The organism is Candidatus Methylomirabilota bacterium (assembly GCA_036001065.1).
Lineage (GTDB): Bacteria > Methylomirabilota > Methylomirabilia > Rokubacteriales > CSP1-6 > MNEF01.
In genome coordinates this window covers 1-57,671 of record DASYUQ010000092.1, presented here as the reverse complement: position 1 = coordinate 57,671, position 57,671 = coordinate 1, and the positions used below count along the sequence as shown (strand labels likewise).

50 protein-coding genes, 1 tRNA gene and 1 pseudogene are annotated in these 57,671 nt (G+C 68.6%); 33 read left to right on the top strand and 19 right to left on the bottom strand.

Annotated features, from left to right (window positions below; translation table 11 throughout):
* Positions 1-97 precede the first annotated feature (97 nt).
* From VGV13_08505 to fxlM, 13 genes are all read left to right on the top strand, one after another.
* The gene (locus tag VGV13_08505) at positions 98-1,129 is read left to right on the top strand and encodes a rod shape-determining protein (protein ID HEV8641123.1); all 1,032 of its coding nucleotides are present in this window, start codon (positions 98-100) and stop codon (positions 1,127-1,129) included.
* A gap of 30 nt (positions 1,130-1,159) precedes the next feature.
* Entirely contained in the window at positions 1,160-1,996 is an 837-nt protein-coding gene (gene mreC, locus VGV13_08500) for a rod shape-determining protein MreC (protein ID HEV8641122.1), read from the top strand.
* Between the two features lie 3 nt (positions 1,997-1,999).
* Positions 2,000-2,488 (top strand): rod shape-determining protein MreD, encoded by a 489-nt coding sequence (gene mreD / locus VGV13_08495; GenBank protein ID HEV8641121.1) that lies wholly within the window; start codon positions 2,000-2,002, stop codon positions 2,486-2,488.
* Positions 2,485-4,311: a penicillin-binding protein 2 gene (mrdA, locus tag VGV13_08490; GenBank protein ID HEV8641120.1), complete on the top strand. Its 1,827-nt coding sequence runs from the start codon at positions 2,485-2,487 to the stop codon at positions 4,309-4,311. Before mreD ends, mrdA begins: the two co-directional genes overlap by 4 nt.
* A 177-nt stretch (positions 4,312-4,488) precedes the next feature.
* A complete protein-coding gene (rodA, locus tag VGV13_08485; GenBank protein HEV8641119.1) occupies positions 4,489-5,583 on the top strand; it encodes a rod shape-determining protein RodA in 1,095 nt (364 codons plus the stop codon).
* 55 nt (positions 5,584-5,638) lie between these two features.
* The gene (locus VGV13_08480; protein ID HEV8641118.1) at positions 5,639-7,168 is read left to right on the top strand and encodes an Rne/Rng family ribonuclease; all 1,530 of its coding nucleotides are present in this window, start codon (positions 5,639-5,641) and stop codon (positions 7,166-7,168) included.
* A 216-nt stretch (positions 7,169-7,384) separates the two neighbouring features.
* Complete coding sequence (locus VGV13_08475) at positions 7,385-8,440, top strand: methionine synthase (GenBank protein HEV8641117.1); 1,056 nt, start codon at positions 7,385-7,387, stop codon at positions 8,438-8,440.
* 4 nt (positions 8,441-8,444) lie between these two features.
* Positions 8,445-8,855 (top strand): hypothetical protein, encoded by a 411-nt coding sequence (locus VGV13_08470; protein HEV8641116.1) that lies wholly within the window; start codon positions 8,445-8,447, stop codon positions 8,853-8,855.
* Between the two features lie 91 nt (positions 8,856-8,946).
* Positions 8,947-9,228 carry a metal-sensitive transcriptional regulator gene (locus VGV13_08465; protein HEV8641115.1) on the top strand — a complete coding sequence of 94 codons (282 nt, stop codon included), beginning with the start codon at positions 8,947-8,949 and terminating at the stop codon, positions 9,226-9,228.
* 8 nt (positions 9,229-9,236) lie between these two features.
* The gene (locus VGV13_08460) at positions 9,237-11,465 is read left to right on the top strand and encodes a heavy metal translocating P-type ATPase (protein HEV8641114.1); all 2,229 of its coding nucleotides are present in this window, start codon (positions 9,237-9,239) and stop codon (positions 11,463-11,465) included.
* An 11-nt stretch (positions 11,466-11,476) separates the two neighbouring features.
* Positions 11,477-11,626, top strand: a complete 150-nt coding sequence (locus VGV13_08455) for a YHS domain-containing protein (GenBank protein HEV8641113.1) — start codon at positions 11,477-11,479, stop codon at positions 11,624-11,626.
* Positions 11,623-12,519 carry a DUF2889 domain-containing protein gene (locus tag VGV13_08450; GenBank protein ID HEV8641112.1) on the top strand — a complete coding sequence of 299 codons (897 nt, stop codon included), beginning with the start codon at positions 11,623-11,625 and terminating at the stop codon, positions 12,517-12,519. The genes VGV13_08455 and VGV13_08450 overlap by 4 nt, the downstream gene beginning before the upstream one ends.
* Before the next feature lie 104 nt (positions 12,520-12,623).
* Entirely contained in the window at positions 12,624-13,880 is a 1,257-nt protein-coding gene (fxlM, locus tag VGV13_08445; GenBank protein ID HEV8641111.1) for a methyltransferase, FxLD system, read from the top strand.
* A 2-nt stretch (positions 13,881-13,882) separates the two neighbouring features.
* On the opposite strand, the gene ftcD is transcribed toward fxlM, so the two are convergent.
* A complete protein-coding gene (gene ftcD / locus VGV13_08440; protein ID HEV8641110.1) occupies positions 13,883-14,794 on the bottom strand; it encodes a glutamate formimidoyltransferase in 912 nt (303 codons plus the stop codon).
* On the opposite strand from ftcD, the gene VGV13_08435 reads away from it, so the two are divergent.
* The 3 genes from VGV13_08435 to VGV13_08425 are packed head-to-tail and all read left to right on the top strand — an operon-like array spanning position 14,778 to position 17,952.
* Positions 14,778-15,839: an AIR synthase family protein gene (locus tag VGV13_08435; GenBank protein ID HEV8641109.1), complete on the top strand. Its 1,062-nt coding sequence runs from the start codon at positions 14,778-14,780 to the stop codon at positions 15,837-15,839. The genes ftcD and VGV13_08435 overlap by 17 nt on opposite strands.
* Positions 15,840-15,843: 4 nt before the next feature.
* Positions 15,844-17,442, top strand: coding sequence for a gamma-glutamyltransferase (gene ggt, locus VGV13_08430; protein ID HEV8641108.1), 1,599 nt, complete (start codon positions 15,844-15,846; stop codon positions 17,440-17,442).
* Positions 17,443-17,448: 6 nt separating this feature from the next.
* Entirely contained in the window at positions 17,449-17,952 is a 504-nt protein-coding gene (locus VGV13_08425) for a hypothetical protein (GenBank protein HEV8641107.1), read from the top strand.
* Here the strand turns inward: VGV13_08425 and VGV13_08420 are convergent.
* Positions 17,903-19,291, bottom strand: a complete 1,389-nt coding sequence (locus tag VGV13_08420; protein ID HEV8641106.1) for a hypothetical protein — start codon at positions 19,289-19,291, stop codon at positions 17,903-17,905. The genes VGV13_08425 and VGV13_08420 overlap by 50 nt on opposite strands.
* Complete coding sequence (gene treS, locus VGV13_08415; protein HEV8641105.1) at positions 19,266-20,939, bottom strand: maltose alpha-D-glucosyltransferase; 1,674 nt, start codon at positions 20,937-20,939, stop codon at positions 19,266-19,268. The genes VGV13_08420 and treS overlap by 26 nt, the downstream gene beginning before the upstream one ends.
* A 398-nt stretch (positions 20,940-21,337) precedes the next feature.
* On the opposite strand from treS, the pseudogene VGV13_08410 reads away from it, so the two are divergent.
* The 4 genes and pseudogenes from VGV13_08410 (at position 21,338) to VGV13_08395 (ending at position 23,556) form a co-directional block, all read left to right on the top strand.
* A pseudogene (locus tag VGV13_08410) lies at positions 21,338-21,466 on the top strand (AbrB family transcriptional regulator).
* Between the two features lie 617 nt (positions 21,467-22,083).
* Positions 22,084-22,944, top strand: coding sequence for an alpha/beta hydrolase (locus tag VGV13_08405; protein ID HEV8641104.1), 861 nt, complete (start codon positions 22,084-22,086; stop codon positions 22,942-22,944).
* 60 nt (positions 22,945-23,004) lie between these two features.
* Positions 23,005-23,154 carry a hypothetical protein gene (locus VGV13_08400; GenBank protein ID HEV8641103.1) on the top strand — a complete coding sequence of 50 codons (150 nt, stop codon included), beginning with the start codon at positions 23,005-23,007 and terminating at the stop codon, positions 23,152-23,154.
* Positions 23,155-23,556, top strand: coding sequence for an SRPBCC family protein (locus VGV13_08395; protein HEV8641102.1), 402 nt, complete (start codon positions 23,155-23,157; stop codon positions 23,554-23,556).
* 10 nt (positions 23,557-23,566) lie between these two features.
* Here VGV13_08395 and VGV13_08390 read toward each other — a convergent pair whose 3' ends face one another.
* From VGV13_08390 to VGV13_08355, 8 genes are read right to left on the bottom strand one after another with little or no spacing between them, the layout of a single operon-like run.
* Complete coding sequence (locus VGV13_08390) at positions 23,567-25,513, bottom strand: alpha-1,4-glucan--maltose-1-phosphate maltosyltransferase (GenBank protein ID HEV8641101.1); 1,947 nt, start codon at positions 25,511-25,513, stop codon at positions 23,567-23,569.
* Positions 25,513-26,772 (bottom strand): glycosyl transferase family 2, encoded by a 1,260-nt coding sequence (locus VGV13_08385; protein HEV8641100.1) that lies wholly within the window; start codon positions 26,770-26,772, stop codon positions 25,513-25,515. The genes VGV13_08390 and VGV13_08385 overlap by 1 nt, the downstream gene beginning before the upstream one ends.
* Positions 26,769-27,959 carry a glycosyltransferase gene (locus VGV13_08380; protein HEV8641099.1) on the bottom strand — a complete coding sequence of 397 codons (1,191 nt, stop codon included), beginning with the start codon at positions 27,957-27,959 and terminating at the stop codon, positions 26,769-26,771. The genes VGV13_08385 and VGV13_08380 overlap by 4 nt, the downstream gene beginning before the upstream one ends.
* Positions 27,956-28,627: a DUF5752 family protein gene (locus VGV13_08375; GenBank protein ID HEV8641098.1), complete on the bottom strand. Its 672-nt coding sequence runs from the start codon at positions 28,625-28,627 to the stop codon at positions 27,956-27,958. Before VGV13_08375 ends, VGV13_08380 begins: the two co-directional genes overlap by 4 nt.
* Positions 28,624-31,500, bottom strand: coding sequence for a malto-oligosyltrehalose synthase (gene treY, locus VGV13_08370; GenBank protein ID HEV8641097.1), 2,877 nt, complete (start codon positions 31,498-31,500; stop codon positions 28,624-28,626). Before treY ends, VGV13_08375 begins: the two co-directional genes overlap by 4 nt.
* Positions 31,497-33,890, bottom strand: a complete 2,394-nt coding sequence (locus VGV13_08365; GenBank protein ID HEV8641096.1) for a DUF3536 domain-containing protein — start codon at positions 33,888-33,890, stop codon at positions 31,497-31,499. The genes treY and VGV13_08365 overlap by 4 nt, the downstream gene beginning before the upstream one ends.
* On the bottom strand, positions 33,890-35,134 hold the full coding sequence (gene glgC, locus VGV13_08360; GenBank protein HEV8641095.1) for a glucose-1-phosphate adenylyltransferase: 1,245 nt from the start codon (positions 35,132-35,134) through the stop codon (positions 33,890-33,892). Before glgC ends, VGV13_08365 begins: the two co-directional genes overlap by 1 nt.
* A gap of 3 nt (positions 35,135-35,137) precedes the next feature.
* Complete coding sequence (locus VGV13_08355; protein HEV8641094.1) at positions 35,138-36,835, bottom strand: 1,4-alpha-glucan branching protein domain-containing protein; 1,698 nt, start codon at positions 36,833-36,835, stop codon at positions 35,138-35,140.
* 64 nt (positions 36,836-36,899) lie between these two features.
* Between VGV13_08355 and treZ the strand changes: the two genes are divergently transcribed.
* The 5 genes from treZ to VGV13_08330 all read left to right on the top strand — a co-directional run bounded on the left by treZ (position 36,900) and on the right by VGV13_08330 (position 41,512).
* Complete coding sequence (gene treZ, locus VGV13_08350; protein ID HEV8641093.1) at positions 36,900-38,684, top strand: malto-oligosyltrehalose trehalohydrolase; 1,785 nt, start codon at positions 36,900-36,902, stop codon at positions 38,682-38,684.
* Positions 38,685-38,698: 14 nt separating this feature from the next.
* On the top strand, positions 38,699-39,631 hold the full coding sequence (locus VGV13_08345) for a DUF4392 domain-containing protein (protein HEV8641092.1): 933 nt from the start codon (positions 38,699-38,701) through the stop codon (positions 39,629-39,631).
* A gap of 10 nt (positions 39,632-39,641) precedes the next feature.
* A complete protein-coding gene (locus VGV13_08340; GenBank protein ID HEV8641091.1) occupies positions 39,642-40,961 on the top strand; it encodes an aminotransferase class III-fold pyridoxal phosphate-dependent enzyme in 1,320 nt (439 codons plus the stop codon).
* Positions 40,961-41,398: a copper chaperone PCu(A)C gene (locus tag VGV13_08335; protein ID HEV8641090.1), complete on the top strand. Its 438-nt coding sequence runs from the start codon at positions 40,961-40,963 to the stop codon at positions 41,396-41,398. The genes VGV13_08340 and VGV13_08335 overlap by 1 nt, the downstream gene beginning before the upstream one ends.
* Positions 41,399-41,436: 38 nt before the next feature.
* Positions 41,437-41,512 (top strand) — tRNA-Phe (locus VGV13_08330).
* A gap of 96 nt (positions 41,513-41,608) precedes the next feature.
* Here the strand turns inward: VGV13_08330 and VGV13_08325 are convergent.
* The 4 genes from VGV13_08325 to VGV13_08310 all read right to left on the bottom strand — a co-directional run bounded on the left by VGV13_08325 (position 41,609) and on the right by VGV13_08310 (position 45,677).
* Positions 41,609-42,829: a tyrosine-type recombinase/integrase gene (locus VGV13_08325; GenBank protein ID HEV8641089.1), complete on the bottom strand. Its 1,221-nt coding sequence runs from the start codon at positions 42,827-42,829 to the stop codon at positions 41,609-41,611.
* Positions 42,826-42,969, bottom strand: coding sequence for a hypothetical protein (locus VGV13_08320; GenBank protein ID HEV8641088.1), 144 nt, complete (start codon positions 42,967-42,969; stop codon positions 42,826-42,828). The genes VGV13_08325 and VGV13_08320 overlap by 4 nt, the downstream gene beginning before the upstream one ends.
* Before the next feature lie 82 nt (positions 42,970-43,051).
* The gene (locus VGV13_08315) at positions 43,052-43,405 is read right to left on the bottom strand and encodes a hypothetical protein (protein ID HEV8641087.1); all 354 of its coding nucleotides are present in this window, start codon (positions 43,403-43,405) and stop codon (positions 43,052-43,054) included.
* A 1,438-nt stretch (positions 43,406-44,843) separates the two neighbouring features.
* The gene (locus VGV13_08310) at positions 44,844-45,677 is read right to left on the bottom strand and encodes a nucleotidyl transferase AbiEii/AbiGii toxin family protein (GenBank protein HEV8641086.1); all 834 of its coding nucleotides are present in this window, start codon (positions 45,675-45,677) and stop codon (positions 44,844-44,846) included.
* A 77-nt stretch (positions 45,678-45,754) separates the two neighbouring features.
* On the opposite strand from VGV13_08310, the gene VGV13_08305 reads away from it, so the two are divergent.
* The 8 genes from VGV13_08305 to VGV13_08270 all read left to right on the top strand — a co-directional run bounded on the left by VGV13_08305 (position 45,755) and on the right by VGV13_08270 (position 54,135).
* Positions 45,755-47,161 carry a 3'-5' exonuclease gene (locus VGV13_08305; GenBank protein HEV8641085.1) on the top strand — a complete coding sequence of 469 codons (1,407 nt, stop codon included), beginning with the start codon at positions 45,755-45,757 and terminating at the stop codon, positions 47,159-47,161.
* 55 nt (positions 47,162-47,216) lie between these two features.
* A complete protein-coding gene (locus VGV13_08300) occupies positions 47,217-47,861 on the top strand; it encodes a DarT ssDNA thymidine ADP-ribosyltransferase family protein (protein ID HEV8641084.1) in 645 nt (214 codons plus the stop codon).
* On the top strand, positions 47,858-49,615 hold the full coding sequence (locus VGV13_08295; protein HEV8641083.1) for an ADP-ribosylglycohydrolase family protein: 1,758 nt from the start codon (positions 47,858-47,860) through the stop codon (positions 49,613-49,615). Before VGV13_08300 ends, VGV13_08295 begins: the two co-directional genes overlap by 4 nt.
* 783 nt (positions 49,616-50,398) lie before the next feature.
* Complete coding sequence (locus VGV13_08290) at positions 50,399-51,310, top strand: hypothetical protein (GenBank protein ID HEV8641082.1); 912 nt, start codon at positions 50,399-50,401, stop codon at positions 51,308-51,310.
* A 22-nt stretch (positions 51,311-51,332) separates the two neighbouring features.
* A complete protein-coding gene (gene tcmP / locus VGV13_08285) occupies positions 51,333-52,256 on the top strand; it encodes a three-Cys-motif partner protein TcmP (GenBank protein HEV8641081.1) in 924 nt (307 codons plus the stop codon).
* A gap of 32 nt (positions 52,257-52,288) precedes the next feature.
* Entirely contained in the window at positions 52,289-53,068 is a 780-nt protein-coding gene (locus tag VGV13_08280) for a phage Gp37/Gp68 family protein (protein HEV8641080.1), read from the top strand.
* Between the two features lie 51 nt (positions 53,069-53,119).
* Positions 53,120-53,542: a nucleotidyl transferase AbiEii/AbiGii toxin family protein gene (locus tag VGV13_08275; GenBank protein ID HEV8641079.1), complete on the top strand. Its 423-nt coding sequence runs from the start codon at positions 53,120-53,122 to the stop codon at positions 53,540-53,542.
* Positions 53,543-53,985: 443 nt separating this feature from the next.
* Entirely contained in the window at positions 53,986-54,135 is a 150-nt protein-coding gene (locus VGV13_08270; protein HEV8641078.1) for a hypothetical protein, read from the top strand.
* 28 nt (positions 54,136-54,163) lie between these two features.
* Here VGV13_08270 and VGV13_08265 read toward each other — a convergent pair whose 3' ends face one another.
* Genes VGV13_08265 through VGV13_08250 form a run of 4 tightly spaced genes read right to left on the bottom strand, consistent with a single transcriptional unit; the run spans position 54,164 to position 56,736 of the window.
* Positions 54,164-55,060, bottom strand: coding sequence for a hypothetical protein (locus tag VGV13_08265; GenBank protein HEV8641077.1), 897 nt, complete (start codon positions 55,058-55,060; stop codon positions 54,164-54,166).
* Positions 55,060-55,698, bottom strand: coding sequence for a hypothetical protein (locus VGV13_08260; protein ID HEV8641076.1), 639 nt, complete (start codon positions 55,696-55,698; stop codon positions 55,060-55,062). The genes VGV13_08265 and VGV13_08260 overlap by 1 nt, the downstream gene beginning before the upstream one ends.
* Positions 55,695-56,480 carry a hypothetical protein gene (locus tag VGV13_08255; protein ID HEV8641075.1) on the bottom strand — a complete coding sequence of 262 codons (786 nt, stop codon included), beginning with the start codon at positions 56,478-56,480 and terminating at the stop codon, positions 55,695-55,697. The genes VGV13_08260 and VGV13_08255 overlap by 4 nt, the downstream gene beginning before the upstream one ends.
* Before the next feature lie 49 nt (positions 56,481-56,529).
* A complete protein-coding gene (locus VGV13_08250) occupies positions 56,530-56,736 on the bottom strand; it encodes a hypothetical protein (GenBank protein HEV8641074.1) in 207 nt (68 codons plus the stop codon).
* Positions 56,737-57,671: the final 935 nt, after the last annotated feature.

Sequence of the window (57,671 nt, the reverse complement as noted above, 5' to 3'; positions counted from 1 at the left end):
TTTCTCAGACTCTGGCATAGACTGTGCTAGTGTAGGCGCGGGCTCCCAAGGGGGAGCTCGGTCGGTTCTGACAACGCGCACCGCGGACGGAGAGCTGATGCTCTACAACCTGCTGGCCGGGATGTTCTCGAACGATCTCGCCGTCGACCTCGGTACCGCCAACACGCTGGTGTACGTGCGCGGGGAAGGCATCGTCCTCAACGAACCCTCGATCGTCGCCATCCACCAGGCCGATCACTCGGTGCTCGCCGTCGGGCACGAGGCGAAGGCGATGTTGGGGCGCACGCCCGGCAACATCATCGCCATTCGCCCGCTGAAGGACGGCGTCATCGCCGACTTCGACGTCACCGAGAAGATGCTGCACTACTTCATCAACAAGGTGCACCGGCGCCGGACGCTGGTGCGCCCGCGCATCGTCATCGGCGTGCCGTCGGGGATCACGCAGGTGGAAAAGCGCGCGGTCCGCGACTCCGCGATGCAGGCGGGGGCGCGCGAGGTGTACCTCATCGAGGAGCCGATGGCGGCGGCGATCGGCGCCGGGCTGCCCATCCAGGAGCCGGGCGGGAACATGATCGTCGACATCGGTGGCGGGACGACCGAGGTGGCGGTGATCTCGCTGAGCGGTATCGTCTACTCGAAGTCCGTGCGCATCGCCGGTGACGAGATGGACGAGGCGATCGTGCAGTACATCAAGAAGCACTATAACTTGTTGGTGGGCGAGCGGCGGGCCGAGGAGATCAAGATCAACCTGGGCTCGGCCTACCCCATGGGGGGCGAGCGCCGAACGATGGAGGTCAAGGGGCGCGACCTCATCGACGGCATCCCCAAGACGATCGTCATCACCGACGAGGAGATCCGGGAAGCGCTGCGCGAGCCGGTGATGACTATCGTGGAAACGGTGCGCACGTGCCTGGAGCGGACGCCGCCCGAGCTGGCCGCCGACATCGTGGACAAGGGCATCGTGATCACCGGCGGCGGCGCGTTGCTCCGCGGCCTGGATCACCTGTTGCGACAGGAGACGAATCTTCCGGTCACGCCCGGCGACGACCCGCTGTCGTGCGTCGCGCTGGGCACCGGAAAGGTGCTCGATGAGCTCGATCTCTTGAAAAAGGTGGCGATCCCCGCCTAGCGCGGTTGTCGCGTTCTGGAGGTCGCAGGTGTGAAGACTCGCACGCTGGCCCTGCTTGGTTCGGTGATCGTGGTCTGTCTCGTTCTCCTGACCATCCAGACCCGCGGCCACGCCTCCCGGACCGCCGACCTCCTGGCCCTGGTCACCACGCCGGTCCAGAAGGGCCTGGCGGTCGTCCATCGCGGGGCCTTCGGGTTCTGGTCCACTTACGTCGATTGGAAGAACGTGCGCGGCGAGAACCGCCGCCTGCGGGAGGAGATTCAGCGGCTGCGCGTCGAGGCCCTGGCGGTGACGGAGACAGCGGAAGAAAACCGCCGGCTACGCCGCCTGCTCGACCTGCGCGCGCGCCTGCCGCTCGAGACGCTGCCGGGCGAGATCATCGCCCGCGAGTGGGGCGGCTGGGTGCGCTCGCTGACGGTCAACCGCGGCCGCGCCGACGACGTTCGGCGGCTGACCGCCGTCATCTCGCCCGACGGACTGGTGGGACGGGTGGTGGACGTGCGGCCGGGCGCGTCGGTGGTGCAGGTGCTCACCGATCCGGCGTCCACCGTGGGCGCCCACCTGCTGCGCACCCGCGCGCCCGGGATCGTCGAGGGTGAGCCGCGCGGCACCATCCGCTTCAAGTACATGGCGCGCGACGGCGCCGGGCTGCAGGTCGGCGATCTCGTCGTCACGTCAGGGCAGGGCGGCATGTTCCCGCGCGGCATCCCCATCGGCCGGGTGCGCGCCATCGACGACCGCGGCGCGGCCCTCTTCAGTTACGCGCACCTCACACCGGTGGTCGACTTCGCCCGCATCGACGAGGTCCTCCTGGTGACGGGCGACCGCATGCAGGACATGACCGCCTACTTCCCCCGGGGCGGCTAGCTCATGCGGGGGCTCCTGGCGCTGACGGTCTTCGGCGGCGGCATCGCCCATGCCACGCTGGCCCCGGCGCTCCGCATCGCCGACGTCGCGCCCGACATCCCGCTCATCGTCGTCGTGCTGCTCGCGCTGAGGCGCGGACCGGAGTTCGGCTGCGTCGGCGGCTTCGCGGCCGGGCTGCTGCAGGACGCCGCCGGCGGGGGGCTGATCGGCGTCCAGGCGCTCACCAAGGCCCTGGTCGGGTTCGGTATCGGCACGCTGGGGGCGCGACTGCGCGTCACCCAGCCGCTCGTGCAGGTGCCCGGCCTGGTGTTCCTGAGCGTGGCCGAGGGGCTCGTCCGCTTCGCGCTGCTCAAGCTCTTCCACTTTCCGGCGCCGTTCGTCGAGCTGATGTCCTATGTCGTGCTCCCCCAGGCCCTCTACAACGGCTTCCTGGGGGCGGCCCTCGTCCTGGCCCTGGCCTGGACGGAAGCGCGCCAGCGAGACGCCTCGTGAGACGCTTCGGCCTGAGCCAGGGCTGGCGGTCACTCCCCGAGGGCCGCGATGCCGGCAAGAAGCGGGTGACCGCGGTGGCCGCCGCCGTCGTGGTGGCCTTAGTCGTGGTCGTCGGCCAGCTCTGGTACCTGCAGGTGCTCGAGGGCGGATACTTCCTCGATGCCTCGGACAAGAACCGCATCCGCATCCGGCCGGTCGCCGCCCCCCGCGGCATCCTCTTCGACCGCAACGGCGTGCCGCTGGTGGACAACCGGCCGACCTTCACGCTGTCGCTCATCCCCCGCGAGCTGCCCCGCGACGAGCAGGGCCGTGACGCCGTGCTGGGCCGGGTGGCCGCGCTGCTGCGAATTCCGTACGCGGAGCTGGCAGAGTCGGTCGCGCGGGTGTCCCTGGACTCGTTCCTGCCCGTGCGCGTGCGCCGGGGGCTCAGGCTCGAGGACATGGCGAAGGTGGAGGAGTGGAAGCTCGAGCTGCCCGGCGTCATCGTCGAGGTGGAGCCGCAGCGCACGTACCCGTCGAGCCGCTTCGCCGCGCACCTCCTGGGCTACGTCCGGGAGGCCAACGACGAGCAGCTCAAGCAGGGCCGCTACCGGCGCGGGGACATGGTGGGTCAAAGCGGGCTCGAGCGACTGCTCGACGAGTTCCTGCGCGGGCGCGACGGCGGCGAGCGGATCGAGGTCGACGCGATGGGCCGCCCCGTCCGGGTCGTCCAGCAAACCGAGCCCAACCCGGGCGCCCAGGTCGTGACCACCGTGGACCGCCGCATCCAGGAAGCGGCCGAGCAGGCCATGGAGGGGCGAGCCGGCGCCGCCGTCGTCATGGATCCGCGGAGCGGGGACGTGCTGGCCATGGTCTCCACGCCCGCGTTCGAGATCGACCGGTTCACGGGTACGATCGATCGAGCCGCCTGGCTCAAGGTGGTCCAGCACCCCGAGCATCCGCTGCTGAACCGTACCATCCAGAGCCAGTACGCGCCCGGCTCCGTCTTCAAGCTCGTGGTCACCGCGGCCGGGCTACAGGAAGGGACGCTGACGCCGCTCGACCGCGTGCAGTGCTCGGGCGAGTTCCAGCTCGGCAACCGGACGTTCAAGGACTGGAAGGTGGACGGCCACGGCACCGTCGACCTCCGCCGGGCGATCGCCCACTCCTGCAACATCTTCTTCTACCAGGCCGGGCTCAAGGTGGGCGGCACCGCCATGGCCAAGTACGCGCGCGCGTTCGGCTTCGGGCAGGCGACCGGCATCGATCTCGCCGGCGAGAAGTTCGGGCTCGTTCCCCAGGCCCGGTCCAAGCGCGGGCGCGACCAGTGGCAGGCGGGCGACGTCGTGAACCTCTCGATCGGGCAGGGGCCGGTCCTGGTCACGCCGCTCCAGGTGGCGAAGTTCATGGCCGCCATCGCCAACGGCGGCGTACTGTGGAAGCCGCGCCTGGTGCAGCGTATCGAGCGGCGGGAGCGCGGGATCGTCTGGAGCGATCCGGGCAGGGTGACCGGACACGTCGAGCTCTCGCCGCTGGTCTGGGCCTACCTGCGCCAGAGCCTGCTGGCGGTCGTGAACGAGGGCACCGGAGTCGAGGCGCGGATTCCCGGCCTCGACATCGCGGGCAAGACCGGCACGGCTCAGATGATCGCCAACTCTAGGGCGGACCGAGGCCAGGACCACGCGTGGTTCGCGGCCTTCGCGCCGGTCCGGGACCCCGAGGTCGTGGTGGTCGTGCTCGTGGAGCGCGGCGGCCGGGGCGGACAGGTGGCGGCGCCGGTCGTGCGCAAGATCCTCAACGCGATCTTCTTCGAGAAAGTCGCCGCCGTGGAAATCGCCGGATGATCGGGGTCGTGCGAGCCGCAGGGCGGCCAGGGGCTGGGGCCCCTGCGCCCGAGGCGAGCCGGGGATGGGTCGTGCGAGCCGCAGGGCGGCCAGGGGCTGGGGTGCCTGCGCCCGAGGCGAGCGAACCTAGAGAATCCCGCCCGTCCGAGGCGAGCCAATGATCGGAGAGGCGGGCCTGTGATCGTCGGCATCGATCGCCGGCTGCTCCAGAACGTCGACTGGCCGCTCCTGGGCGTCGCGCTCGGGCTGATCGCGCTGAGCCTGACCACGCTGACGAGCCTCAACGTCGGACGCGCCGGAAGCGGGCTCGTGCTCCGGCAGCTCGCCTGGGTCGGCCTGGGGGCCCTGGCCCTCGTCGTCGTCGCCAGCCTGGATTACCGCAGGCTCGTGCGGATGGGGCCGGCCCTCTACGTCCTGGGGCTGGGCGCCCTGGGCGCCGTGTTGCTCCTGGGACGTACCGTGTCGGGCGCGCGCCGCTGGATCATCGTCGGCCCGCTCTCCATGCAGCCGTCCGAGATCTTCAAGCTCTGCTTCCTGTTGATGCTCGTGTGGCTGCTCACGGCGCGCTGGGCTCAACCGATCACCCTGATCATCGTCTCACTGCTGCTTCCGATCGTCGCCGTGCCGTTCGTGCTGATCGTCAGACAGCCCGACCTGGGCACGGCGCTGCTGCTCTGGCCCCTGCTGATCGCCCTGCTCGTCGGCGCCGGGGTGCGATTGCGGCTGCTCGGAGGCCTGGCGCTCGCCGGGTTCGCCGCGCTGCCCGTAGCCTGGCTGGCGCTGAAGGACTATCAGCGGGAACGAATCATGGTGTACCTGGATCCGTTCCGCGATCCCCTGGGGAGCGCGTACAACGTGATCCAGGCCAAGATCGCCATCGGGTCGGGTCAGCTCCTCGGGAAGGGCATCGCCGGCGCCACGCAGAGCCGGCTGGCCTTCCTGCCGGAGCGCCACACGGACTTCATTTTCGCCGTATTCGCCGAGATGTGGGGGTTCGTCGGGTGTCTCGTGCTGCTGCTGGGCTATGCGTTGCTCCTCTTGCGGGGCTTCGACATCGCTGCGGCGGCGCGCGACTCCGTCGGACGACTCGTCGCGCTGGGCGCGACGAGCCTGCTGGCGGCCCAGATTCTCATCAACGTGGGGATGGTAACCGGCCTCCTGCCTGTCGTCGGGATCCCGCTGCCCTTTATGAGTTACGGCGGGTCCTCGATGCTCGTCTCCATGATGGCCCTCGGGCTTCTCCTCTCGGTCCGGATGCGGCAGTTCCAATGAGGCATGGCGCGCGGTCGACGAGATCCGCGATCCGCCGTGCCGGCGAGGTGCTGCCGTGGACAAGCGTATTCTGGTCAACGCCGGGTTCACCGAGACTCGCGTGGCGGTGCTGGAGGGAGCCCTCCTCACCGAGCTCTATCTCGAGCGGCACGCGCGCCGCTCGATCGTCGGGAGCGTTTATAAGGGTGTCGTGACGAACGTCCTGCCGGGCATGCAGGCGGCGTTCGTCGACATCGGCCTCCCCAAGGACGCCTTCCTCTACGCCGGCGACTACACGGCCAACCTCGGCGACTACGCCCGCGAGATGCTGGGCGGCAGCGAGGAGGACGCCGACGTCGCCGACGTCGACCTCGACGAGGTCGAGCCCAAGCGCGAGGCGCGGGCCCCCATCGAAGAGGTGTTGCGGAAGGGGCAGGAAGTCCTGGTCCAGGTCGCCAAGGAATCGCTGGGCACCAAGGGCGCTCGGGTCACGGCGTTCGCCTCGCTGCCCGGCCGGTATCTCGTGTACATGCCGCACGCGCGGCATATCGGCGTGTCGCGCCGCATTCGCGACGAGCACGAGCGCGACCGGCTGCGCGCGCTCCTGCGCAGCCTGAACCCTCCCCCGGGCGGGTTCATCGTCCGCACCAACGCGGCAGGGCGGGGCGAGGCGGAATTCGCCGCCGACGTGGAGTTCCTGGGCCGCCTCTGGTCGCAGATCCAGACGCGCTACGAGCAAGCGACGGCCCCGGCGGTCCTGCACGAGGAGATGGACCTGACCTTTCGCGTGGTGCGCGACCTGATGTCGCCCGACGTCGACCAGTTCCTGGTCGACAGCCGCGAGGTCTACGACAAGTGCCAGGGCGACGTCCAGGCGCTGGTGCCGGCCCTGGCCGAGCGCGTGAAACTGCACGAGGGGCGGGTGCCGCTCTTCGAGGCGTTCGGGGTCGAAAAGGAGATCGAAAAGGCGCTGCGCCGCCGCGTGTGGCTCAAGTCCGGCGGCTACATCGTCATCGACCACACCGAGGCGCTGGTGTCGATCGACGTCAACACCGGCAAGTACGTCGGTAAGCGCGACTTCGAGCAGACCGTGCTGAAGATCAACCTGGAAGCGGTCGGCGAGACCGTCCGCCAGATCCGCCTGCGCGACCTCGGCGGCCTGATCATCATCGACTTCATCGACATGGAGGTGCCCGAGCACCGCGAGCAGGTGTACCGCGCGCTCACGCGGGCGCTGGCCGAGGACAAGGCGCGGACCAACGTGCTGGAGATCTCCGAGCTGGGCCTGGTGGAGATGACGCGCAAGCGCGTGCGCCAGGACCTCCGGTCGCTGCTCACCGTGCCGTGCCCGGCCTGCAAGGGGGCCGGCGTGACCAAGTCCGACGCCACGCTGGCCGCCGAGATCTTCCGGGCGATGCCGGCCAAGGTCGCCGAGTCGGGGGCGCGCGAGATCGTGGTGCGCGTCCACCCCGAGCTGGCTGCCTACCTCGAAGGCGACGCCCGCGACGCCCTCCAGCGGGTAGCCCGGGCACTCGACGTGAAGGTCACGATCCAGCCGGCCACCGGCCGCGCCAGCCGCGAAGAGTACGAGATCCACGTGCGCTGAGCGGTGTACGGGAGCGAGGCGGGGGCCACTCCAAGACCACGCTATCCACGATGCGTTGCCCACGCGCCTCCTACGCGGCCGCTCCCTCGACCCCCAGAAGCTACGGGTCTTGGAATGGCCCCCGCCTCACTCCCATACGACGTTCGCACACGTGGATCGGGAGCGCATCGCGGGGGGCGGCCATGGCGGCCGGGGCCGTGGTAGCATCCGGCCAGCATGGCCCGGGAGCTGCCACTGCTGCCGACGACGGTGGTCGGGTCGCACGCCCTGCCCTCGTGGCTCTATCTCGTCCGCGAGGCCACGGACGCCAACCGGCTCGGCCCGACCGACATCCAGGAAGCCTATGACGACGCCGTCCGGATCGCTATCCGCGATCAGATCGAGGCGGGCGTGGACGTCATCTCCGACGGCGAGATGCGTCGCGTCACCTTCATCCGCGGTTTCTACAGCCGCCTGACCGGCCTCGAGCCTCTCGCCGTTCCGCGCCGCCTGGGCCCGGCCAACTACGACTCTCACTGCCCGTACCAGGTTGTGGGGCGCATCGAGGCGCCGGCAGGCCTGGGAATCGTCGACGAGTTCCGGTTCGCGTGCGCCCACGCCGACCGCCCCCTGCGCGTGGCGGTGCCGGGGCCCCTGACGCTGCTGATGCCGCTCAGGCGCGGTGGACCCTACGCGTCCGAGGAGACGCTGGTGGCCGATCTCGTCGCCATCGTCCGCCGCGAGGTCCGGAGTCTGGTCGAGGCCGGCTGCGACTTTATCCAGATCGACGAGCCGAACTACGTGATGAGCGCCGGCAAGCACCGCATCGTCAGGGCCGGGCCCGGCCCCATGCTGGAGGCGTTGCGGGAGGTGGTGCAGGGCGTGTCGGCCAAGCTCGCCCTCCACGTGTGCTTCGGCAACGCCCACAACAACTCCTTCGCGACCCCCCGGCACTACAGCACGCTCTACCCGCAGATCGTCGACGCCCCCGTGCAGCAGTTCGTCTTCGAGTACGCCAACCGTGAGATGGCGGAGATCGAGCTGTGGAGCGTGCACCCGACGGACAAGGAGGTCGCCGTGGGGGTCGTCGACGTGAAGGCCTTTCGCATCGAGTCGCCCGAGGAGGTCGCCGCCCGCGCCCGCCTGGCGCTCAAGCACGTCCCGGCCGAGCGGTTGTGGCTGGCCCCCGACTGCGGGCTCTGGGAGACGCCGCGATGGGTGGCCGTCTCCAAGCTGCGTTCGATGGTGGAAGCCGCCCGCCTGCTGCGCCGCGAGCTCAGCGGCAAGCCCTGAACACGTGAGCTCCCCGCCCTCCCGGCTGTCGAGAGGCAGGATCCTCGGCGAACTCCGCGCCGCCGCCAAGAAGGGCGACCGCGCCGCGCTGACGCTGGCCGTCGACCAGATGCGGACGCTGGCCCTCTCCCCGCGCTACTGGGAGAAGTACCTCATCCTCCTGCGCAGCCCGCTGGCCCGCCTGGTCGACCTGCTGGTGATCAAGCAGGGCGACCGTATCGCCCACCAGAAGGGCTGGAAGAAGCTCGGAGGGGGGCGTCGCCCCCCGTCCTCGTCGGAGGGGGCCTCGGCGGCCCCCTCCGAGGCCTCCCCCAGGAAGGGGTTGCGCCGGCGGAGCCGGCGCTCGAAGGGGCGGCCGCGCCGGCCCCGCGCCGCCAACTCCGCCGCCGAGCAGCAGCTGCTCTTCGAGCTCTGAGCCGGCGCCGACGGGAGCTTGACCGGGCCGGGCTCGGGGCCCCATAATACCCCCATAGGGTATATGGGCGAGGGGGCCGGGCGGGGGTGACATGATCGACGAGACGACGAAGAGCAAGGCGCGGGGACGGCTGCGGCGTATCGAGGGCCAGGTGCAGGGGCTGCAGCGGATGATCGCCGGCGAGGCGTACTGCGTGGACATCCTGCTGCAGATCTCGGCGGTGCAGGGGGCCCTCGAGCAGGTCCAGAAGCTGCTGCTGGGGCGGCACATCGAATCGTGCGTCGCCGACGCGTTCCGGTCCGGGTCGAAGGGCGAGCGGCAGCGCAAGATGGACGAGCTGCTGGACGTCTTCTCCCGGTTCGGAGTGAAGTGAGGCCGGGCATGGAGCGCATGACGTTCCCGGTGCGCGGCATGCATTGCGCCGCGTGCGTCGGCAAGGTCGAAGGCGCGCTGGCGTCGGTCCCCGGGGTGAGCGAGGCCGCCGTCAACCTCGCCACCGAGCGGGCCACCGTCGCCTTCGACCCGGCCCAGGCTGACGTCGCCGCGCTGCAGCGCGCCGTGGAGGCTGCCGGCTACGAGCTGGTGGAGCCGACCGCGGCGACCATGGGCGGGGTGGATGACGAGCGGCGCGCCCGCGAAGGCGAGCAGCGCGCGTTGCGCACCAAGTTCATCGTGGGCGCGGTACTGTCCCTGCCCGTTCTCATCGGCGGCATGGCCGACGTCTTTCCGTGGGCGCCGGCGTGGCTGCGGAACCCGTGGCTGCTGCTGGCCCTGTCGACGCCGGTGCAGTTCTGGGTCGGCGCCCAGTTCCACCGCGGCTTCCTGCACGATCTCCGCTACCGGAGCGCCAGCATGTCCACGCTGGTGTCGATCGGCACCAACGCGGCGTACTTCTTCAGCGTGGCCGTCACGCTGTGGCCCCACACGTTCATGGACGTGGGGGGGATGACGTACTACGAGACCGGGGCCGTCGTCATCACGCTGATCGTGCTCGGCCGCTGGCTGGAGGCGCGGGCGCGCGGGCGCACGTCGGAGGCCATCCGGCGCCTCATGGGCCTGGCCCCCCGGACGGCGCGGGTCATCCGCGACGGCCAGGACGTGGACGTCCCCATCGAGCAGGTGCTGGTCGGCGATCTGATCCGCATCCGGCCCGGCGAGCGCATCCCGGTGGACGGCGTCATCGTGGAGGGCGCCTCGACCGTGGACGAGTCCATGCTGACCGGGGAGAGCCTGCCCGTGGAGAAGCGGCCGCCGGCGAAGGTCGCGGCCGGAACCGTCAACCGCACGGGGAGCTTCGTGTTCCGCGCGACGGCCGTCGGCCGCGAGACGACGCTGGCCCGCATCATCCACCTGGTTCAGGAGGCTCAGGGCTCGCGGGCGCCGATCCAGCGGCTGGCCGATCGCGTGGCCGCCGTCTTCGTGCCCGTCGTCCTCGTCGTCGCCGCGCTCACCTTCTCGGCCTGGTTCTTCTTCGGGCCCGAGCCGCGCCTGCTGATGGCGCTCACCACCGCCGTCGCCGTCCTCGTCATCGCCTGTCCGTGCGCGATGGGGCTGGCCACGCCGACGGCGATCATGGTCGGCACCGGCAAGGGCGCCGAGCACGGCGTGCTCATCAAGAGCGCCGCCGCGCTCGAGCTGCTGCACCGGGTCGACACCATGGTCTTCGACAAGACGGGCACCCTCACGGGGGGCCGACCCGAGGTGACCGACGTCGTCCCCGTCCCCGGCGGGAGCGAGGACGAGGCGCTGGCGCTGGCCGCCGCCGCCGAGCAAGGCTCCGAGCATCCGCTGGGCGAGGCGATCGTGCGGCGGGCGAAGGAACGCGGGGTCGCCCTGCCGCCGATCATCGAGTTCGACACGGTGCCGGGCCAGGGGGTCGACGCCCTGGCCCCCGACGGGCGCGTGCTCCTCGGCAACCGGGGGCTGATGGACGCGCGCGGGATCGACGTGACGCCGCTGGCCGCGCGGGCGGCCGCGCTCCAGGCCGGGGGCAAGACGGTCATGTACCTGGCGTTTGCCGGGCGCCTGGAGGCGCTCATCGCCGCGGCCGATGTCCTCAAGCCCGAGGCGGCCGCCACGGTGGCCCGGCTCAAGGCCCTCGGCGTCGGCGTGGTGATGCTCACGGGCGACAACCGGGGGACGGCGGAAGCGATCGCCCGCCAGGCGGGCATTAATCGCGTGCTGGCCGAGGTGCTGCCGGAGGACAAGGCGGGCGAGGTGAAGAGGCTGCGCCAGGAGGGCCACCTGGTGGCGATGGTGGGCGACGGCATCAACGACGCGCCGGCGCTGGCCCAGGCCGACGTCGGTATCGCGATGGGCTCGGGCACCGACGTCGCCATCGAGGCCGCGGACGTGACGCTGATGCGCGGTAATCTGGCAGGCGTGGTGGCGGCGGTGCAGCTCTCGCGGCGGACGATCCGCATCATCAGGGAGAATCTCGTCTGGGCGTTCGGCTACAACGTGATCCTGATCCCGGTCGCGGCGGGCGTGCTCTACCCGCTCGGGGGCGTGCTGCTGTCGCCCATCCTCGCCGGCGCAGCGATGGCATTTTCCTCGGTCTCCGTCGTCACCAACAGCCTGAGGCTCAAGCGCTGGCGACCGGCCAGCTGAGGAGGAGTCGCATGGCCGTCGATCCCGTCTGCAAGATGACCGTCGAGCCCCCCAAGGCGGCGGCGCAGTCCACGTACCAGGGGCAGACCTATTACTTCTGCGCCGTGGGCTGCAAGCAGAAGTTCGATCGCGAGCCCGAGAAGTATCTCGGCAAGAAGTGACCGCGCCCGGGCTCGACCCGCGGGTGCTCCGGGCGCGCGACCGCTACCAGCGCGTCATGGAGGGGTGGACCGACAACACCCACGACGACGCCCTGACCCACACCGTGCGGCTGCGCGACGACGATCGCGCCATCGAGCTGGCGGCGATCGCCGCGCCCTCGCCGGCGTATGAGATCCGCGCGGCGCGCTGCCGTGTGCTCGGCGGCCCGGTCGCGCCCGAGGTCGAGCGCGGCGTCGAGACGCTGGCCGGCGCCCGGATGGTCGCGGGGTTCGCGCGACGCGTGGCGGAGGCGACGGGGTCGGGCGACGGCGCCGCGCTGGTCGTGGACGCCGCCATCGAGATCGCGCGGCTGGCGCGCCAGGTGACGAAGGTGCCGCGGGAGCGCGCCGAGCGGGCGGCCGGCGGCAGCGCCTGGGAATGCTGGCAGCTCGACACGACCGGGTGGATCGACCTGCCCGACTCGTGCTTCACGTACAGCAGCGCGGGCCGGGCGCTGGTCGCCACGCGGACGGTGGCAACGCCGATGGGGCCCGATCTCTACAGCCCCCGTCCCGGCCAGCGCCGCGTCTTCGTGCGCCACAAGCTGGCGCGGCTCGAGCGGGGCCGGGGACGGCTCGGCCTCTTCCACTCCATGCACGACAACGTCCACGGCTTCGAGATCACCTGTGAGGTCGATCTGGCCACCGGCGTGATCGTCCGGGCCGAGCATGTCACGCCGAAGCTCCCCTACATGGGGATCTGCTCCGAGCCTCAGAGCAAGATCCGCTCCCTGATCGGCGAGACCGTGGACGAGGGCTTGCGCAAGCGGATCGGCATCCTCCTCGGCGGCCCCCCGGGCTGCGCGCAGCTCTACGACCTGACGGCCGACCTCCTGAAGCTACTCGCGGCCTAGTGCCGTTCCAACTATTCGCGCCTAGGAAGGCACCGTGTACGTCGTTCGTGGACAGATTTAGTATCAACAAGTTGGAACGGCACTAGGGTCGCGTCGAGACTGCAATGGCGGAGATATCGGCGCTGCGTCAGGCCCTCGTCGACAAGGTCAAAGCGGACGGCCACATCCGCTCGCCCCGGATCGAGCGGGCGTTTCGTGAGGTGCCGCGTGATCTGTTCCTGCCGGGCGTGGCGGTAGAAGAGGTCTACCGCGACCGGTACATCATCACGAAGACGGTGGCGGGTGAGGCGGTCAGCTCCTCGTCACAGCCGCAAATCATGGCGGTGATGCTCGAGCAGCTCGGCCTGGAGCCCGGCCATCGCGTCCTGGAGATCGGCGCCGGTACCGGCTACAACGCTGCTCTCATCGCTCATATCGTGGGAGAGACCGGAGACGTCACCACCGTCGACATCGACCAGGACATCGTCGACGAGGCCCGCACGCACCTGGCGGCGGCCGGATTCGACCGCGTGCGAGTGATCTGTAGGGATGGAGGCTTCGGCTACTCGGAGGCCGCGCCCTACGACCGCATCATTCTGACGGTAGGTGCCGGGGACGTGGCCCCCGCTTGGCGCGAGCAATTGAAGCGGGGCGGACGCCTGGTCCTGCCTTTGATGGTGGGAGGGGCTCAGAAATCGGTGGCGTTCGAACCCGGAGACCGCCACTTGGTCAGTGTTTCGGTAAAGGAATGTCTGTTCATTCCGCTCCGCGGCGCCTTCGCTCCTGCGGTGACGCGCCTACCGCTCGGGCCTGCGTCCGGCCTGAGTCTCTGGGTGAGGGACCCCGGACAGGTCAACACCGAGGCGGCCTACGCGCTGCTGACCGGACCGCCCCGGGACACGCCGGCGGCGGTGCGATTGACGCCCCCTGAGGTCTACGGCGGGTTGATCCCCTGGATGGCGCTCCACGAACCAGGTGTCTTCTGTTGGTTCGAGGCCGAGGGACCGAGCGCGGACGGGAGCGCCGTGCCCTATCTCTTCGCGCTGGCTGGGAAGTACTGCAGCTCGGCAGGACTGTTCGAGGAGCATGGGGCCTGCTTTCTGATGCGCCCGCCATGCGACGCGTCTCCGGCCGAACAGGCGGCGAATCCACCTGCGTTCGACCTCTTCGTGCGCGGGTTCGGTGATGACGAGGCGCTGGTGCGTCGGCTGCTCGATGAAGTCCAGGCCTGGAACGCCGCCGGCCGTCCGGGTACCGAAGGGTTGCGGATCCGGGCCTATCCGACCGACGTCGACTACCACGCCGCCGCCGGCGAGATCGTCGTCCCTAACCGCTGGACCTGCCTCGTCCTGGACTGGTCCGGCGACGCCCCGCCGGCCTGAGGCTACTCGCCGCCGAGCGCCCTCGTCAGGTACGAATCCAGGAGCAGATCGGAGGTGAAGTCGGGCAGGCCCACGCTCGCGGGCGAGCGCCCTCGGAAGGCCGCCCGCGGCGCCACGCCGACGAGCTCGCTGCCGCGGACGCCGATTCCTCGCCGCCCGGCCTCTTCCTTCACCCGGTCGAACGCGGCCGGGATCGGCGTCGTACGGTAGTCGAGGAGGTTCATCGAGACCTGGGCGATCCCGCGGCTGACCAGCAAGAGCCCCATCGCCTGGACCCCCGCCAGCCCGCCACTCGATTCGCGGACGGCGCGGGCGATGGCGCGGGCGGCCTCGAGATCGCCCCCGTCGAGCCACACGTTGAACGCGACGAGGATGTCGCGCGCGCCGACCAGCACCGCGCCCGCCCGCGGATCGAAGCGCCCGGGCCCGTCGTCGGGTGGATCGGCGCCGCGCAAACGTTCGGCCAGCCCCTCGTAGCCTCCGCGCCGGGCGTCGGGCAGCCGCCGCCGTCCCGGTCCGGTGGCGGCCCGCCCGTAGTAGTAGACGGGCAGATGGTGACGGGCGGCGAGCGTCCGGCCGACCCGGCGCGCGACCTCGACGGTCTCGGCCATCGACAGCTCAGCCAGCGGGACGAAGGGCAGCACGTCGAGCGCGCCGATACGGGGATGGATGCCGTGGTGCGTGCGGAGGTCGATCGCCTCCAGCACGCGGTCGGCGAGCGCGAGCGCGGCGGCTTCCACGGCCGCCGGCGGGCCCAGGAACGAGAAGACCGAGCGGTGATGATCGGGGTCGGCGTGGACGTTCATCAGCGTCACGCCGGGCTGCCCGCCCAGCGTCGCGGCGAGGCGCTCGATCAGGGCGCGGTCGCGTCCCTCGCTGACGTTGGGGACGCACTCGATGAGCGGCCGGGGCACGTCGGGTATACTACGGGTCACCGCGATGAATTGCCTACCGGTTGGCAAGCTCCGCGCCCAGGCGCTCCAGGCGATCTTCGACAAGCACCCGGTGAAGGACCCCCGGGTCGTCGTGGGCCCGCGCGTGGGCGAGGACGCCGCCGTGATCGACGTGGGCGACCGCTACCTGGTGGCCACCACCGACCCCATCACCTTCGCCGCCGATGACGTCGCCTGGTACGCGCTGCAAGTCAACGCCAACGACGTCGCGGTCCGCGGCGCCCGGCCCCGGTGGTTCCTGGCGACGCTCCTGCTGCCCGAAGGCCGCACGACCGAGGAGTCGGCGACGGCGCTGCTCGACCAGCTCGCCGAGGCCTGCCAGGAGCTCGACGTCGCCCTGGTCGGGGGCCACACCGAGATCACCCACGGCCTGGACCGCCCGATCGTCGCCGGCACCATGCTCGGCGAGGTGGCCAAGGACAAGCTCGTGACCACGGGCGGGGCGCAGGTGGGTGACGCCGTCGTCATGACCAAGGGCGTGCCGCTGGAGGGCGCCGCCATCATCGCGCGCGAGCGCGAGGCCGAGCTGCTCGCGCGCGGGGTCCGCGTGTCCACCATCAAGAAGGCCAAGGCGTTTCTGAAATCGCCGGGGCTCAGCGTCCTGCCCGAGGCCGAGATCGCCTGCGAGCTGGCCACGGTCCACGCCATGCACGACCCGACGGAGGGGGGCATCGCCACCGCGCTCTGGGAGCTGGCCCAGGCGGCGGGGGTGGGCCTCCGCATCGATCGCGAGCGCATCGTCGTGCTGCCCGAGGGTGCGGAGCTGTGCCGCGCCTGCGGACTCGATCCGCTGGGCACGATCGCTTCCGGCGCCCTGCTGATGACGCTGGGGCCCGCGGATGCGTCCATCGTCATCCACGCCCTCGCCCGCGAGGGGATCGACAGCCACTACATCGGCCAGGTCGTCCCGCGGGACCGCGGCGTCGTGCTGGTGGACGGAACCGGGGAACGGCCGCTGCCGGTTTTTCCCCAGGACGAGATCTCCAAGCTCTTCTCGGGAGGCTAGCCCGGTGCCCCAGATCGGATATTCGTACCGCCCGGTGGCGCTCGGCCACGACGGCATGGTGGCCTCGGCCCACCCGCTGGCGACGCTCGCCGGCGTCGAGGTGCTCAAGGCCGGCGGCACCGCGGCCGACGCCGCCGTCGCCACGAACGCCGTGCTGGCGGTGACGCAGCCGAACAACTGTGGTGTGGGCGGCGACATCTTCTGCCTCTACTACGAGGCGGCGACGCGGCGCGTGCACTTCCTCAACGGCGCCGGCCGGTCGGGCTCGCGGGCGGGGCTCCCGGAGCTGCGCCGGCGGGGGATGGATCGGCTGCCCACGCTCGGCCCGGCCACGGTGAGCGTGCCGGGCTGCGTACGCGGCTGGGTCATGCTGCTCGAGCGCTTCGGCACGCGCCCGCTCGGCGAGCTGCTGGGGCCGGCCATCCATTACGCCGAGCGCGGCTTCCCCCTCACCTCCATCGTGAGTCAGGCGATCGCCGAGCTGGCCCCCCAGAATCCGGACCCGGAGTGGCGGCGGATCTTCTGCCCCGGCGACCGGGCGCCGGACCTCGGTGCGCTGTTCGTCCAGCCCGATCTGGCGCGCACGCTCCGCGACCTCGGGGCCGAGGGTCCCGACCTCTTCTATCGGGGACGAGTCGCCGAGGCGATCGCCCGGCGGCTCGAGCGGGACGGCTTTCTGACGGCCGCTGACCTGGCGGCTCACACCGGCGAGTGGGGCGAGCCGATCGCGACGACGTATCGCGGCCAGACGATCTACCAGACGCCGCCGCCGACCCAGGGCCTGGCCGCCCTGCTGGCCTTCAACCTGCTGGAGGGCTTCCCGCTCGCGCGCCACCGCGTCCACTCGGTCGAGCACCTGCACCTGCTCATCGAGGTCATCAAGCTCGCCTACGCCGACCGTGACCGCTGGATCGGTGACCCCGAGCACGCGCGGGTGCCGGTTGGATCGCTCCTCGACAAGGAGTACGCGGCGCTGCGCCGCCGGGAGTTCGATCCGAAGAAGGCCGGATCATACGCGCCGGGCGAGCCCGAGGGCGATACCACCGGCTTCCTCGTGGCCGACGGGCGCGGCAACGTGATCAGCGTCATCCAGAGCCTCTTCAACGCCTTCGGTTCGGGCGTGGTGGCGCCGGGCACGGGCGTCGTTCTCCAAAATCGTGGCCGGCACTTCAGTGTGGAGCCCGCGCATCCGAGCGTCTTCGCTCCCCGCAAGCGACCCTTCCACACGCTGATCGCCTCCATCGTCACCTGCGACGAGCGCCCCCGGCTGGGCTTCGCCACCATGGGTGGCAACGGGCAGGCCATGTTCCACGTCCAGGTGCTGACCAACGTCCTCGACTACGGCATGGACATCCAGGAGGCGATCGAGCGGCCACGGTTCCTGATCGGCGCGTTCCTGCCGGGCGAGCCCGCCGACACCATCAACCTCGAGAGCCGGGTGCCGCCGCGCGTATTCGCCGGGCTCGCTCGCAAGGGCCACCACGTCAAGCCGGCGCCGGCGCTCTTCTACAAAGTGGGCCACGCCCACGGCATCCTCGTGCGCGACGGGACCTTGATGGGCGGGGCCGACCCGCGCGGCGACGGCGTCGCGCTCGGCTTCTAGCGCCCCATGCGCGGGTGGCGGAGGCTGCCGGTCCTGATCGCCCTGGCCCTGCTCGCGCTGTCCGGCGAGACCGTCGCCGCCGAGTGGGGGACGATCAACCCCGGCCAGAGCACCATGGACACGGTGCGCGCGCAGTACGGCGGACCCACGCGGACGACCGCGCAGAAGGTCGACGGCTACGACACCGCGCAGTGGGCGTACGAAGGCCCCCAGGCGCCGGCGGGCATCCGGCGGCTCGTCGTGGATTTCGGGCTCCTGACGCCCGCCGGCTATCGACCCGCACTCGTCCGCTCGCTCACGCTCGAGCCGAAACCGGGCGTCTTCACCCGCCCCACGGTGCTGGAGGGCTGGGGCGAGCCCACACGCGTGTCGGCGGCCGGGCAGCCCAAGTCCTTTTTCTACGAGAGCGGGCTGATCGTGTCCTTCGACCAGGAGGGGTGGCAGGTGCAGTCGATGCTCTTCACGCCGCCCCAGCCGCCGGCGAAGGGCGAAGGCGCGCCGCGGCGCTGAACAGCCCGCGCGTCGGGATCTCCACCCAGTCGGGGCGGTGGTTGGCCTCGTACACGATCTCGTAGGCGGCCTTTTCCAGCTCGAAGACCGCCACCGCGCGCGCGAAGGCCTCGTCCCTCTCCGGGGTGAACGGAGCGCCGCGGGCGCCGGCGCGGTAGGCGGCCCGGAGCGCGCGCGCCGCCTCCGCCTGCCACGCCCTCACCCACGCTTCCAGCCCGGCCGGGCGTGACGCCTGGGCGGCGTAATCGATGGAGCGCAGCAAGCCGGCGACATCGCGCAGGGGCGTGTGCTTCCGCCGGCGCTCGGCCAGCGGGCGGATCGGCTCGCCCTCGAAGTCGATGATCGCGAAGTCGCCGTCGCGGTAGAGCGTCTGGCCCAGGTGGAGATCGCCGTGGTGGCGGATCTTCTGGCTGCCCCGCAGGCCGTCGAGGGCGTCCCGCACGTCGAGGTCTGCGACGAGGCCCTCGCGGCCGAGGGCGGCGCGCGCGGCCTCCAGCCGGGCGCCGACGTCCCGGCTCCAGGCGGCGAGATCGCCGGGCGCGATGGGCTCGGGCGCGAAATCGGCATCGTGCGGGTCCGACGCCAGCGCCCGGTGGAGCCCGGCCGTCACCGCGCCGAGCCGGTCGAGCGCCCCCAGCGACGCGCCGGCGAGTGCCCGTACCTGCGCCGCGTCGGGCGGGCCGGACGCGCGGCGCGCGCGATCGTAAAAGTCTCCCAGCGCCGCCAGCATCCACTGCCATCCGTCGCGGGCGCCGGCCACCAGTTCCTGGGCGACGGCGAGGGTCGTCGTGGCGCCGTCGCGCCGGTAGTCGAGCTGGCCGAAGAGCCGGGGCGTCTGGGCGAAGCGCGCGCGCTCGGTGAGAAACCGCGTCATCTCCGCCTCCGGGTTGATCCCCTCGGCGAGACGCCGGAAGTGCTTCACGATGACTGCGTCCCCGAAGACGACGGACGTGTTGCTCTGCTCACCGCCCAGGCGGCGCACCGGGAGGTCCGGCGCCAGGCCGCGAGGGAAGGCGGACGTCGGGCCTCCGCGGACCTCACCCCACTGGCCGGTGCGGGAGGCGCCGCGGGCGATGAGGTCGAGGAGCGCGAGACAGAAGCGCGGGTCGTCGAGCGCGTCGGCGACGTCGCCACCCGCCGAGGGGGCGCCGAGGGGGACCGCGTAGCGGTCGGTCCCGCCGTCGTCGAGCGTCACGTGGGCGATGGCGATCACCGCTCCGGCCAGCGGTACCGCGTCCTCGATCACGATCGCCTCGATCCGGCGCGTCTTGGCGGCGAACCAGCGCTGGCGGGCCAGCCAGGCGGCCAGGACGTCAGATGGCGGTATCTTCGATGCCATAGCGGAGCGGGCGGCGCTCGCGGCGCTCCAGCCGGAACCAGTAGAAGCCGTGCGGCGCCAGCGAGAGGAAGTAGGGCTGCTCGCCGATGGGCGGAAAGCGCGTCTCTCCCAGCAGCTCCACCGGCACGGCGCCGCGGTGGCGGGCCAGGTCGAGCAGCACCGGCTGCGAGCGCTCCGAGAGGTTGGCGACCACCAGGATCGTGTCGTCGTCGTGCTCGCGATAGAAGGCCAGCACGCACTGGTTGAGAGGACGGAGAAACTCCGTCGTCCCCCGCCCGAAGGCGCGGCAGCGCTTGCGGGCGGCGATTAGCCGCTTCATCGTGTTCAGCAGCGAGGAGGGCGTCTTGAGCTGGGCCTCCACGTTCACCGCCTGGTAGCCGTAGACCGGATCGGTGATCACCGGCAGGTAGAGCTGGCTCTCCTCCGCGGTGGAGAAGCCGGCGTTGCGGTCGCGGGACCACTGCATCGGCGTCCGCACGCCGTTGCGGTCGCCCAGATAGAAGTTGTCGCCCATCCCGATCTCGTCGCCGTAATAGATGACGGGGCTGCCCGGGAGCGTGAAGAGCAGACAGTTCAGCAGCTCCACCCGCCGCCGGTCGTTGTCCATGAGCGAGGCCAGGCGGCGGCGGATGCCGAGGTTCAGCTTCATCTGGGGATCCTGCGCGTAGGCGTAGTACATGTAGTCGCGCTCCTCGCTGGTCACCATCTCCAGCGTGAGCTCGTCGTGATTTCTCAGAAAGAGGCACCACTGGCAGGCGGGCGGGATGGGCGGGGTGTGGGTGAAGATGTCGAGGATCGGCAGCCGCTCCTCGCGCCGGATGGCCATGTACAGGCGCGGCATGAGCGGGAAGTGGAACGCCATGTGGAACTCGTCGCCGTCGCCGAAGTACGGGCGCACGTCCTCCGGCCACTGGTTGGCTTCGGCCAGCAGCACACGGTCGCCCCCGTAGTCCTGGTCGATGACGCGCCGGAACTGTTTCAAGATTTCATGCGTCTCCGGGAGATTCTCGCAGCTGGTTCCCTCGCGCTCGATCAGGTAGGGCACCGCGTCGCAGCGGAAGCCGTCCAAGCCGCGGTCGAGCCAGAAGCGCATGACGTTCAGCATCTCCGCGCGGACGGCCGGATGCTCGTAGTTGAGGTCCGGCTGGTGGCTGAAGAACCGATGCCAGTAGTACGCCTTGCGCACCGGATCCCACGCCCAGTTCGACTTCTCCGTGTCGACGAAGATGACGCGGGCGTCCAGATACCGCCGGTCGGTCGGGCTCCACACGTAGTAGTCGGCGTAGGGCCCGGTAGGGTCCAAGCGCGAGGCCTGGAACCAGGGGTGCTGGTCGGAGGTGTGATTCATCACGAGGTCGGCGATGACGCGGAGGCCGCGGGCGTGGGCGGCGTCGAGGAACTTCTGGACCTCCTCCAGGGTCCCGTAGCCGGGATGGATGCCCTGGAAGTCGGCGATGTCGTAGCCGTCGTCGCGGAGCGGGGACGGGTACATGGGCAGGATCCACAGACAGTCGACGCCCAGATCCTTGAGATAGTCGAGACGCTCGGTGAGGCCGGCGAAGTCGCCGATCCCGTTGCCGTCGGAGTCCTGGAACGCCTTGACGTGCACCTCGTAGAAGATCGCGTCCTTGTACCAGTCGTTGCTCATGGCCTCAGTATAAGATTCTACAGCCTGCTCGTAGGGCGTACCTGGCGGCGCCAGCGCCTTGAGGGTATCTGTTCGGCGACACCTTGTGAACACCCTTCGCCTCCAATCAGATCATCGTGCGCGGCGGCAAAGGCGACAGAGATCGCGTGACGATGCTTCCCGGCGCGGTCAAGGCTGATCTCGTACGACATCTCGAGGTCGTCAAATGCGGTGCCGACAAAGTCCACGTCGCTGAAGTGTTTGGCCGCGCCTCATCCAGGGACGGCGACCGTGCTACGCTGTCCGGGCGCGCCGCGTCACCCTGGTTATCCAGTTCCGTATACATCTAAATTAGTTCGACGGACAAGAGCCGGCGCTCGCAGCTTGACCCCGTATAGACACGAGTCTAGACTGACACCATGAAACCCGCTCGCGCGAAACTGTTCCAGAATGGCGGCAGTCAGGCGGTCCGCCTCCCAAAGGAGTGCCGGTTCACTGCTCAGGGCGACGTTTTGGTGCGTCGTCAAGGCCGTCGCGTCATCCTCGAGGCGGCGGATGAGTGGCCGGACAAGTTCCGGGCTTGCCTGGGTGCCTGGCCTGGGAAGATTCCCCGCCCGAAGCAGCAGCGCGTCCGGGATCTGCGTGATCCGTTTGCCTGATGCCACGGTACATGCTCGACACGGACACGGTGAGCTTTGCCCTCCGTGGCCAAGGACGGGTCGCGGCACGTCTGCTCGAACACCGCCCGTCGGATCTCTGTATCAGCTCGATCACCCTCGCGGAACTGCGCTTCGGCGCCGAGGCAAGACGCTCACCGGAAACTTCACCGTCTGATCAGTACCTTCGTGGAGTCCGTTGAGGTTGTCTCCTTCGATCAATCCGCTGCCGGTCGCTTCGCCACGGTCGCGGCCGCACTGGCTCGGCGCGGCGAGCCGATCGGGACGTTCGACACCCTCATGGCTGCTCATGCCCTGTCGTTGGGGTTGACGTTCGTCACGAACAATACCCAGCACTTCAGGCGTGTCGTAGGGCTCGAGACAGAAAACTGGGGCTGAATCCGTGGGCCGCCGAACAGCAGGCTGGAGCGGACCGGCAGCGCCGGCCGCTCAGCCTGAGCGTTCGGCAGCCTCAGGGAGGTGCTGTAGAGAGTCAGGGAGGAAGTGATATGCGGGTGCTCGTCAATGGCGTACGACTCTTCTTTGACGTCGAAGGCGCCAGCCTCGTCCCCGACGGTCCGATGATGAGGGAGAAGCCAACGCTCATCCTGCTCCACGGCGGCCCCGGCATGGACCATTCGCTGTACAAGCCGCAGTTCTCACAACTAACGGATATTGCGCAAGTCGTTTTCCTTGACCATCGCGGGAATGGGCGCAGCGACGCAGGACCCCGCGAGACGTGGACGTTGGCTCAGTGGGGCGACGATGTGCACGCGTTCTGTGAGGTGCTCGGGATCGCGCGCCCGATCATCTTGGGCGCGTCGTTTGGCGGCATGGTCGCCCTGGCGTACGCCACGCGCCATCCTGAACACCCCGCCAAGTTGCTCCTGGTGAGCACCGAGGCAGCGGGCGGAACACATCTGGAGCAGAAAGTCGCGCTGTTTGAACGCTTGGGTGGACCCGAGGTCGGGGCGCTCGCCCGCCACCGCCTGCTCGACGGGCACACGGACGAGGCTACGCTCGAGGCCTGGATCCGCATGGCCTTCCCTCTCTACACGCGGACCCCACGGGATCCGGACGTGGTGCGCCGCGCGATCCGCCATCCCGAGGTCACCCACTGGTTCACCCGGCCGGGCGGCGAGGGCCGCACGTTTAACCTGTTCCCTGCGCTTCAGCGCGTGCAGTGCTCGACACTCGTGCTCGGCGGAGAAGAGGACCCCATGACCCCGATCGAATGTCAGATGGAGATCGCTGCCGCTCTTCCGGCACATCTGGTGCGCTTCGAGAGGTTCCCTAGGTGCGGTCATGGGGTGGTCGCCGATGCGCCGGAGCGTGCCCTGGCGGTGATTCGGGACTTCATCGTGCACTGACATGGCCCACCGTGAGAAGGGCGCCGACCCGACACCGCGATCGTGCATGCGACGTGGGAGATGACCGGTTTCACGCTTCCGTCGGGAGAGATCGTCAAGGACTTCAAGGGGATCATCGGCATGGTCATGGTGCAAGACGGCGACTGGCTGATCCGCGCGGTCCAGAACACCGTCACCACCCCCACGAAGCCGAAGAGGGGGCGAGCCTGAATGGCGCCTGTTCTGAGATCCAGGACGCTGAGTGTTTCCATCGACCGTCCGCCCGGGCACGTGTATGGCTTCGTCTCGAACCCCGAGAACCTGCCGCGGTGGGCGACGGGCTTGTCTCGGTCGGTGAGGAGATCGGAGGGCCAGTGGGTCGTGGAGACGCCGGACGGTCCCATGAGGATCCGATTCGTCGGACGGAACGAGCTCGGCGTCCTCGACCACTACGTGAGCCCGGCGGCCGGGGCGGAAATGCTCGTTCCGATGCGAGTGGTGCCTAACGCCTCGGGGAGCGAGATCCTCTTCACCGTCTTCCAGATGCCCGGGATGTCGGACGAGAAGTACGCCGAGGACGTCGGGCTGGTCGAGCGCGATCTGCGGACGTTGAAGAAGATCCTGGAGGGCTAGGCGCTCGCCGTCAGCGCTGCGGGACGAAGATGGCGGCGGGTTCGTGCTGGGGGTCCAGCGTCACCCGGCCGCCCCGGCCGCGCCACTCCTGCCAGGTGTCGGTGATCAGCTCGTGTAAACGATAGGGCCGGTCTTCGGGGATGCCGAGCTCCCCCAGCGGCAGCTCCACCAAGGCGGAGTGGGTGGCGAACGGATCGAGGTTGACGGCGACGAAGACGACGTCGCCGCGCTCGGGGGTCATCTTGCCGTAGAAGAGGATGTGCGGGTCGTCGGAGGGATAGAAGCGGAGGTTGGTGTAGAGCTGCAGCGCGCGGTGGTCCCGCCGGATCCAGTTGACCTTGGTGACGAGGTCGACGATGTTGCCGGGGGCGTCCCAGTCGCGCGACTTGAGCTCGTACTTCTCCGAATTCAGGTACTCCTCGGAGCCCTCCGCGAACGGCTGGTTCTCGCACAGCTCGTAGCCCGAGTAGATGCCGTAGAGCGACGAGAGCGTCGCCGCCAGCACCAGGCGCATCCTGAAAGCGGGGCGCCCCCCCTTCTGCAGCGTGGCGTGCAGGATGTCGGGGGTGTTGGGCCAGAGGTGGCCGCGGAAGTACTCGGCGACGGGGGGCTGGGTGATCTCGGTGAGGTAATCGATCAGCTCCTGCTTCTCGTTCCGCCAGGTGAAATAGGTGTACGACTGCGTGAAGCCCGCCTTGGCCAGGACCTTCATCATCTTGGGCCGCGTGAACGCCTCGGCGAGGAGGATGACGTCCGGATGCTCATCCTGGACGCTCCGGATCAGCCACTCCCAGAACTTGACCGGCTTGGTGTGCGGGTTGTCCACGCGGAAGCTCCGCACGCCGTGGCCGATCCAGAACTCGAGGATGCGCCGCATCTCCTGCCAGAGCGGACGCGGGTCCCGGCCGTGGAAGTTCAGCGGGTAGATGTCCTGGTACTTCTTGGGCGGATTCTCGGCATACTTGATGGTGCCATCCGGCCGGTGGAAGAACCACTCCGGGTGCTGCCGCACGTAGGGATGATCGGGCGAGCACTGGATGGCGAAGTCCAGCGCGACCTCCAGCCCCAGGGCCCGCGCCCGCTCGACGAAGCGGTCGAAGTCGTCGAGCGTACCCAGCTCGGGATGGACGGCCATGTGGCCGCCCTCCTCGCTGCCGATGGCCCAGGGGCTGCCCGGGTCGTCGGGGCGGGCCACCAGCGAGTTGTTGCGGCCCTTGCGGTGGGTGCGGCCGATCGGATGGATGGGCGGCAGATAGACCACGTCGAATCCCGCGGCGGCCGCGCGCTCCAGCTGGGCCTCGGCGTCCTTGAAGGTGGCGTGGCGTCCCGGCGGGCCCGAGCGGGGGAAGAACTCGTACCAGGCGGCGAAGCGAGCGCGCTCGCGGTCGGCGACGATCTCGAACTCGCGCTCGGCCCAGGTCGACTCGCGGCGATCCAGGTGGGCGTGCATCAGCGCGCCCAGGCGCTCCTCGCGGGCGGCGGCCACGGCCTCGGCCTGGGCGGGACGCAGCGCGAGGCGCCCGGCATACGCCTCCAGGGCCTCGGCCTCCCGACCCAAGGCGCGCCCGGCGGCCGCGCGCACGAGCCCCGCGCCCTCCACGAGCTCGCTGCCGACGTCCTGGCCGGCCTCCACGCGCTTGTCCAGGTCCGCCAGCCACGAGCGGAACGGGTCGGCCAGCGCCTCGATGGTGAAGACCCAGCGTCCGATCGCCTCCAGCGTGAACCGTCCCGCCCAACGGTCGTTGTCCACGAAGTGCATCGGGCTTTCGCGCCACGCGCCTTCGCCGGCGAGGCGATACCTGACGAAGGCCACCAGCACGTCGTGGCCCTCCTTGAAGATGTCCGCCGATACTTCGACGACGGCGCCGACCTCCCGCTTGGCCGGATAACGGCCACCGTCCACGGCGGGCGCGACGTTCTCGATGACGACCGTGCGCCAGGGTCCGGAAGGGAGCACTAGCGCCACCTCGCGACGAGATACGGCTTCAGGCGCTCGAAGGCGGCGCCCACGGCCTCCAGCATGGCCTCGGTGCCCGCGGCGTCGCGTCTCTGGGTGGCGATGACGAAGGCGGCGGTGCGGCCCAGATAGAGCGGCACCAGCGAGCGCAGCAGATGGTCGCGGTGCACGACGCCGTAGTGGTGGCCGAGCGCGAAGTCGTAGACCACCCGCGCCCAGAGGTCGTCAGGAAACCGAAAGCGCGCGACGTCGGTCACGTCCAGCGCCAGCACGTCGGCCAGCGTCTCGGGGCCGAGGATGTCCTCCCAGATGGGCCCCAGGTCGCTCAGCCCTTGCCGGAACGCTCCGATCATGCGCTCGACGTCCACCGCCATCGGCTCGGTGGAGGGCAGTACCGGATCTCCCAGGGCCGGCAGCGGTTCGCTACCGCGCACTTCGAGCCAGAGGTCCTGGTGGCGGTCCATCACGGTGAAAACGGCCCCCAGCGTCTGGGCGACCATCGTGGGCAAATCGGTCGTGCGGGTGCGCGATTCCACGCGGCGCCGGCCGAGCCACGCCTCCCACACCGCGAAGCCGTCAGCAATCGCCGTGCCGACGATCCAGAGATCCGTGACGTCGCGCCCGGGCCAGGTCCACCGCGGATGGAGGAGCAGGTGCTCGAGCAGGCGCGCCGAGAGCGCCTGCGAGCCCGGCAGCGGCTGGCGCAGGCGGCGGCCGTAGAGGGCCCGGATCAGCGGCGCTAGCAGGAGATTCGTGATGGTGCCGTCGTAACGGTGGCGCGCGTACGTCGGCGCCACGAGATCGGCCTTCTCCTCCCAGACGGGGCCCACCAGGCGGGCGATCCACGCGTCGGTCATCGAGGTGACCTCCGCCTCCAGCACGACCAGCGCGCGGACGCCCAGGCGCTGGGCGATGCCGAACGCGAGGCGCAACGCCCCGCCCCGCCCGGGGACGCCGTGGAAGGGCACCGTGGCGCGCTCGGTCATCGGCGCGTCGTGACGGGCCAGGACGACCGGAAGCGCGCCGGCGGCCAGCAACTCCGGTGTGCCGTCCGACGATCCGGCGTCGGCGTTGATGAGCGCCGCCGGGACGCCCGGAAAGTGCTTCTCCAGCCCGGCCCGTGCCACCTCGGCCACCGCCGGGGCCGTGGCCGCATTGTTGTAGGTGAGCAGGGCCACGGCGATCTCCGCGGAGCGCAGGCGCTCGACCTGTTCCTGGAGCTCCGGGGGCAGGTCACGGGCCGGGGAGACGTCGGTCATCCGGCGAGATGGATCAGGAGCGCCAGGTAGTCCGTGATGTGGCGGGTGACGAGGAACGTGCGGCGGACGTGCTCCCGCCCGGCCGTCCCCATCCGGGCGATCAGCTCGGGGTTGTTGAGGAGGTGGCGGAGGCGAAACGCCGCGCCCTCCACGGAGTGCACCGTGTAGCCGGTCACGTCGGAGATGATCTGCTGGGCGAGCCCGCCCCCGAACCCACCCACGACGGGCTTGCCCTTCCACATCGCCTCGGCGGCGCCGAGCCCGAAGCCCTCGCGCACCGACTTCTGCAGCACGATGGTGGCGCCGCGCTGGAGCGCGTTGATCTGGAGGTGCGCGTCGGGGGGCAGCTCCAGCACGACGATGTCGGGATCATGGTGGGCCGCCTCCCGGAGCTCGGCCAGGACCTCCAGGCTCTCGCGATCGTCTCCCGCGGTGCCGGCCAGGACCAGCCGGATATCATAATGCTTCTTGACGAGCCGGCACGCGTTGACGACCCCCAGCGGGTCCTGGGCGCGCGTGAAGGGACCGATCTGCACGAGCAGCGGCTTGTCCTGGGCCAGGCGCAGGGACCCGAGGATCGTCGCCACCTCGCGGGGGGTCAGCTCGCGGTTCTTCTCGGACAGGGGATCGATGGACGGGTAGATGACGTACTGCGGCACCCCCAGGCGCCGGGCGAATTCCGGCAGCGAAAAGACGGTGGCGTCGTACTGGGAGACGAACTGCCGGAAGAAGGACCACGCCCGGCGCTGCGCGCGGGAGCAGTCGAAGTGGCAGCGCCACACCCAGCGTCCGTCGGTCCGCTGGGCGACGAGCGTGGCCGGCTGGACGTCATGGACGACGACAAGGTCGGCCTCGAACGACAGCTTCTTGGCGTTCACCCGGTTCATCTCGACGTAATGGGCGAGCGCCTCGTCGGCCAGCACGCGCTCGGCGCCCTCCAGGGCCGCCTGCAGCGCCCGCGTCGTCGTGTAGAAGCCGGGATCGCCCCCCGTGATCTCCCAGCGCGTGTCGATGCCCATGTCGCACAGGATCGGCACCGCCGCGCGCAGGATCTCGGCAGGGCCCCCACCGAACCGGCCGCCGCTCACGTGGAGGAACCGTCGCCCCCGCACGCGCTCGGCGAGCTTCAGGATGATGTCGACGACGCCGGGCGGCGCCACCTGACGGTAGTCGTCGATCCGGGTCACGCCACTTCCTCTTCTAGGGCCTGGTCCACGAGGCTCAGCACGCGCGCGCGCACGCGCTCGAGGCTCGTCATGTAGGTGTCGATGCGCTCGATGCGGTCGGCCAGAGCCGGCAGCTCGAGCGAGGTGCGCAGCCACTCGGCGAAGTCGCCCGAGGGGCGACCGAGCCGGGTCCGCGCCTCGACCATGTGGAAGTAGATGGCGCTCGCGTCCACCGCGGCCAGGCCGTCCCGGAACTCGGCCAGGTTCGTGGCCAGCGGGCCCAGCTCGACCTGCACGATGTGCGACTGCTGGAAATGGAACGCCCCGGCCAGCTCCGCCCGCGGCACCGTGTTGAGCTGTCGCAGGTGATCGTGGATGATCGTCACCAGCTCCTCCCGGAGCAATTCCAGATCAGGGAACCCGAACGGATCCACGACGGCGAGGCGCTCGGCCAGCGCCTGGTCGCGCACCTCCACGGCCGTCCACCGCGCGAAGTCGTTGCCGTAGGCGGTGGTGAGCGGCCGATGGCGCAGGAAGTAGCCGTGCGTGTGGTAGAAGACCGAGCCGGCCGGAACCTCCTCCAGACGGTCCATCAGCTCGCGCTCGTCCAGGGCATGCTTGTCGAGCGCCTGGCGCAGCTCGACGCAGCCGATGAAGCCGAAGGGATTCCTGGCCGTCCGCGTCCTCACGCCGCCATCCCACTCCCATCTTCGCGCACTAGCAGGGCTACCGGGAAGCTTGCGAACACGCGGCCGAGGCTGAGCACCCCCTCCTCGGCGGCGACCCCCTCGCCGGTGAGCGGGTTGACGAACCGGGAGCCCGCTTCGGGGGGAACGCGCAGGCGCGTCTCGTGGCCCCAGTACTCGCGCCCGAGCGGCGGCTCCTCGACGGCGCGGCGCGCGAGCAGGCGGGGCACCACGGTGAGGGCCGCGGTGTCTCCCGAGAGCCGTGCGAACGCGCAGACGTGGTCGGCGAGGGGCCCCTCGGTCTCCAGCGGCCGGTAGTCGCCCTCCCGGAACAGCGCCGCGTGGGCGCGGCGGCAGGCCAGCGCCTGGCGGATCACGTAGAGCTTGATGCGCCCGTCCTCTTTGTTCTTGACGAGCTCCTGGGCGAGCGCGGCCCGGTCCGGCGCCGCCTCCACCGCCGCCGCCAGCTCCTGGAGCATGCGCCGGCGGAGCGCCCAGTCCACCGGCCGCCGGTTGTCGGGGTCGACCAGGCTCAGCTCCCACAGCTCGGTGCCCTGGTAGAAGTCGGGGACGCCCGGCGCCGTGATCTTGACGAGCGTCTGGGCCAGCGCGTTGAACGCGCCGAAGTGGGCCACCCGGGCCTGGAAGGCGGTGAAGTCGTCGAGGAAGCGGGCGGAGCGGGCGGGATCCAGGATGGCCTCGACGAAGCGGGCGATGGCCTCGTCGTAGCGGGGGTCGGGGTTGATCCAGCTCGTGTGGGACTTGGCCTCGTGGATGGCCTTCAGCATGTACGTGCGCAGGCGCTCCACAGTCACCGGCCAGGCGCCGACCAGCGTCTGGTAGATCAGGTACTCCGTGTTGGCCCCCGGCGTCGGCCGCGCATCGACGATCGCCCGGTGCTTGCGGTTCAGCTTCTGCCAGAGGCCGACCCGCCGGCGCCACTCGCCGGGAATCTCGCTGAGGACGTTGATGCGGGCACGGACGTCCTCTCCGCGCTTGGTGTCGTGCGTGGAGGTGGCGCTGAGGCCGTGCGGGAAGGTGCGCTGCCGCTCGGCCATGGCCGCGTGGAACTCGGCCAGCGGCGTGCCGAAGCGGGAGGGGTCGCCGCCGACCTCGTTGAGCGACACCAGCCGGTTGAAGCGGTAGAGGGCGGTGTCCTCGTAGCCCTTGGCGGTCACCGGTGCCGTGATCTGCTGGAAGCGCATGGCGAAATCGAGCCGCTCGCGGCGATCGTCCTCGCCGGCCCAGGGCGGGTACTTGAGGGTGAGGATGTCCTGGATCCAGTCGTAGATCGAGGCACTCATCGTCGGCGTCCGGCGCTTGGCGTGGGCCACCGCCCGGGCGATGTACTCCCGGTCCCGCTCGTGCGGCCCGCCCTCGTCCTCGCCCACGTACGTGCGGTAGACGGGGAAGTTGGCGATGATCTCGGCCAGCGCCCGGGCCAGGCTCAGCAGCGTGAAGTCGCGGGAGGAGCGGTGCTTCTCGGAAATCAGGTTGAGCCGATGCGCGAGCATGTTCAGCTCCGAGGCCATCGACGTGTGCATGATCAGCCGCTTCGACTCGTAGACGACCTCCGTGAAGGGCGGGCGCTCCTTGATGAGCCGCGCATAGACGTGCTCCATGGCCCGGGCCTGGCTGCGGTCGACGAAGATCCCGTTGAGGAGATTGATGAACTCGTAGCCGGTGGTGCCGGCCACGGCCCACGTCCGGGGCAGCGGCTCCCCCGGCCCCAGGATCTTCTCGGCGACGACGTAGAAGCCGGGCCGGTCGCTCGCGGCCACGCCGCGGGCGCGGGCGCACTCGCGCTGCAGCCGCCGGAAGTACTCGGCGGGCGCGTAGAGACCATCGGGGTGGTCGATGCGCAGGCCGGTCACGCACCCCTCGCTCACCAGCCGGAAGGTCAGCCGGTGCGTCTCGGCGAAGACGTCGGGGTCCTCGACACGGATGGCCGCCAGCTCGTTGATGTCGAAGAAGCGTCGGTAGTTGATTTCCTCGCCCGCCACCCGCCAGAACGCGAGCCGATAGGCCTGGTCGTCCAGCAGGTCGTCGAGCAGATCGAACGATTGCGGATCGTCCGGCGTACCGTTGAACCGGCGGACGTTGTCCTCCAGGAACTCGCGCACCTCGCGGGAGCGCTCGAGCAGCGCGGCCAGGCGTACCCCCCCGGCCTCCTTGTGGGCCCGGATCGTCTCGCGCCGCTCACGATCACCCACGGCCGGAGGCGGCAGGGTCACGAACCACGCGGCCAGGGCCTTCAGCTCGCGCAGGGCGGGATGCTCGGGTCCCAGCGCCGCCTGCAGCTCGTCGAGCCGGTGACTCAGGATCCGGGCGTAGGAGCGCGGCGCGAGCGGCAGCAGCGTGTCGTAGTAGCGGATGGCGACGACGCCCTGGCCCAGCTCGAGCCGCAGCTCGCCGCGCTCGAGCACGATGCCGTACTGGTCTCCCAGGATGGGGAGCAGGACCTTGCCCGCCAGCTCCCGCTTGACCGGAGCCCAGTCGATGTCGAAGACGTGCGCGTAGCCGGAGCCCGGCCCGTTCTCGAGGACGTCCAGCCACCAGGCGTTGCGGTTCTTGGCGATGCCCATGTGGTTGGGCACGACGTCGATGAGCAGCCCCAGGCCCTGCCGCCGCCGCGCCTCGACGAACCGCGCGAACGCCGCCTCGCCCCCCAGCTCGGCGCGGATGCGGTTGTGGTCGGACACGTCGTAGCCGTGCGAGCCCTCCGAGCTGGTCTCGAAGAAGGGCGACGTGTAGCAATCGGAGATGCCGAGGGCCGCCAGGTAGTCGAGGACCCGCGCGGCGTCGTCGAAGGTGAGCTCCCGGCCGAGCTGCAGGCGGTAGGTCGCCAGCGGCACGCGGGGCCCGGCTGCCGTCACGCCGCCTCCGCCGGCAGCGCGAAGCCGAGCGCGTCGGCCAGGGGCCGGAGCGTCTGGCGCGCCTCCGGGTGATCGCGCCACAGCGCGAAGAACTGGTTCTGCGTGCGCCAGAGCCCGAAGTTGACGCCCAGGCGCTTGGCGCCCTGGACGAGGGCCACGGCCCCGGCCACGCGATCGGCCGTCGGATGCTCGCCCACGGCGTCCAGCGCCCACCCGATCGCCCGGTTCATCGCCCAACGGCCGGGCGCCAGGTCGAGGCCGAGGCCCAGCGCCCGCGCCTCGTCGGCGAGCTCGAAGACACGCTCGGGCAGCGCGCCGGCCTCGGCGGCGCGGCCCAGCTCCGCGATGATCTGCTCCTCGAACACGTGCTTGGCGGTGATCCGGAACACTTCGGGGATGGGCGCGTCGGCCTCTCTCAAGTAACGCACCAGCTTGCGGCTCTCCTCCCAGACCCGGTGGTACGTCTGCTCGTACTTGTCCAGGACGGCCTGGGTCACGCTGGCCAGCACCCGCCGGCGCTGCTCGATGAAGAGGTGGGTGAGCGCGAAGATTTCCTGATAGAAGTACTCGTCGAGCCCGCGCACCATGTCGGCCAGGCTGCGCTGGGCGTAGCGCCGCAGGAGATCCGTCTTCATCGCGTCGTAGCTCTCCGGGCCCTCGTAGCTCCGGATACCGCAGGAGAAGTCGTGACCGCCGAAGTGCAGCACGGCGTATATGATGTCGCGGGACTCGCCGGTGATCTGCGAGGCCACCCGCACGCGCCCGATGCGGAGCACGGTGCCGTTGTACGACTCGCGCTCGTCGTCGAGCCGCTGCACCCGCCAGGCGTAGATCACCGCGTCGTCGGGATACTCGTCGAAGAGTCCGCTGATGGCGTAGTGGGCCACCACCCGGCGCAGATCGACGACCGCGGGACGGATCAGCTTGCGGTAGACGTCGCCGCCGTCACGGAAGAGCGCCACGTTGCTGGGCGCCGCCTCCAGCCGGCGGATGAACTCCGCCTCCAGCTGGCCGCCGCCCAGGTCGCGCAGGTACTGCAGCGCCATGGCCGCGTACTTGAGGATCTGGGTGGGCTCGAGCCCCGAGAGCTCGTCGAAGAACCACCCGCACGACGTGTACATGAGCAGGCGGTTGCGCTCCATCTCGAGGAGCCGGCGCGTCTCCACCTGCGCGGCCGCCTCCAGCGGGGTGCGTTGCTGGCGGGCCAGCCAGGCGCCGAGCTGCTCCGGGCTGCGGTCCAGGATCACCTCGATGTAGGCGTCGCGCGCCGCCCAGGGGTCCTTGAGGTACGCCGAGGCCCGCGCCTCGTAGAACGCGTCGATCTGCTCGCGGAGCCAGTCCAGGGCCTCCCGCAGCGGGCCCCGCCAGCGCTGGTGCCAATCGCCGCGGATCCGGCAGCCACAATCGGCCCGCCACCGCTCCACGCCGTGGGCACAGCTCCACGACGTGCGCTCGTGGATCTCGACCTCGTGGGTCGGCGGTTGGGCGGCCAGGAACAGGCCGTAGTTGCTGAGCGTCGCGAAGCCCTCCACCTCGATCTGCTTGATGGCCGCGGCCAGCGCCATGTCGCCGAATTTCTTGTGGTGGCCGTAGGACTCGCCGTCGGTCGCGCAGTGGACGACCTGGGTCCAGGCGCGCTCCTCGCTGAAGCCCGCCTTCAGGCGGGCGACCAGATGTTCGCCGCGATCGAGCGCGTCCCCGAAGGCGATGGCCCGGGAGATGGGGCCGTCGTAGAAGAAGAGCGCGAGGGTCCGGCCGCGGGGGCCGCGCCAGAGATAGGGTCGGCTGGGGTCGATGCGCTCGTTGACCTCTTCCCAGGCCTCGGTCCCGATCTTGCGGATGCGCCAGGCCTGGTGCGGGGCCAGGATGGTGAACTTCAGTCCTGCCTCGGCCAGGATCTCCAGAGACTCGTTGTCCACGGCCGTCTCGGGCAGCCACATGCCCTCGGGCTCACGCCCGAAGCGCTTCTCGAAGTCCCGGCACCCCCACAGCACCTGCGTGATCTTGTCGCGCCGGATGGCCAGGGGCAGGATCATGTGGTTGTAGACCTGGGCGATCGCGTTGCCGTGCCCGCCGTGGGCCTGCGCGCTCAGCCGGTCGGCCTCCAGAATTCTGGCGTGGACGTCCGGCACGTGGCGCTCGAGCCAGGCGATGAGGGTGGGGCCCACGTTGAAGGAGATCTTCTCGAAGTTGTTGACGATGTCGAGGATCCGGTTGTCCTGACCGACGCGGCGGGCGGCGGTGTTCGGCGCGTAGCACTCCGCCGTCACCCGCTCGTTCCAGTCGTGGTAGGGCGCCGCTCCATCCTGCACCTCGACGGCCTCCAGCCACGGGTTCTCGCGCGGCGGCTGATAGAAGTGGCCGTGGATGGCGATGAAGCGGCCGGCCATCAGAGCTCTTCCAGGGACGTGAGGAACTCGCGCCGCCCACCCCGCGGCACCACCACCAGGCCCGAGCCCGGATCGACGTGGTAGCGTCGCCGGTCGGCGGCCGGATCGAGGCCGATCTCGGCATCGGCCGGGACGATGTTGAAGCGGTCGACGATGGCGCGCCGGAGGCGCGCGCCCTTGCCCACCGTGGTGTGGTCCATGATGATCGAGTCTTCGATCACCGCGCCCTCGTTGACCCACACGCTGCGGCCCAGGATCGAGTTGCGGATGGTGGCCCGCTTGATCAACGAGCCCTCGGCGATCTGGGTGTTGTCGACGTCACCGCCGATGAAGCGTGCCGGCGGACCGGGGTACTGCCCGGTGCGGATGGGCCAGTCGCGGTTGTCGATGTCGAAGCGCGGCGCCTCGCCCAGCAGGTCCATGTGGGCCTGCCAGTACGCGTCGATCGTGCCCACGTCGCGCCAGTAGCCCGGCTCCTCGTAGGGCTTGACGCCCGGCACCTCGTTGAGCTGGAAGTCGTAGGCGAAGACGCGTCGGGTCGGGACCAGCTCGGGGATGATCGAGCGGCCGAAGTCGTGGTCGGTGCTGCGCCGCGCGTCGGCCAGGAGCGCCTCGGCCAGAACGGAGCGGTTGAAGAGGTAATTGCCCATCGAAGCCAGGACGCGCTGCGGGTCGCCGGGCATCGGGGTCGGGTGGGCCGGCTTCTCGTGGAAGTCGACGACCCGCGCGCTCGCATCCACCGTGAGCACGCCGACCTGCGGTGCGTCGGCCAGGGGCACCGGCCGGGCGGCCACGGTGACCTCGGCGCCCGCCTCCCGGTGGAAGCCGAGCAGCTGGTTCACGTCCATCCGGTAAATATGGTCGGAGCCGAAGATCGCGACGATGTCGGGGTTGAAGTCGTCGATGAGATTCAGGTTCTGCAGCACGGCGTCGGCGGTGCCCCGGTACCAGGCGGGGCCCGTGCGCATCTGCGGCGGCACCACCGTGACGAAGTAGTCGGGGACGATACCGGTCGTCCGCCAGGCCAGGCGCACGTGCTCGATGAGCGACTGCGACTTGTACTGCACGAGGATGTAGAGCGAGAGCAGCTCCGAGTTCACGAAGTTGGACAGGACGAAGTCGACGATCCGGTGCCGTCCGCCGAACGGCACCGCCGGCTTGGAGCGGTCGCGCGTCAGCGGGTGCAGGCGCTCGCCCTTGCCGCCGGCCATGATCATCGTGAGCACGCGGGGGCGTCGGGCCATCGCTCAATGGCCCCCGGCCCCGCCGCGGGCCCAGGCCGGATCGAGCTCGGGAAAGCAGAAGTCCTCGCGCTCCAGGCGCCGCAGCATGCCCGCCGCCTCAGGCGACAGGGCCTGGCCGTCGGCCAGCGCGCGGGCCAGCTCAGCCAGGTGCTTGAACTCCGCGTAGTGCTCGGCGACGCGGCGCTCGGCGTAATCGCGGGCCGCCCAGGTCGTGATGAGGAACTGCCAGTCGGAGGCCTGGAGCAGCAACAGCTCTCGCGTCGCCTGCGCCAGCACGCGCCGGAAGTCCGCGTTGGCCCCGTCGGCCCGGCCGAGGAGCTCGACCCACTCGGCCTCGGCGCTGTAGACGCGGTCCCACGTCCACTCCGTGTGGGCGTTGAGCCACACGCGGTGATCGCCACCCTCGCCCCAGGAGCCCTCCGGCAGCGACACGGTCGCGCGCGGCGGCACCGCCTCCAACGCTTCGCCCAGCGTCATCGCCGTCACCCCGGCGGCCTGGAAGCCGCGGGCCACCTGCTCGAGCCACGCCGGCCCCTCGAACCACCAGTGGCCGAACAGCTCCGCGTCGTACGGCGAGCAGATGAGGGCCGGCCCCTGGGTGGAGGCCTTGGCCGCGGTGTCGCGGACGAGCTCGATGAAGTGCCGGGCCTGCAGGGCGATGCGCTGGGCGGCGACCTCGGGCTCGTAGGGGGCCTTGGTCCCCAGGTCTTTCGCCGCATCGGTGATGCGCCAGAAGCGCAATCCGCCCGGGAAGTGCTTCTTGTGGAACTCGAGGTAGGCGAAGTCGCCGGGATAGCCGTGCTCCCGGCTCCACACTTGCAGGGTTGTCTTGGGGTCGCGGAAGAAGGCGATGGCGCTGCCGTTGCCCCCACGCGAGGCGACCCGCCAGGGCGCATAGGGCGAGCGCCGCTCCGTGCGGGGCATCTCCGGCGGCGCGTCGACGATCTCGCCGCGCAGGGGGAAGTAGTCACGGTAGAAGAACAGGGGCGCGCCGGCGGCGATCAGGTGCGCGTCGGCGATGAAGTACTCGAGCCCGTGGGCGGCCAGCATCTCCTCGATCCCCGGCCGGACCTGCCGGGTCTTGCTCTGCTCGGGGCCCGTGGGCGGCGTCCACTCGTAGCGTGGCCGGTAGGCGCACTCGGGCAGCCAGATGCCGCGGGGAGCGCGGCCGAAGTGGCGGCGGTGCGTCTCCACCGCGGTGCGGAGCTGGAGATGGATGGACTCGTCGCGGGAGAGGAGGGGCAGGTAGCCATGGGTCGCCGCGCAGGTGAGAATCTCGATGTGACCCTGGTGCTCGAGGTCGGCGCAGGTGCCCGGGATGTCGCCGCCGATGCGGCGGTGCAGCTCCCACATCCGCTCGTAGAACTGCTCCCAGAAATGGGTGAGCTTGACCATGTCCTGGCTGCCTTCGCGACCGAAGTGCTCCCGGCTCTCCACGCACGCGCGGCGGGTGTTTTCGTAGTAGAAGGCCAGCTCCTTCTGGAACTCCGGGGAGGCAAGCTGCTCGGTGAGAACCGGCGAGAGGTTGATCGTCCACTTGGGCGAAATGCCGTCGGCGACGAGACGGTGGACCACGTCCAGCAACGGCAGGTAACATTCGAAGGCCGCTTCGCAGAGCCAGTCGCTGCCGTGGGGCCAGCGACCGTGATTGACCACCATCGGAAGATGGGTGTGGAGGACCAGTGAGAACGGATAGCCCATCGGCGCGTGCCCTTTGTCGTGGCCCCCGGCGCGATCGGGGCCAGGAGTCTCCACATTGGACCGTATGAACGGATTCGGCGCAAGCCTTCATCACGAGGGCGTGACCTTCCATGTCTGGGCACCCCGCTGCCGCTCGGTGGAGGTGGTCCTCGAGGGCCGCCGGCCCCAGCCCATGGCCCCCCTGGACGACGGCGTCTTCGAGCTGACCGTGGGGCGCCTGGGGGCCGGCACCCGCTATCAGTACCGGCTCGACGGCGAGCGGTACCGCCCCGATCCCGTGTCGCGCTGGCAGCCGGAGGGGGTGCACGGTCCCTCCGCGGTGGTGGACCCCTCCGTCTTCACCTGGACCGATGGGGGGTTCGGCGGCCACGGGCTCGCCGACCTTGTCTTCTACGAGGTACACGTCGGGGCGTTCACCACCGCCGGGACCTTCGAGGCGGCCATCGCCCACCTCAACCAGCTCGCCGATCTCGGGGTCACCGCCATCGAGCTGATGCCCGTCGCCGAGTTCCCGGGCTCGCGCAACTGGGGCTACGACGGTGTGCATCTCTACGCCCCCCAGTCGACCTACGGGGGGCCCCAGGGCCTCCGCCGCCTGGTCGACGCCTGCCACGCCCGCGGCCTCAGCGTCGTGCTCGATGTGGTCTACAACCACCTGGGCCCGGAGGGCAACTACCTCGGGGAGTTCGGCCCCTACTTCACCGATCGCTACAAGACCCCCTGGGGTCAGGCGGTGAACTTCGACGGCCCCGACGGCGCGGGCGTGCGCCGGCACTTCATCGACAACGCGCGCTACTGGGTCCGGGAGTTCCACGTCGACGGCCTGCGCCTGGACGCCATCCACTCGATTTTCGACGCGAGCCCGCTGCACATCCTGGCCGAGATCGCGGAGGCGGTGCGGGCGGAGGCCGCCCGGCTCGGCCGCCCCGGCCACGTGATCGCCGAGTCGCACGACAACGACCGCCACATCGTGCTGCCGCGGGCCCAGGGCGGCCTCGGCCTCGACGCCGTATGGTCGGACGACTTCCACCACGCGCTCCACGTCCGCCTTACCGGTGAGCGGGGGGGCTACTACGTCGACTTCAGCGACCGGCGCCACCTGCCGCGCGCGCTCAGCGAGGGCTTCGCCTACCAGGGAGAGCACTCCGAGTACTTCGGCGGCGCCCGGGGCACGGCCAGCGCCGATCTCCCCGCCGAGCGGTTCGTGATCTTCACCCAGAACCACGATCAGGTGGGCAACCGCGCCCGCGGCGAGCGGCTCGGCGCGCTGGTGCCGTTCGAGGCGCTGAAGCTCGCGGCCGCCCTGATGCTGGTGGCGCCGGCCCTGCCGCTCCTCTTCATGGGCGAGGAGTATGGCGAGACGGCGCCCTTCCAGTTCTTCACGTCCTTTCTGGACCCCGAGCTCGCCGAGGCCGTCCGGCGGGGTCGGGCGGCGGAGTTCAGCCGCTTCGCATGGGAGGGCGCGATCCCCGACCCGACGCTGCCGTTGACGTTCGTCAGGTCGCGGCTGAATCACTCGCTGGCGGCGGCGCCGCGCCATCACGCGCTGCGGGATTACTACCGGGCCTGGCTCGGGCTCCGGCGCGCGCACCCGGCGCTGGGCGCGCGCAACAAGGAGCGGACGCGCGTCGACCTCGATCCGAGCGGCGCCGTGCTCACCGTGACCCGTGCCTCCGCGGAGGGCGACCCCGTCCAGCTCTTCGCCAACCTCACCGCGGAGCGCCGGCCCTGGGTGGAGCCGGCCGGATCGCGCCTGTTGCTGGACAGCGCCGACCCGCGCTTCGGCGGCGAGCCGCGGACCTATCCTCTGGCGCCGTTCCAGGTCTTGCTCTTCGAGCTGGCGCGGTGATAGCGTGCTCCACCGTGCCCGCCTCCCGGTCCCGGCTGGACGCGATCGATCAGGTGCTGGCGCTCGACCTCGGCGGCCGCGGGATCGGGAGCTTCTTCACGCCGGGAGCGGCGCTGGCCGCCGCCCGCGCGCTGCGCGGCGCGCGCCACGTCCTGATCGCGACCGGCTTCTGCGTGCCGCCCGGCCTGCCCGAGACCGATGGGCCGCCCGGGGCCGCGGTGCTGGGACGAGCGCTGCGGCGGCTCGGCGCGACCGTCCGCTACGTGACCGACCCCGCCGTCGTGGAGCCGCTCGGCGCCGTGCTGAAGGCGCTCGAGGAGCCGGTCGACATCGAGATCTATCCCGAGGGTGACGGGGCGGCCGGGGCCCTGCTCGACAGCGAGCGGCCGACGCACCTGGTGGCGATCGAGCGGCCCGGCCGCGCGCGTTCGGGCGAGTACCTGAGCGCCCGCGGCGAGTCGGTGGCGGCGTGGAACCGCCCTATCGACGAGTTGTTTTTGGTCGGAGGTGGCGGCCGCCGAGGCCCCTCGCAGCGCGCGAGGCCCGTCACCATCGCGGTCGGCGACGGCGGCAACGAGATCGGCATGGGCAACGTGCGCAGCCGGCTCTCGCGGGAGGGCCGGCTCATGGCGCGGATCGCCTCGGTCGTCGGCGTCGATCACCTGGTCGTGGCGGGGACGTCGAACTGGGGCGCCTACGGGATCGTGGCGGCGCTCGAGCGGCTGGCGCGGCGGCCGCTCCTGCATACGCCGTCGCTCGAGCGGCGTTTGATCGAGGCGTGCGTGGACGCGGGGGCGGTGGACGGCGTCCTCCGCCGCCGCACGCCGACCGTGGACGGCCTGCCCCTCGAGGCGCACACGGCGGTCGTCGAGCTGCTGCGGCTGGCCGCGCCCGGCCGGCCAGCGCCCGCCGCGCGGCGGTCAGGCTCGAAGCCAGATCGGGTATGATGGAGACGCTATGACCATCCACGACGCGTACCGGGCGAAGCATCCCAAGTCGGCGGCGCTGGCCGAGCGCGCGCGGAAGGTGATTCCCGGTGGCATCACCCACGACATCCGGCACCTGACGCCGTTCCCCGTCTACGTCGACCGCGCTGGCGGCACCCGCAAGTGGGACGTCGACGGCAACGAGTACATCGATTACTGGATGGGGCACGGCGCCCTCTTCCTCGGCCACTGCCACCCGGCGGTGGTCAAGGCCGTGCAGACCCAGATGGCCCGCGGTACGCACCTGGGCGCCAGCCACGAGCTGGAGGTGCGGTGGGCCGAGCTCGTGAACCAGCTCGTCCCCTGCGCCGAGCTGACGCGCTTCACGATGTCGGGGACCGAGGCGACGCATCTGGCGATGCGGGTGGCCCGGGCTTATACCGGACGGCCCAAGGTCCTGAAGCTGGCCGGACACTTCCACGGCTGGCACGACGGCGCCGTGGCCGCGGTGAATCCGCCCTACGAGGTGCCGATGTCGGCCGGCGTCCCCGGCGCCACCATGGACCAGGTGGTCATCTGCCCGCCCAACGACGTCAAGGCGGTGGAGGTCGCGCTCGGGCGCGGCGACGTGGCCGCCGTCATCCTCGAGCCCGCCGGCGGCCAGGCGGGGACGACGCCGACGATCCCGGGCTACCTCCAGGAACTGCGCGCGCTCACGGCCCGGCACGACGTGGTGCTGATCTTCGACGAGGTCATTACCGGCTTTCGCTACGCGCCGGGCGGCGCCCAGGAATACTTCAACGTGACGCCCGACCTGACCACGCTGGCCAAGATCGTCGCCGGAGGGCTGCCGGGCGGGGCGCTCTGCGGCCAGCGCGAGATCATGTCGGTCATCGCCTTCCGCGGCAACCCCGACTGGGACCGCAGCCAGCGCGTGGCTCACGCCGGCACCTTCAACGCCAACCCGCTCTGCGCGGCCGCGGCCATCGCCACGCTCGAGCTGTGCGCGGACGCCTCGCTGCAAGCGCGCGCCAACAAAGCGGGCGAGGAGCTGCGCCGGGGGCTCGGCGATGCGATGAGGCGTCTCGGCGTGCCCGGCACCTGCTACGGGGAGGCCTCGATCTATCACGTCTCCTTCGAGGGCAAGCCCGGGCTGGCCGGCTTCGACCGCCCCCGCAAGGGCCCGCTCTATCACCTGCTCCGCTGCGCGCTGCTCAACGAGGGCGTCGACTGCTCCATGAACCACGGCTGGGTCTCCGCCGTGCACACCGACGAGGACATCGAGCGGACCATTCAGGCGTACACCCGCGCCTTCCAGGCGATGGTCGCCGACCGGGCCTTCGGCGCCTGATGACGCGGGGCCGGTGGTCACCGCGCGCCGCCGGCGGCGCGCTGGCGCTGCTGGCGCTGACCGCCGGCTGCACGTACTACCCCACCGCGCCAGACGTCGGCGGCGTGCGCCTGCAGCCCGAGAAGGGGCGCGCGGTGCGGTCGCCGACCGCCAACGAGGCCGTCGTCTACTTCGACCTCAAGAGCACGGGGAAATACGGCGACGTCCTGCTGGGGGCGCAGGCGCCGGTGGCCCGACGCGCCGAGCTGCGCTCGCCGTCGGGCCGTCAGGTGAGCGAGATCGACATCCCGGGGCAGAGCGTCCTCAAATTCGACAAGGACGGGCCGCGCATCGTCCTCAGCGATCTGACGCGCACGCTGACGCCGGGCGAGGTCATCATCGTCACGGTGTACTTCCAGAAGTCCGGCGCCATCGGCATCATCACCGTCGTCGAATAGACACCCCCATACCCCTCTGCTATTCTTCTCGATCTGGTGGGCAGGTAGCTCAGTTGGTAGAGCACAGGACTGAAAATCCTGGTGTCGGCGGTTCAATCCCGTCCCTGCCCACCATTCCTTTATCAGCCCTGTTAAGGACTTCCGAGTAGAGGATCTTCGGGAGCGTCTCGTTCTGGAGCTTCGACTTACCCCGAACTTGCACCATTCCGGTTACGCCTTCGCGCCCCGAGCGGCACGAGCCTCGTCCAGAGCCACAACAGTGCGGGCGGGGGCCTCGGCGCTGTCATAGAGCCCCTGGAGTTTCACGCCGGCCTCATTCAGCATCTTCTCCTCGACGATGGCGTAGCGGCGATACACGCTCTCGGTCTTGTGCCCAACCATCGCCATCGCGGCGGACCGGGGGATGCCAGCCCGTTCCAGGTTTCGGATCGCCGTCCGGCGGAAGTCATGCGGGATTCGGAGCGCCTCGATCTTTCGGGGCTGCTCGGAGACGACCCGAGCGAATCCGGCCTTGAGGCACACGGTCAGCCACGCCCGACGGAAGGACTTGATCGGCTTGCCGTTGCGGTGGAAGAGCCACGGGATGATCCGGCCCGTGGCCCTTTCGACGGCCTCGGTTCTCACCGCCTGTGCCTCGAGCACCTTTCGCAGCCGCGGGAGGAGAGGGAACATCCGGCCCTCACCGTTCTTCGTCTCGCCCGGTTCCAGCCGCAGCCATCCAGCCTTGAGGTCGAGGTGGGACTTCTGTCTCGTCAGGATCTCCGACTTCACGCGCCAACCAGTGATGAACCCGACCTCCATCGGAGCCTTCAGGTCGTGCGGTAGATGCGCTTGGATGGCCGCGAACTGGTCGTCCTCCATGAACCCCTTGCGCCGGTTGTTCTCCTCCAGCATCCCGACGTAGGGGCGGTTCACAACCTTTCCAGCGCGCTCGCCGAGCCGCAGCATCAGCTTCATGGCGGCGAGCTCTCTGTTAATCGTGGCGTTTGCCGCCTTCTCCTCTTTCCGGGCCGCAACGTAGGCGGTGATTCGGTCAGGACTGATGTCGCGAACCCTGAGCTGGTCTGGGAAGAACCCGCTCAGGTGCGAGACGGCGTCCTCGAAGCGATCGAGGGACTTCCGGCCATTGGCCCGATAATGGTCGAGCGCCATCTGCTTGACCTGCCCGAAGGTCGTCTTCTCGACATCGGCGGGGATGTATCGCCCGCTGGCGATCTCGCCGATCCTGCGCCGCAGAACCTTTCTGGCGGCGTTCCACTTCGTGGTCCCGGTCGGCTCCACAATTGGCTTACCACCGACGTAGAACTTCATGTACAGCGTGTCGGTTTTCTTCGTCGCGCCCGTGCGCCTGTCCGTGTACCGCTTCTGGAAGATCGACCCGTCGCCGCGGGCGCGGCGGACGGGAGGCGCGTCTTGGATCTCGCCGCTCATCGCCCGCCTCCCTTCGGCGTCTTGAGGTGCAGCCGGAGCGCGCGGTCGGCGATGCCCTGAAAGCCGACTCGCTCGTCGAGCGGCCCCATGCGGGCGCCGCGCCAAACCTTCTGGTCGATGCGAAGCCTGGTTTTCCTCATGGCCTCTCCTTCCTTGCTGGTGCGGCTCTTCTCGGCCGTGACGGTAATTCCAGCACCGAGACGGCAATGTGGCCAGTCATATTCAAAGCTTGTGCCTCTCCAGCCAGCGTTCGAGCCGGGCCTCCTCGAAGAGGATGGTCTTCCGGGATAGCCTCTGTGTTCCCGGGATCTCGGCAGCGTGCGCCAAGAGCCACCGTTTCGGAACGTTGAACCGCATCGACGCCTCTCTCGGTCTGAGCCACTTCCTCGCCTCGGCCCGCGCCGTGGACTCGATTGGGACCGGTGTCGATACGGCGGGGAGTAGCGCCGTCAGGACTACCAAGCACCGAGCATGAAGTGTGCGAGCCACATCGGGCGTTAGCGTCGCGGCCCTTCCCGGCTCGCGGGCGATCTCGTCCAGCGCGGGCACCGAGGCTAGCGGGCCGGGTGTGTCCATCGCCTACACTCAGCCGCCGAGGAGCCGAAGGGTGAACGATGCGCCCCGGGCCGGAAGGCGTCCGAGCGCCTTGGGGAACGCGAAGGGCAGGTCGGCATGGTCACGGTGACTGCCTGACTGCGCAGTAGGCAAGGACTTTGCCGTTCCCACCGAGGCCTGGCGTCCTCACGGCGATCAGGTGGAACTCGCGGACGGGGCTGCCGAATCATGGAGTGGGCATGCCACGAGGCAGCAAACCATCGGCCCGGCTCGACTGCGGCAAGATGCACGGCCCCGCCTCAGATCGCCACAGTAGTGGGGCCGCGCGATCGAAGCGGATGACCGCGGGGCGAGCGCAGGAGGCAGGCTGGCGGCCAGCCAGACGCTCGCCTTGGCCTAGGTTCGAACGGAGCCGCCAGGGCCTCGTAGGCGGCGCCAATGGCGGTGTTCAGCTCAGCCCGGAGCAGGGCCGACGCCAGCGAGAGCCGTCGGACCGGGCCCGGCTGGACACCGTTCAGTGGCCACCGCTGGGCCTTCCGCATTGCTGGGCGGCTGCCTGGCGCTGGTTCCAAGGCTGGACCCGAAGAGTACCGGCCAGACGATCGATCTCCGGTCCTCGGTCGGCCTGATTCTCGAGCTGTTCTTGGACCCGGACCGGACCTCCGGGCGTGGCGGCGGCGGACTCAAGACGGGCCCGGCGCAGGACCGATGACGGGGTAGGGACGGGGCCGGCGGGAGAGGGGCGGGGAGGGAGAGGACGGTGGTACGGCAAGATAAAGACTTACCTCACGTGCGACGCAAGTCGTTATCGCTTCAGACCAAGTCGTGAAGCACGCGACTTCCGTGATACTTCATGCTTTCCAGGCAGGCGGCATGCCGATCCACGATCCGCCGGCGTGCCGTCGAGCGTGCCTCCGGACGCTCCGTCACCCTGGGCGACGAGATGCGATCCGGGATCGGCCCGTCGCGGTGGTTCCTATGCGCGTCGCCGCCCGGATCGTGGGCCCGGCTTTCCCCGACTCCTGAACTCCCTGATGTTCAGCGCCTTCCACTGCAGGAGCGGGTGCTTGCGCACCAATGCCTGCGTAGCCGAAACGTCAGTGATGAGCTCAGCAACGATCTCACCGCCATCGCTCAGCCGATCGATGAACTCCCGTTCACGGGCCGTCCATGCCAGTAGCCGTTCTCCCGCTGACGTACAGATCTTGGTCAGGTACTCCGCTAGCCTGACATGGTCACCGCCGAATGGCCGGCCTTCGACGCGCAACAGCGGCAGCAGTTGATCCCGCACCTCGGCTGGAGTCACGGCGACATCGGTGCGACGGAGCCGCCGGATGTCTCTGTCGCACTCCGACGGCATAGATCACGAAGGCCAGTCGGAAGCCAGGCCGATCGAGCAGATTGGGGGCCAGCTCGAGAAGCTGAGACGCGTCGAACGCGTCGCGGGTGGCTCGCCTGATCAGCAGCGCGGTGAACTTACCGGCGGCGATCTCTTCGAGCGAAGGAGGGGAACAGTCTCGGCTCCAGCGTCCGGCGGGAAGCGGGGCGCCCTGTGCTCCAAATCCAGGATTGGGCGCCGGAGCAGGAAGTTCACGTCGACCTCCAGCGACCCGGTGCCATCCGTCGCCGCGGTGTAGCGCAGGCGAAGCTTCCCGCCCGCGTGCTCGCCGGGCATGCGGCGCACCGTACAATCTTCTCGCTCGCAGCACGCTACGACCGCCGCCTCGAAACGTGGGCGGGCCGCCCGCATCGCCTCCAGCTCCCTCTGGCCCACGTAGTTGATGTCGATGTCCATCGACAATCGGGGAACGTCGAGAAGGAACAGGTTGAGGGCTGTCCCGCCCTTGAGCGCCCATCCGCCCTCCAGATCGGGATGGCGAGCGAGCGAGCTGGCCAGGATCGCCGACAGGTAATGGAGGACGAGATCGCCTTGGACCGCGCCCGGCGTCACGCCGGTCCACTGACTCCAGGTGCGCAGCGGGACCTGGGCCCGGAGCGTGTGCAGGGGGGCGAGGCCCGGCGGGGCGGGCGCGCGCGGCGGCGGCGCAGCGAGCGCAGCAGTCGGTCCAGCGTCGCCGGGCTGGCGGCCTCGAGGGTGGCGCGGACGGCGGCGGAGATCGGGACCCCGTGATACCGCTCCAGCGCCGTGAGCAGCGGCGCCACCATCGGCGCCAGGAGCTTGGCGCAGAGTATAGTCGCTCGCCTGCAGCCGGCGATGCGCCCGGCGATCGATGTGCGCGACCAGCGCCATGGCGGCCTCGTCCTCCTCAACTTCGCGATGGAGGGCGCTCATGTTGCTATCCTCGACGTGAGCGGGTATCATGCCAAGTATGTGAACCCGGGCAACGGGTTCCGCCTAGGAGTCGCCCCATGCGGGTCCTTCCGCCGGTCCGGCCCTCTCGCGAGCAACTGACGATCCTCGCCGATAGCCGGCCCGGCTTTCGGCTCATCAGGGGAGCCGCGGGGAGCGGGAAGACAACCACCGCCCTGCTCCGTCTGAAGCAGCTGACCAGGAGTCGGCTCGCTCGTCAGGATCGTTTGGGTCTGAGGGACCCGGTCAGTGTCTTGGTCCTCACCTACAACAAGACGCTTGAGGGCTACATCGTCGAACTCGCCCGCCAGCAGGTCGCCGCCGACCAGCGCCTCGACCTCGAGGTCAGCACCTTCAGCAAGTGGGCCCGCCGCCTTATCGGGCCCGTCGACATCCTCGATCGGGATGAGGTGACGGCGAGACTGAAGCCGAATCTCCTCAGGATGATCCGGCCCGACCAACTGGATTTCTTCGTCGACGAGGTTGAGTACGCCGTCTCGCGGTTCACCCCTGAGAAACTCGGCGAGTACCTTTCAAAAGAAAGGACTGGGCGGGGTAACTCGCCCAGAGTCGACGCCGTCCTTCGGCAGCGCCTGCTCGACGATGTCATCCAGCCCTACCAGGACGCCAAGGACGCCGCCGGCGTTCTCGACTGGAACGACCTCGCCCTCGGCGCGGCCGACATCGAATCCGAGGAATACGACGTCGTCATTGTCGACGAAGCGCAGGACTTCTCGGCCAACCAGGTGCGCGCCGTGCTCGCCCACTTGTCCCAGAACCACTCGACCACGTTCGTGCTAGACGCGGTACAGCGGATCTATCCTCGCTTCTTCACGTGGGTCGAGGTCGGCATCGCGTTGCGGCCGAACATGATCTACAAGCTTGAGGAGAACCACCGGAACACCGCCGAGATTGCCGCCTTCGCGCGACCACTGGTGGCGGGCCTGCCACTCGAGGACGACGGGTCGCTACCCGACTTCACCGCCTGCCGGCAGACAGGCAAGCGGCCCAAGGTCGTCATCGGCACCTACAGCAACCAGCTCGAGTACATGCTGGCCGAGCTCCTGCAGCATGCCGATCTCAAGAAGGAGTCGGTGGCCATCTTGCAGCCGCGGGGCGGAAGGTGGTTCGACTACGCCCGCGCCACGCTACGCCGCCATGGCATCCCGCACTGCGAGCTCACGCGCCAGAGCGTCTGGCCGAGCGGACCCGAGCAGGTGGGCCTGTCGACGATCCATTCCGCCAAGGGGCTCGAGTTCGACCACGTCCTTATCCCCGGCCTCAATCAGCAGGTCACACCTCATGGCGAAGGGGAAGGGGACGCGACGCTCGAGCGTCTCCGCCGGCTGCTCGCGATGGGCGTCGGTCGTGCCCGCACCTCCGTCATGGTCGGCTACAAGCCTGGGGAGGGATCGACACTCATTGGCCTGCTTGATCCCGCGACCTACGATGCCGTCAGGGTCTAGGGTATTGATGCCTATGACCCGACCCCAGGCGGCCCGTCCCCGGACGAGCGATGAAGTGGCGCGCTTATCGCCCTGCTCTGACGTCCTGACAGCCGCGATCAAGCGCGGCATTACTGACATCGTCCACTTCACGACCATCCATGGCGCAGTCGGGATCTTGGCAGGCAGGGCCCTGAAGAGCAGACGGCGGCTGCCGCGGGATCAGTACCTCGAGCACGTGTACCGCCCAAACGCTTTGAACCGGAGCCGCGACGCCCCCTGGCTCGATTACGTGAGCCTCTCAATTTCGAGGATCAACGACTGGATGTTTGACACCTCCGAGAGGTGGCACATCGCTGACGGTGTGTCGTGGGTGGTGCTGTCGTTCGTGCCGGACATCTTGAGCCACCCCGGGGTCGTGTTCGCGACAACCAACAACATTTACCCGGCGTGCCGGAGGGCAGAGGGGCTCGCAGGGTTCAACCAGCTATTCGACGACCCTGTAATAGGCAGGTACGACTCGACTCACAGCCGCGCCGGGCTCCCCGACCACTTCACCACGGACCGTCAGGCCGAGGTGCTGTACCCGCGTGAGGTCGACGTGCGGTACCTCCAACGGATCGACGTCCAGGCCGAAGACGCGCTCGACGACGTCCACGGCGCCCTCGGCGCTCTCGACCACAATGTTCGCGTCCGCCACGCACCGGAGGTCTTCGAGTGAGCGACCACGGGCTGTTCGACGAACCGCCCCGCAACAACGCCGAGCCCGCGATGCCGGAGCAGCAGCTGCCGCGCGGCGCCGCCGACGCCGCCCGCGTCGCGCGAACCCGTCGGTCGGCGCTGTGGGCGGCCTACGGCGACGCGCTCGGGTTCATCAGCGAGCTCACCGACGCCGCCGGACTGCGCCGCCGCACTGGAGGCCTCGAACTGACCACTCCGATAGAGTGGAAACGGCGCATCGGCGGACGTGGTGGGGTTGACGCGACACTCCCGGCGGGCTGTTACTCCGACGACACGCAACTTCGCCTTGCGGTTGCCCGCGCCGTCGGGCCGAAGGGGTTCGATGTCGAGGCTTTCGCCAAGGTTGAGCTCCCTGTTTGGTTGGCGTATGCGCTCGGCGGCGGGCTCTCGACCAAGGCCGCTGCCACCAATCTGGCGAAGGCCACGACCACATGGTTCTCGAATACCTATCAGAACTGGCTCCACGCGGGAGGTAATGGAGCCGCCATGCGAATCCAACCGCATGTCTGGGCCGCTTCGAACCTGAATGATTCGCGCACCTACATGCTTGACGTGCTCCGCAACTCGGTGTGCACCCACGCCCACCCGACGGCACTGGTTGGAGCGACCCTTCATGCGCTCGCCCTCGCTCACTCGATGGCTACCGGGACCCTCCCGAGCCCGGCGATCCTGGGCAAGCTCGTCGACGAAGTCGGCATGGTGCCGTCCGTAATCCGCGACGATCCGCAGCTCGGTCAGTTCTGGCTCACTGAGTGGGAACGGGAAGCACGAAGTCCGTTCGCCGAAGCGTGGCAGACTGCGTGCCATGACGTCGGCGAGGCTATCAGCGCCGCGGAACGTGCCCTCGCGAGCGGTTCAGCGGGAGAGCGGTATCGCCGCGTGATCGATGCGCTCAACCTTCTCGATCCGGCCCGCCGCGGCAGCGGTATACTCACTGTCGTCGCGGCGGCAGCTCTTACCTGGTGCGACGAACCCCCCGCGAGGTCGCTAGCCACCGCTGCGAACGTCATCGGCTCCGACACCGACACCATCGCGACGTTGGCGGGCGCCCTTCTCGGTGCCGTCGGCTCCGACGAACCGCCCGTGCCGGTGATGGACAGCACTCTCATCGCAGCCGAGGCCAGGAGAATGGCCGATCTCGCCAGTGGCGGCCGCAGCGTCGGGCATCGCTACCCCGATCTGCTGACCTGGGTCGCTCCCCAGACGCAAGCGGACGCCCTACTGCGCGGCCACGACGGGCTCCACGTTGCCGGTCTTGGACCGATCCGGCGCACCCTCGGCGAGGCGATGCGGGCGCGGCAGGGATCGTTCCAATGGCAGTGGGCGGAACTGACGTTCGGACAGACGATCTTGATCAAACGCCGCGACGAGCTGCCAGTCGTCCACCACCCGGAGACCACGGGTGACGACACTGACAGGCGCGGACCGCGTCACAGGGACCCCCCCGAGATGCCCCAAACGCCTGACGCTCCCCAGTCCGATCGCCGTCACTGGCGAGAGGACCGGCCGGACCCGGGGCGTAGCGACACTCAGGAGGAGGCCGCGTCTGGGCCGGCCCGGCGCGACCGCCCGCTGGATCTAGAGCGGGCCATCGGTTGGGTGAAGCGCCAGCAAGGCGACGACGCGTCCATCGGCTATGCAATTCGACGGGTCGCCAACGAGGCCACCCCCGAGCAGACCGCGGCGTTCCTTGCTGCGTTGCTCCAGATCCTGCGACGCGGGCCGGGCGGCTGATAGCGGCACCCAAGGGGAGCCAGAGAAGGAAGAGACGAAGCGCGATATCGTGTTTCACGGCGACGTGATGAACACCGCGGCTCGTCTTGAGCACGCCACGCGTGAGCTCGATCGACACTTCCTGGTGTCGGCCGACGCTCTGAACCGTCTCACCGCGAGCGATCGCTATGAGCTCGAGCCCCTTGGGCGGCGAGGAACAGCATTTCGGTAAGGCGAGATGAAGAGCCACTTCAGACACCACGCGAGTCGCCGTAGCTCCACGGGAAGTCGTGAAGCATAGGCGTTTTGCAGCACTTCCTGGATCGCAGGCGCAGAGCGGGCAGAGGTTGGTCAGCTGACGCGCCATCAGCCGTACCGATCTAACTGGAGTCACCGTGCTCTTCGGCGCTTCAATCGCCGCGCGCGTCGCTGGCTCTACCGCAGGTCGCGTTTGCACGCGAAGCCGGACAGATTGTGCGGCGCCCATGCGGGAATCAGAGTGCAAGGAGAGCACGGCGAGCGACTGCCGAACGCTAGGCCAGTGACCATGAAGCGGCCCGGCGACTGCCTCAAGCCGTACCTCCGAAAGCCAAAAATCCATGGCGTCGGCAGGGCTCCCTGAAAAGGTGAGAAGCCTATAACTTGACGTCTCCGCCGCCTTCGGGATAGCGTCGGGACGGCAATGTCGCGGCCGTCCCTCCCGCTACTGGCTTGGCGGGCTGCTCACTCGGGCTGCCGGTGAGCGCCGGAGTCCCAATCTCAAGGTTTAATCCCACCATCCTGAAAAGACGAGACCTTGGCCCGATGGGAACCATCGCGGCCTGCATCCAGGAAGCCGAGTGGCGGCATCCAGGGCTGCTACCGAATCTCGATACAGGTCCCATGGTGATGATTGGGTCTGATTATGCCGGTCAGCATCCGCGCTACCGATACGAGGCATTTGCCCTGCTCCTTGCGAATACTTCGGATCTCAGCGCTTGGGTATCTGAGACGCATCAGATCAGGCACCGCTATCTTCGGGATCGTCGGCGGTTTGCGTTTTCCAAGCTGGGTGACACGCGGCGGCGCCGAGCGCTTGGCCCGTTCCTAGAGACGGCCAATGCGATGCCTGGCCTCCTCGTTGCAGTTCTCATCTCGAAACGCGCCGGCAGTCTTTTCTTACAGAACAACCAGGCAGCTCCACTCGATCTTATGCAATACGATCACTGGAATCGGACGGTACTCGAACGAATGCTCCGGGTCGTGCACTTCGTTAGTTTCTTCCTGGCGGGATTGAGTTCACCCGGCCAGAACGTCATTTGGATCACGGACGAGGACGACATTGCGGCCAACCCGGATCGACTCCGCGAATTGACGAACCTAGCCGCTACAGTCTCAGCTTCTTACCTTGACCACAACCTTGGGCACCTTCGGGTCGGTACGACAGCGATTGACACAGGGCCAGTGACCGAGGACTTTGTAGCGATCGCAGACCTGACGGCCGGAGCTCTCGCCGAGTATCTCACCCGCCGCGGCGGCGTGGCCGCATTTATCCGCGGCGTGATGACCCCAGCCCCAACAGATCTTCTCCCGAAAGCTTGGAGGATCTTGAACTGGTTCTCGGACAACTCTCAGCCACTCAGGCGGTTGGTGTACCTCATCGACGAGAGCTCGATTGAGCCCGGGCGCGTTGTCGTAACCAGTCTGCGGTTCCACGGTTCGCGCGACACTGATTAGCTCGATGACGCGTCGTCGACCGTTGCGCGAGCAACTGCTTCCTGGCAACGATCCTGACCACGCGCCGACCCTTTTCGCGCTACCCGCGCCTGTGGCACCGGAAACGCTGTCCGTCCCGACGCCAGACCAGCCGGTATGGACTCTCCACAAGGCCCGACTGATCCAGCGGTATCTGTTCCTGTTCCTTATGATCACACGCCACGGCACGTACGTTGACGGGTTCTCCGGTCCACAAGAGCCTGAAGACCCTGACTCGTGGTCAGCGAAGCTCGTGCTCGAGCTCGAGCCAAAGTGGATACGTCGATTCCATCTTTTCGAGCGCAGCCGGGGTCAACTGGCACGGCTTCACGCCTTGAAGGCTAGTCTGCCGCCGTCCGACGAGCGCTTTGTGGAGATCTACGCGGGAGACTTCAACGAGCGCGTCCTTGACTTCGTTGAAGGGGCAGCGATCGGAGAGAACGAGGCCACGTTCTGTCTCCTCGACCAGTGGACCTTTGAGTGCCAGTGGGCCACACTACGGGCGCTGGCACACAAGAAAACCGGACGCTACAAGATTGAGCTCTTCTATTTCCTGGCCAATAGCTGGCTTGACCGAGCCCTGGCCGGTGTGAAGCGGCCAGCGCTGGTTGAAGCGTGGTGGGGTCGCTCCGATTGGCAGCAGCTGCGCGGGATGCCGGGCCCTCTCCGGGCTCATCGGTTTGCCGACCGTATGAGGAGAGAGCTCGGATACCTCTCCGTCAAGCCGTGGGCGATTTATGAGCGCGAGCGAGGCGGAAGGACCATGTACTATATGATTCACGCGACCGACCACCCGAAAGCGCCTCTGCAAATGCGCCGTGCTTACGGCGACGTCATTGACGTCCCGGAGCAGGGCGAGCAGTTGGATCTGGAGTTGTGGGCTGTAGGCAATCCAAAACGCGATGGCACGTCCGGCCACGAGTCATAATTCAGTGATAAGAGCCTAAGGAGAGAGCCTTCGTGGGGGCTACTTCGGCGATTGAGTGGACTGACGCAACGTGGAATCCTGTCACTGGCTGCACCAAGATCTCGCCGGGCTGCAAGTTCTGCTACGCCGAACGATTGGCCCTCCGCCTTAAGATCATGGGCAACCCACGTTATCAGAATGGCTTCGCCGTCACACTTCATCCCGACCAGCTCGATCTGCCACTTCGGTGGCGAGAGCCACGGCGCGTATTTGTCAACAGCATGAGTGATCTGTTCCACGACGCTGTGCCGCTTGAGTATGTAGACGAGGTGTTCGCCACTATGGCCCGTGCGACTCGACATGTCTTCCAGGTGTTGACCAAACGCCCGGATCGGATGGTCTTGTGGCACCGAGGTCGGGCTGAGGTCGTGCCCGTGCCGCCCAACGTGTGGCTCGGCGTGTCGGTTGAGTCCATGCGCTATGCCTGGCGCGTCGAGCGCCTCCGCCAGGTGGACGCTCGCATCAGGTTCATCAGCGCTGAGCCGTTGCTTGGGCCGCTTACCGACCTCGATCTTCGGGGGATCGCCTGGCTGATCGCCGGCGGCGAGTCGGGTGGCATCCCGCGGCGCGCCCTGGTGGAAATTATCGCCGGCCGCGTAAGACCGAAGCCCGAAGCGGAACGCTGGCTCCTTGAGCTCCGCGACCTGTGCCAGGCGGCCGGGGTGGCCTTTTTCTTCAAGCAGTGGGGCGGTCGAACGCCCAAGGCTGGCGGCCGCGAGCTGGCCGGCCAGACGTGGTCGGAGTATCCGGTCGCTGCTGCGCCGAGCCGCTGACTGGGGAGGCTGGCGGACTAACTTCCTGCCTCTGGTGCTACCGGGTCTCGCATCCCAGCTCGTCCCGTTTCCTGGGATACCCTTCTTGGAGCGGAGCGAACCTTCTGGGAGAAGGCAACGCTCCTACATTCGGAGTATCACCGTCCGGCGGGGCCAGCGAAAGAGCGGCTGTCGCGTCATTGTTACGACCTGGCGCTGCTTGCTGACACGGAGGCGGGTCGGCGAGCCATCAGGGACACCGAGATGCTCGAGAAGGTCAGGCGTTACAAGGAGGTTTTCTTCTACTCCGGCTGGTCGCACTACGACACGGCTAAACCCGGGACACTCAGGCTCGTGCCCCCCGAGGCAAGGCTCGCCGAGTTTGCTGGAGACTACGCAAAGATGGCTCCGATGATCTTCGGCACTGCCCCGCGCTTCGAGAGGCTCATTGAGCGGCTTCGCAAACTCGAGCGCGAGATCAATGGCTCAACGTAGCTGCAGGTTTGAATCGCGTCGATAGTGCCAGAACTGGTCGACACGTAAAGTGGCAGCAGGACCGGCGAAAACGTGGCCGGACTCATCCGGGTTCGAATCCCGTTGGGGCCACCAGCCACAGCTAACCGCGTGAAGTAGCTGATCTGCCAATCTTCGCGGTGCTCCACTTGGTACAGGGGAGCGCACGCTGTTATGGCGTCTACATCGTCCGTCGCATGGTTCCGCCGAAGCTCCGTCCGATCATTGGGAAGCGCGAGGTGAAGGAATCACTCCGCACAGGTGACCCTGTAATCGCCCAGCGGCACGCGATCGCAGCAGCGCCCAATAGGTGGCCTGACGTGGCGCGGTGACGGCGCCTCCCCCTCAAAGGAGGCCTTCAGTTCTCCTCCTGCCGACAGGGCGTTGTCTCTGAGACCGGCCCAGGGTATTCTTAGGCCTAAGCCATGAGCGCCAGGAAAGGACTCGACCCGCGCGTGCTACGGGCCATCCAGGAGCTTGGCCGGATCGGCGGCCAGACACGGGCGAAGAACCTCACGGCAGAGCGACGACGGGAGATTGCGAAGAAGGCGGCAGCGGCGAGGTGGAAGAAGTGACCCGGCTGTCCCCAGTTATTCCGTAGTGTCAAGCGGAGCAAGGCGGCTTCACGTCGTAGTCCTTCCGGATCTCCCCAAGCTTGCTACTCCCGCGCGTGTGCATATCCCACCAATACATCCCCCGAAACTTATCGAATAGACCGCTACCCTCGCGATAGTCTTTGAAGTGACCACGACAGATGTGAAGGGCATGCTTGAGCGAACCGTCCGCGCCTGCCGCTTCTCGAAGGGTCTTCTGCATAGGAGCGATTTCAAGCGTGTAGTACTTCGTGACGGGTGCACGATCGCGGGCGTCTCGTTTCTTGAGGAGTTTGGATGAGACCGGTGTTTCGATAATTGTGACGTTGTTGCAGTGACAAAAACAGAGCGCAAGGAGCGCCGGCGTACGGAAGCTGGCGCTGGTCACGAGTTCTGCACTGGCCTGACCGTAGCTCTCTATATCGGCCTTCGGAATCGCATAAACGGCAGCTTGGGGGTTTTCTTCCGTACCACCCATCACGACATGGCCGTCAGCATCGATCAGCAGTTGAATGGCCGCCATGAATGGATCTTGGCGCTCTGGCGAACCAGAGAAGCAGTAGAGATCCAACTGCCAGCGCGCGAGAGAGCGGTTTTCGAGTTCTGCCGCAGCACCGAAGACACCGACACCCCACCGAGGAACCTCTTCACTAAGCCGCTGATAGCCACCGGTCTTCGTCACTAAACCAGTCGGTAGTTTCCACTCCATCCAAAAGCGCGGCCACGGTGGTGCGACATTCGGAAAGTCGCTGCGGAGATCCCATGCCTCCTGATCGGTACCTTCCCAAAAGTAGTTTGCGACATTTTGAATCTTGACGACGATTGCAGATGCCAATTGCTGCTTGAACACTTCCCCGCGCTTGGGATCTACGCGCATGAATCCTGCCAGGACATCGTCGGCGATCATTACTTTCCTCGAGCCGCTAACGGAATCGTCCGAAAGTTAGACGCAAGGCTTGTAAACGCTTTTGCCTTGTCCGAGGGTGCGAGGGCAGCCAGGGCATGGACCGTCGCAGCTGCGGTGTTGTTTGCCCAGCGGATACCTTCCAACGTGCTTATTCTGTCAGCCCATGCGTGGGGTCCGCCGGCCTGCTCCTGCTCTGGCGGAACGCGCTTTATAATGCCTCGCTGAGCGAGACTCTTTACAGGCTTCGGCGGTTTCCCGCTCATCTTGTAGTGGACAAGCTCATTACGAAGCTTGATAAGGAGGTCCATATCCTGATAAGGCTGCTGACTTTTAGAGAGCTTTTTGCCGAACAACAAGTAAGGAAGGAGGATCAGTTTCAGACCAAGTTCTAGCTTCTCTAAAGCGTCAGCTGATATCACTTCCTCATCCTCCCCTGGCAGGCGGAAGTAATAAGAGTACGTCTCGTTGAGATACGCTTCGACGGCTGCGACGGCAACGATATACGCCGGGATTGCCAGGGGTGCGAGACCGGCCGGCCCACGGGAGGTCCACTCCGATGCCGTTCTGTGAAGTGACTCAACATGCGAGATAAGGTCACCGGAGATGCTAGTTGCAGACTGCGCGTAGTGAGTCGTCACGGCCTAGATTTATAGAACGCCATGCTCAACGGTCTCGTTTCAGGACGTAGGCCTTTTTTCTTTCTCTCGCTGTTCTCCAGGTCGAACGCTAGGTGGCAGTCGCGGTAGGGGACCTCCGAGTTGCAGGTACACGGGGCGTTGGGAGGGGTGTTCTTGATCTCATCGTCGGGATCGCCGGGGCGAGAACGGCCGGGCCACTCGGCGCGACCATTGCGGTGTAAGCACTCCAACCAGAGGGTGTGCTTGCCCACAAAGTACGCAGTCCAGTCGAGATAGCGTAGCGCGCCGTCGGAGTGGAAGTTCCACGGGTCCGTGGGCGCGTTGGCGACGCACAAGGCCTTGAGCGGCGCGATGGGCTGCGGCATTTGCGGGTACTCGCGCACCGTGATCCGAGGGTGTATCGCGCGGACGATGGGCCGCATCGGCGGCACGGCGTACGCAACCTCCATCTCATACGTGGCCGTCAGCGGATTTTGGGGAACGAGATCGGGGAGAAGGGGGTGCGCTCGACGTCGACAGTGGACATCGTGGCGCAATGTGCCGTTCAAATCGATTCTGAGTGCCGGGCCACCGTCGTACAGGTCGGAGATGATCGTGAGTAGCTCGTCCTTGTCCAGTGTCGGCGGGAAGGGCTGCATCATGCCGCGCCACGTCCGTACGACAACACCACACCGTTCGGCGTCATCCGGATCGAGGTCGGGGCGCGGTGGCCGGTCACGTAACTCGAACGCAGGGTATTCCTGCTTGACTCGGCGGATCTCGGATGGCCAGAAGTCGCGCATTTCTGCGCTACTCCACCACAGAGACCCGCCGAGGATGTTCAAGCAAAAACTACCGCTGCGGATGCTGCGTCGGCTGCGGCACCGGACGCGGCGGGTGATGCTTGTCCTTATCTTTGTCCTTGTCCTTCTGTTCCTTTTCGTCCGCCATCACTACCCTCACCTCGCGCTCGAATCGACGAGCGTATCCGAAGACGCTGCAAGGAACTCGGCACACGACCAGGGCGACGACGACACCCGTCTCCTTGCAGGCGAGCATGCGACCTTCACCTTTGGCGGGAGAGTGGTCAGCTTGACAGGCCCTGCCTGATCCGCTAGAACCACGACCGTTCGCTCTACGGTCCGCCCCCCGCGTGGGGATCGGCCGCCCGGGGTGGAAGGGCCACGAGCCCCGAAGCCCCGGGTCATCAGCCCGGCCCTGCCGCTACATCCGGCACTATACAGCTTCAATGTACCCTCCCCATTGGGGTATGTGGCAACCCTTTACACCTCCGGCCTCAGCCCTCCTTCCCCGGCCGCATCGCAGCGAGCGCCCCATCTCCGTGTCGGTAAGCCCCCCTTTCGCTCGCATAAGCTCTCAATCGTCGGGGCCGTAGCAGGGGGGCCATGCTCAGATTCCCAAAGAAGCCCGACTCCGTCTTCCTGGAGAATCTTCTACTCGGCCCTGGAACTCCCCGGGATATGGTCCGCAAGCTTTGCCGAGGAGGGCAACGCGGAGATGTGGCGCGAGGAACACCCGATGCTCGCGCGGTATTTCACCCCACAGACGTTGGTCAGCGTACTCGACCGCCTCGCTGGCGGCGAGCGGCTTGTGGACTTTATCGAAGAGAAGGTTGATAGGCGACCCGGCGGTACTCTCCCGGCTGGATCCGTGAGCGAGGCAGCGCAACTCCCAACTACGCCCGCCGGACTCGTCCGACTTGCGCCAAACTTGCACCGTTCGATGCGGCGCGACCCGCCGCCATCGGCGATGATCCGATGACGACGGGCGCGCAACGTCGCGGATTACAACGCTTCAGGTCGAATGAGGTCGCTGGGTGAGCCTACCGGGTGGGACTGAAAATCCTGGTGTCGGCGGTTCAATCCCGTCCCTGCCCACCAGTTTTTTTCACCGCCGACCACCGGCTGGAGCGAGGGATGTCGAGAGACCCAGGAAGGAGGTCGCCATGACGAGATAGGGAAGGATCTCAGGAG

What these genes read in the sequence shown, in the direction of transcription:
- VGV13_08505 (HEV8641123.1), top strand. Translation starts at nt 98, where the DNA reads ATGCTCTACAACCTGCTGGCCGGGATGTTCTCGAACGATCTCGCCGTC.
- mreD (HEV8641121.1), top strand. Translation starts at nt 2,000, where the DNA reads ATGCGGGGGCTCCTGGCGCTGACGGTCTTCGGCGGCGGCATCGCCCAT.
- VGV13_08475 (HEV8641117.1), top strand. Translation starts at nt 7,385, where the DNA reads ATGGCCCGGGAGCTGCCACTGCTGCCGACGACGGTGGTCGGGTCGCAC.
- VGV13_08465 (HEV8641115.1), top strand. Translation starts at nt 8,947, where the DNA reads ATGATCGACGAGACGACGAAGAGCAAGGCGCGGGGACGGCTGCGGCGT.
- VGV13_08460 (HEV8641114.1), top strand. Translation starts at nt 9,237, where the DNA reads ATGGAGCGCATGACGTTCCCGGTGCGCGGCATGCATTGCGCCGCGTGC.
- VGV13_08455 (HEV8641113.1), top strand. Translation starts at nt 11,477, where the DNA reads ATGGCCGTCGATCCCGTCTGCAAGATGACCGTCGAGCCCCCCAAGGCG.
- fxlM (HEV8641111.1), top strand. Translation starts at nt 12,624, where the DNA reads ATGGCGGAGATATCGGCGCTGCGTCAGGCCCTCGTCGACAAGGTCAAA.
- VGV13_08435 (HEV8641109.1), top strand. Translation starts at nt 14,778, where the DNA reads ATGAGCGGCCGGGGCACGTCGGGTATACTACGGGTCACCGCGATGAAT.
- VGV13_08425 (HEV8641107.1), top strand. Translation starts at nt 17,449, where the DNA reads ATGCGCGGGTGGCGGAGGCTGCCGGTCCTGATCGCCCTGGCCCTGCTC.
- VGV13_08420 (HEV8641106.1), bottom strand. Translation starts at nt 19,291, where the DNA reads ATGGCATCGAAGATACCGCCATCTGACGTCCTGGCCGCCTGGCTGGCC.
- treS (HEV8641105.1), bottom strand. Translation starts at nt 20,939, where the DNA reads ATGAGCAACGACTGGTACAAGGACGCGATCTTCTACGAGGTGCACGTC.
- VGV13_08405 (HEV8641104.1), top strand. Translation starts at nt 22,084, where the DNA reads ATGCGGGTGCTCGTCAATGGCGTACGACTCTTCTTTGACGTCGAAGGC.
- VGV13_08400 (HEV8641103.1), top strand. Translation starts at nt 23,005, where the DNA reads ATGACCGGTTTCACGCTTCCGTCGGGAGAGATCGTCAAGGACTTCAAG.
- VGV13_08395 (HEV8641102.1), top strand. Translation starts at nt 23,155, where the DNA reads ATGGCGCCTGTTCTGAGATCCAGGACGCTGAGTGTTTCCATCGACCGT.
- VGV13_08385 (HEV8641100.1), bottom strand. Translation starts at nt 26,772, where the DNA reads ATGACCGACGTCTCCCCGGCCCGTGACCTGCCCCCGGAGCTCCAGGAA.
- VGV13_08365 (HEV8641096.1), bottom strand. Translation starts at nt 33,890, where the DNA reads ATGGCCGGCCGCTTCATCGCCATCCACGGCCACTTCTATCAGCCGCCG.
- glgC (HEV8641095.1), bottom strand. Translation starts at nt 35,134, where the DNA reads ATGGCCCGACGCCCCCGCGTGCTCACGATGATCATGGCCGGCGGCAAG.
- VGV13_08355 (HEV8641094.1), bottom strand. Translation starts at nt 36,835, where the DNA reads ATGGGCTATCCGTTCTCACTGGTCCTCCACACCCATCTTCCGATGGTG.
- treZ (HEV8641093.1), top strand. Translation starts at nt 36,900, where the DNA reads ATGAACGGATTCGGCGCAAGCCTTCATCACGAGGGCGTGACCTTCCAT.
- VGV13_08340 (HEV8641091.1), top strand. Translation starts at nt 39,642, where the DNA reads ATGACCATCCACGACGCGTACCGGGCGAAGCATCCCAAGTCGGCGGCG.
- VGV13_08335 (HEV8641090.1), top strand. Translation starts at nt 40,961, where the DNA reads ATGACGCGGGGCCGGTGGTCACCGCGCGCCGCCGGCGGCGCGCTGGCG.
- VGV13_08325 (HEV8641089.1), bottom strand. Translation starts at nt 42,829, where the DNA reads ATGAGCGGCGAGATCCAAGACGCGCCTCCCGTCCGCCGCGCCCGCGGC.
- VGV13_08320 (HEV8641088.1), bottom strand. Translation starts at nt 42,969, where the DNA reads ATGAGGAAAACCAGGCTTCGCATCGACCAGAAGGTTTGGCGCGGCGCC.
- VGV13_08315 (HEV8641087.1), bottom strand. Translation starts at nt 43,405, where the DNA reads ATGGACACACCCGGCCCGCTAGCCTCGGTGCCCGCGCTGGACGAGATC.
- VGV13_08310 (HEV8641086.1), bottom strand. Translation starts at nt 45,677, where the DNA reads ATGAGCGCCCTCCATCGCGAAGTTGAGGAGGACGAGGCCGCCATGGCG.
- VGV13_08305 (HEV8641085.1), top strand. Translation starts at nt 45,755, where the DNA reads ATGCGGGTCCTTCCGCCGGTCCGGCCCTCTCGCGAGCAACTGACGATC.
- VGV13_08290 (HEV8641082.1), top strand. Translation starts at nt 50,399, where the DNA reads ATGGGAACCATCGCGGCCTGCATCCAGGAAGCCGAGTGGCGGCATCCA.
- VGV13_08270 (HEV8641078.1), top strand. Translation starts at nt 53,986, where the DNA reads ATGAGCGCCAGGAAAGGACTCGACCCGCGCGTGCTACGGGCCATCCAG.
- VGV13_08265 (HEV8641077.1), bottom strand. Translation starts at nt 55,060, where the DNA reads ATGATCGCCGACGATGTCCTGGCAGGATTCATGCGCGTAGATCCCAAG.
- VGV13_08255 (HEV8641075.1), bottom strand. Translation starts at nt 56,480, where the DNA reads ATGCGCGACTTCTGGCCATCCGAGATCCGCCGAGTCAAGCAGGAATAC.
- VGV13_08250 (HEV8641074.1), bottom strand. Translation starts at nt 56,736, where the DNA reads ATGCTCGCCTGCAAGGAGACGGGTGTCGTCGTCGCCCTGGTCGTGTGC.